General features: G+C 67.5%; 49 protein-coding genes and 1 pseudogene (1 of these 50 cut by a window edge). 30 read left to right on the plus strand and 20 right to left on the minus strand.

What is annotated here, in order from left to right; genetic code table 11:
- Positions 1 to 245, plus strand: a 245-nt coding sequence (locus NX782_RS07740; RefSeq protein WP_258844867.1) for a hypothetical protein, incomplete at its 5' end; no start/stop codon positions are given.
- Here NX782_RS07740 and NX782_RS07745 read toward each other — a convergent pair.
- From NX782_RS07745 to NX782_RS07755, 3 genes are all read right to left on the minus strand, one after another.
- Positions 242 to 694 (minus strand): universal stress protein, encoded by a 453-nt coding sequence (locus NX782_RS07745; RefSeq protein ID WP_258844868.1) that lies wholly within the window; start codon positions 692 to 694, stop codon positions 242 to 244. The genes NX782_RS07740 and NX782_RS07745 overlap by 4 nt on opposite strands.
- 18 nt (positions 695 to 712) lie before the next feature.
- A complete protein-coding gene (locus tag NX782_RS07750; RefSeq protein WP_370661775.1) occupies positions 713 to 1,096 on the minus strand; it encodes a universal stress protein in 384 nt (127 codons plus the stop codon).
- Positions 1,097 to 1,189: 93 nt separating this feature from the next.
- Positions 1,190 to 2,068, minus strand: coding sequence for a MaoC/PaaZ C-terminal domain-containing protein (locus tag NX782_RS07755; protein ID WP_258844869.1), 879 nt, complete (start codon positions 2,066 to 2,068; stop codon positions 1,190 to 1,192).
- A 115-nt stretch (positions 2,069 to 2,183) separates the two neighbouring features.
- Here NX782_RS07755 and NX782_RS07760 point away from each other — a divergent pair, with 115 nt between their 5' ends.
- Both NX782_RS07760 and NX782_RS07765 read left to right on the plus strand, forming a co-directional pair.
- Entirely contained in the window at positions 2,184 to 3,311 is a 1,128-nt protein-coding gene (locus tag NX782_RS07760) for a branched-chain amino acid ABC transporter substrate-binding protein (protein ID WP_258844870.1), read from the plus strand.
- A gap of 105 nt (positions 3,312 to 3,416) precedes the next feature.
- On the plus strand, positions 3,417 to 4,427 hold the full coding sequence (locus NX782_RS07765) for a diacylglycerol/lipid kinase family protein (protein WP_258844871.1): 1,011 nt from the start codon (positions 3,417 to 3,419) through the stop codon (positions 4,425 to 4,427).
- Here the strand turns inward: NX782_RS07765 and NX782_RS07770 are convergent.
- Both NX782_RS07770 and NX782_RS07775 read right to left on the minus strand, forming a co-directional pair.
- A complete protein-coding gene (locus NX782_RS07770; RefSeq protein WP_258844872.1) occupies positions 4,413 to 6,851 on the minus strand; it encodes a sensor domain-containing protein in 2,439 nt (812 codons plus the stop codon). The genes NX782_RS07765 and NX782_RS07770 overlap by 15 nt on opposite strands.
- A gap of 152 nt (positions 6,852 to 7,003) precedes the next feature.
- Positions 7,004 to 7,315: a hypothetical protein gene (locus tag NX782_RS07775; protein WP_258844873.1), complete on the minus strand. Its 312-nt coding sequence runs from the start codon at positions 7,313 to 7,315 to the stop codon at positions 7,004 to 7,006.
- Between the two features lie 148 nt (positions 7,316 to 7,463).
- Between NX782_RS07775 and gntR the strand changes: the two genes are divergently transcribed.
- Both gntR and NX782_RS07785 read left to right on the plus strand, forming a co-directional pair.
- A complete protein-coding gene (gene gntR, locus NX782_RS07780; protein ID WP_258844874.1) occupies positions 7,464 to 8,492 on the plus strand; it encodes an HTH-type transcriptional regulator GntR in 1,029 nt (342 codons plus the stop codon).
- Complete coding sequence (locus NX782_RS07785; protein WP_258844875.1) at positions 8,489 to 8,998, plus strand: gluconokinase; 510 nt, start codon at positions 8,489 to 8,491, stop codon at positions 8,996 to 8,998. Before gntR ends, NX782_RS07785 begins: the two co-directional genes overlap by 4 nt.
- 263 nt (positions 8,999 to 9,261) lie before the next feature.
- Here the strand turns inward: NX782_RS07785 and NX782_RS07790 are convergent, their stop codons facing one another.
- On the minus strand, positions 9,262 to 11,097 hold the full coding sequence (locus NX782_RS07790) for a sensor histidine kinase (protein WP_258844876.1): 1,836 nt from the start codon (positions 11,095 to 11,097) through the stop codon (positions 9,262 to 9,264).
- 119 nt (positions 11,098 to 11,216) lie between these two features.
- Between NX782_RS07790 and wrbA the strand changes: the two genes are divergently transcribed.
- Positions 11,217 to 11,816: an NAD(P)H:quinone oxidoreductase gene (gene wrbA / locus NX782_RS07795; RefSeq protein WP_258844877.1), complete on the plus strand. Its 600-nt coding sequence runs from the start codon at positions 11,217 to 11,219 to the stop codon at positions 11,814 to 11,816.
- On the opposite strand, the gene NX782_RS07800 is transcribed toward wrbA, so the two are convergent.
- Positions 11,813 to 13,765, minus strand: a complete 1,953-nt coding sequence (locus NX782_RS07800; RefSeq protein WP_258844878.1) for an APC family permease — start codon at positions 13,763 to 13,765, stop codon at positions 11,813 to 11,815. The two genes, wrbA and NX782_RS07800, sit on opposite strands and share 4 nt — an antisense overlap.
- A 177-nt stretch (positions 13,766 to 13,942) precedes the next feature.
- On the opposite strand from NX782_RS07800, the gene NX782_RS07805 reads away from it, so the two are divergent.
- From NX782_RS07805 to NX782_RS26520, 14 genes and pseudogenes are all read left to right on the plus strand, one after another.
- Positions 13,943 to 15,523: an ATP-binding protein gene (locus tag NX782_RS07805; RefSeq protein ID WP_258844879.1), complete on the plus strand. Its 1,581-nt coding sequence runs from the start codon at positions 13,943 to 13,945 to the stop codon at positions 15,521 to 15,523.
- Entirely contained in the window at positions 15,520 to 16,215 is a 696-nt protein-coding gene (gene kdpE, locus NX782_RS07810) for a two-component system response regulator KdpE (protein ID WP_258844880.1), read from the plus strand. The genes NX782_RS07805 and kdpE overlap by 4 nt, the downstream gene beginning before the upstream one ends.
- Positions 16,216 to 16,482: 267 nt before the next feature.
- Positions 16,483 to 17,712, plus strand: a complete 1,230-nt coding sequence (locus tag NX782_RS07815) for an ABC transporter substrate-binding protein (protein WP_258844881.1) — start codon at positions 16,483 to 16,485, stop codon at positions 17,710 to 17,712.
- An 11-nt stretch (positions 17,713 to 17,723) separates the two neighbouring features.
- Positions 17,724 to 18,602, plus strand: coding sequence for a carbohydrate ABC transporter permease (locus NX782_RS07820; protein ID WP_258844882.1), 879 nt, complete (start codon positions 17,724 to 17,726; stop codon positions 18,600 to 18,602).
- On the plus strand, positions 18,599 to 19,528 hold the full coding sequence (locus NX782_RS07825) for a carbohydrate ABC transporter permease (RefSeq protein WP_258844883.1): 930 nt from the start codon (positions 18,599 to 18,601) through the stop codon (positions 19,526 to 19,528). The genes NX782_RS07820 and NX782_RS07825 overlap by 4 nt, the downstream gene beginning before the upstream one ends.
- 9 nt (positions 19,529 to 19,537) lie before the next feature.
- Positions 19,538 to 20,599, plus strand: a complete 1,062-nt coding sequence (locus tag NX782_RS07830) for an ABC transporter ATP-binding protein (protein ID WP_258844884.1) — start codon at positions 19,538 to 19,540, stop codon at positions 20,597 to 20,599.
- A gap of 65 nt (positions 20,600 to 20,664) precedes the next feature.
- A complete protein-coding gene (locus tag NX782_RS07835) occupies positions 20,665 to 21,693 on the plus strand; it encodes a LacI family DNA-binding transcriptional regulator (protein WP_258844885.1) in 1,029 nt (342 codons plus the stop codon).
- Between the two features lie 97 nt (positions 21,694 to 21,790).
- Positions 21,791 to 23,152 carry a GH1 family beta-glucosidase gene (locus tag NX782_RS07840; protein WP_258844886.1) on the plus strand — a complete coding sequence of 454 codons (1,362 nt, stop codon included), beginning with the start codon at positions 21,791 to 21,793 and terminating at the stop codon, positions 23,150 to 23,152.
- 103 nt (positions 23,153 to 23,255) lie between these two features.
- On the plus strand, positions 23,256 to 25,766 hold the full coding sequence (locus tag NX782_RS07845; protein WP_258844887.1) for a glycoside hydrolase family 3 protein: 2,511 nt from the start codon (positions 23,256 to 23,258) through the stop codon (positions 25,764 to 25,766).
- Positions 25,763 to 26,725, plus strand: a complete 963-nt coding sequence (locus NX782_RS07850) for a glucokinase (RefSeq protein WP_258844888.1) — start codon at positions 25,763 to 25,765, stop codon at positions 26,723 to 26,725. Before NX782_RS07845 ends, NX782_RS07850 begins: the two co-directional genes overlap by 4 nt.
- Positions 26,726 to 26,744: 19 nt before the next feature.
- A complete protein-coding gene (locus NX782_RS07855) occupies positions 26,745 to 28,064 on the plus strand; it encodes a sugar MFS transporter (protein ID WP_258844889.1) in 1,320 nt (439 codons plus the stop codon).
- A gap of 299 nt (positions 28,065 to 28,363) precedes the next feature.
- Positions 28,364 to 28,927 (plus strand): manganese efflux pump MntP, encoded by a 564-nt coding sequence (mntP, locus tag NX782_RS07860; RefSeq protein ID WP_258844890.1) that lies wholly within the window; start codon positions 28,364 to 28,366, stop codon positions 28,925 to 28,927.
- A gap of 343 nt (positions 28,928 to 29,270) precedes the next feature.
- Positions 29,271 to 30,323, plus strand: a pseudogene (locus NX782_RS07865) (FAD-dependent monooxygenase); the annotation flags it as partial.
- Between the two features lie 108 nt (positions 30,324 to 30,431).
- Complete coding sequence (locus NX782_RS26520; protein WP_370661776.1) at positions 30,432 to 30,788, plus strand: aromatic-ring hydroxylase C-terminal domain-containing protein; 357 nt, start codon at positions 30,432 to 30,434, stop codon at positions 30,786 to 30,788.
- Between the two features lie 36 nt (positions 30,789 to 30,824).
- Here NX782_RS26520 and NX782_RS07870 read toward each other — a convergent pair whose 3' ends face one another.
- From NX782_RS07870 to NX782_RS07890, 5 genes are all read right to left on the minus strand, one after another.
- Positions 30,825 to 32,315 carry a tryptophan halogenase family protein gene (locus tag NX782_RS07870; protein WP_258844891.1) on the minus strand — a complete coding sequence of 497 codons (1,491 nt, stop codon included), beginning with the start codon at positions 32,313 to 32,315 and terminating at the stop codon, positions 30,825 to 30,827.
- A 25-nt stretch (positions 32,316 to 32,340) separates the two neighbouring features.
- Positions 32,341 to 33,363: a cupin-like domain-containing protein gene (locus tag NX782_RS07875; RefSeq protein WP_258844892.1), complete on the minus strand. Its 1,023-nt coding sequence runs from the start codon at positions 33,361 to 33,363 to the stop codon at positions 32,341 to 32,343.
- A complete protein-coding gene (locus NX782_RS07880) occupies positions 33,347 to 34,108 on the minus strand; it encodes a SapC family protein (protein ID WP_258844893.1) in 762 nt (253 codons plus the stop codon). Before NX782_RS07880 ends, NX782_RS07875 begins: the two co-directional genes overlap by 17 nt.
- 18 nt (positions 34,109 to 34,126) lie before the next feature.
- Positions 34,127 to 35,671, minus strand: a complete 1,545-nt coding sequence (locus NX782_RS07885) for a tryptophan halogenase family protein (RefSeq protein WP_258844894.1) — start codon at positions 35,669 to 35,671, stop codon at positions 34,127 to 34,129.
- A gap of 99 nt (positions 35,672 to 35,770) precedes the next feature.
- A complete protein-coding gene (locus NX782_RS07890) occupies positions 35,771 to 38,728 on the minus strand; it encodes a TonB-dependent receptor (protein WP_258844895.1) in 2,958 nt (985 codons plus the stop codon).
- Between the two features lie 291 nt (positions 38,729 to 39,019).
- Here NX782_RS07890 and NX782_RS07895 point away from each other — a divergent pair, with 291 nt between their 5' ends.
- Positions 39,020 to 39,898 carry a glycoside hydrolase family 16 protein gene (locus NX782_RS07895; protein WP_258844896.1) on the plus strand — a complete coding sequence of 293 codons (879 nt, stop codon included), beginning with the start codon at positions 39,020 to 39,022 and terminating at the stop codon, positions 39,896 to 39,898.
- Here the strand turns inward: NX782_RS07895 and NX782_RS07900 are convergent.
- The 8 genes from NX782_RS07900 to NX782_RS07935 form a co-directional block, all read right to left on the minus strand.
- Complete coding sequence (locus NX782_RS07900; RefSeq protein WP_258844897.1) at positions 39,820 to 40,176, minus strand: hypothetical protein; 357 nt, start codon at positions 40,174 to 40,176, stop codon at positions 39,820 to 39,822. The two genes, NX782_RS07895 and NX782_RS07900, sit on opposite strands and share 79 nt — an antisense overlap.
- 49 nt (positions 40,177 to 40,225) lie before the next feature.
- Entirely contained in the window at positions 40,226 to 40,612 is a 387-nt protein-coding gene (locus NX782_RS07905) for a hypothetical protein (protein ID WP_258844898.1), read from the minus strand.
- A gap of 89 nt (positions 40,613 to 40,701) precedes the next feature.
- The gene (locus NX782_RS07910) at positions 40,702 to 41,349 is read right to left on the minus strand and encodes a response regulator (protein WP_258844899.1); all 648 of its coding nucleotides are present in this window, start codon (positions 41,347 to 41,349) and stop codon (positions 40,702 to 40,704) included.
- The gene (locus tag NX782_RS07915) at positions 41,235 to 42,143 is read right to left on the minus strand and encodes a PAS domain-containing protein (RefSeq protein ID WP_258844900.1); all 909 of its coding nucleotides are present in this window, start codon (positions 42,141 to 42,143) and stop codon (positions 41,235 to 41,237) included. The genes NX782_RS07910 and NX782_RS07915 overlap by 115 nt, the downstream gene beginning before the upstream one ends.
- 79 nt (positions 42,144 to 42,222) lie before the next feature.
- Entirely contained in the window at positions 42,223 to 42,510 is a 288-nt protein-coding gene (gene merP / locus NX782_RS07920; protein ID WP_258844901.1) for a mercury resistance system periplasmic binding protein MerP, read from the minus strand.
- Between the two features lie 18 nt (positions 42,511 to 42,528).
- Positions 42,529 to 42,891: a mercuric transporter MerT family protein gene (locus tag NX782_RS07925; protein WP_258844902.1), complete on the minus strand. Its 363-nt coding sequence runs from the start codon at positions 42,889 to 42,891 to the stop codon at positions 42,529 to 42,531.
- A gap of 24 nt (positions 42,892 to 42,915) precedes the next feature.
- A complete protein-coding gene (locus NX782_RS07930) occupies positions 42,916 to 44,043 on the minus strand; it encodes a transglutaminase-like domain-containing protein (protein ID WP_258844903.1) in 1,128 nt (375 codons plus the stop codon).
- A gap of 51 nt (positions 44,044 to 44,094) precedes the next feature.
- Positions 44,095 to 44,619, minus strand: coding sequence for a TlpA family protein disulfide reductase (locus NX782_RS07935; protein ID WP_258844904.1), 525 nt, complete (start codon positions 44,617 to 44,619; stop codon positions 44,095 to 44,097).
- 114 nt (positions 44,620 to 44,733) lie between these two features.
- Here NX782_RS07935 and NX782_RS07940 point away from each other — a divergent pair, with 114 nt between their 5' ends.
- The 9 genes from NX782_RS07940 to NX782_RS07980 form a co-directional block, all read left to right on the plus strand.
- Positions 44,734 to 45,066: a DMT family transporter gene (locus NX782_RS07940; RefSeq protein ID WP_258844905.1), complete on the plus strand. Its 333-nt coding sequence runs from the start codon at positions 44,734 to 44,736 to the stop codon at positions 45,064 to 45,066.
- Between the two features lie 66 nt (positions 45,067 to 45,132).
- Entirely contained in the window at positions 45,133 to 46,962 is a 1,830-nt protein-coding gene (locus NX782_RS07945; RefSeq protein ID WP_258844906.1) for a family 43 glycosylhydrolase, read from the plus strand.
- Between the two features lie 107 nt (positions 46,963 to 47,069).
- Positions 47,070 to 49,124, plus strand: coding sequence for a glycoside hydrolase family 2 protein (locus NX782_RS07950; RefSeq protein WP_258844907.1), 2,055 nt, complete (start codon positions 47,070 to 47,072; stop codon positions 49,122 to 49,124).
- Between the two features lie 69 nt (positions 49,125 to 49,193).
- Complete coding sequence (locus NX782_RS07955) at positions 49,194 to 50,495, plus strand: extracellular solute-binding protein (RefSeq protein WP_258844908.1); 1,302 nt, start codon at positions 49,194 to 49,196, stop codon at positions 50,493 to 50,495.
- A gap of 11 nt (positions 50,496 to 50,506) precedes the next feature.
- Positions 50,507 to 51,394: a carbohydrate ABC transporter permease gene (locus tag NX782_RS07960; RefSeq protein WP_258844909.1), complete on the plus strand. Its 888-nt coding sequence runs from the start codon at positions 50,507 to 50,509 to the stop codon at positions 51,392 to 51,394.
- Positions 51,391 to 52,224 carry a carbohydrate ABC transporter permease gene (locus tag NX782_RS07965; protein WP_258844910.1) on the plus strand — a complete coding sequence of 278 codons (834 nt, stop codon included), beginning with the start codon at positions 51,391 to 51,393 and terminating at the stop codon, positions 52,222 to 52,224. The genes NX782_RS07960 and NX782_RS07965 overlap by 4 nt, the downstream gene beginning before the upstream one ends.
- A gap of 27 nt (positions 52,225 to 52,251) precedes the next feature.
- Complete coding sequence (locus NX782_RS07970) at positions 52,252 to 53,388, plus strand: ABC transporter ATP-binding protein (RefSeq protein WP_258844911.1); 1,137 nt, start codon at positions 52,252 to 52,254, stop codon at positions 53,386 to 53,388.
- Positions 53,389 to 53,404: 16 nt separating this feature from the next.
- Complete coding sequence (locus NX782_RS07975; protein ID WP_258844912.1) at positions 53,405 to 54,472, plus strand: LacI family DNA-binding transcriptional regulator; 1,068 nt, start codon at positions 53,405 to 53,407, stop codon at positions 54,470 to 54,472.
- A gap of 95 nt (positions 54,473 to 54,567) precedes the next feature.
- Positions 54,568 to 57,304, plus strand: the 5' portion of a protein-coding gene (locus NX782_RS07980) for a TonB-dependent receptor (protein ID WP_258844913.1). 197 nt of this gene lie beyond the right edge of the window; 2,737 of the gene's 2,934 nt are visible here — the first part of the coding sequence; its start codon is at positions 54,568 to 54,570; its stop codon lies beyond the right edge, outside the window.

The following is a 57,304-nucleotide window of genomic DNA, read 5'->3' on the forward strand; positions in this document are numbered from 1 at the left end:
GACCCAAGAGAGGCGCAATTATGAAATCACTTGAGAAAATACTTCCTTTTGGCCCGTCTAAACCAACTGCGTCCGAATTCTTTACGTCGGAGGTTGCGATGGTTTTAATCGCACAGCATGAGCCAACTGCGATCTTTGCCTTGACCCTTGCAGGCAAAAAGCCTTTGCCCACTGGCTCGACTATTCAAGTTGAATTCGAGAATCCAAATCGACCTGACACGCTCTTCAATCAAACCGTCGCTTAAGCCCCGCCGTTGGAAGGCCCACGCACCACCAGCACCGGTATCGCACAAGTCTCAAGCACCTTCTGCACCTCACTCCCGAGCAAGCGCCGGCGCAGGCGCCCATGCCCGTGCGATGCCATCACGATCAGGTCGCACAGGCGGTCGCGCGCCGTGCCGACGATGGCGGCGGCCGGGCTCTCGTGATGCACCAGGATGGTTTCACAGGGTACGCCGGCTTCGGCGGCGCGGCGTGCGATCCAGGCCAGGGCCTCGGTCCCGGTCTGTTCGCGTTCGCTGAGCCAGGCGGCGCGCACCGGGTCTTCCTCGGTCAGCGGGCCGAGACGCGCGGGTGGGCCGACATGCAGGCCGACGATGGTGCCGCCGCCCGCCTGCGCCAGATCGATGGCAGTGGCGAGGGCCGGGCTGCACAACTCGGTGCCGTCGCTGGGGACCAGGATGCGCTGGTACATGTCGGATAGCGCGCGGCTTCAGCGGTGCACCAGCACCGGGACCGTGCTGTGCACCAGCACTTTCTGCGTCTCGCTGCCGAGCAGCAGGCCCTTCAGGCCGCGGCGGCCATGCGAGGCCATCGTGATCAGGTCGCAGCCCAGGCGCTGGGCGGTGGCGACGATGGCAGCGTAAGGATCGTCGTCGACGACGTGCTTGCCCCGGTAGGGAACGCCGGCCTCGCGTGCCGCGTTCTCGACGTCGGCGAGGATGCGGCCGGCGCGCGCCGCACTGTTGGCGGTGAATTGTTCGGGCGTGTCTTCGAGCATCTCACTGTCGGTGCTCAGCACGTGGAACGCGGGCGTGACGGTCAGGCCGACGACCTCGGCGCCCAGCTCGCGGGCGAAATCGACCCCGGCCAGGATGGCGCGCTACGAGGCTTCGGAACCGTCGCTGGGTATCAGGATGCGTTTGTACATGGCCGCTCCTCCATGGATGGCGGCCCCCTGGCGGCGCATTCAGGATCGCGAATATGCGCCTTGCATGACTTGAGCTGCATCAAAATCAAACCGGCCCTCGACGGCGGCGCGACCGGCGGCTTCAACCGTATAGCACCCCTGTGCGAGGTCGGCCGCCAGCCGCACGGCCGCGCCTAGTTCGACAGGCGCGCGAAAACGGCCGTCCAGCAGGCGCAAGGGGCGCCCGCCGGCACGCTCCAGCTCGGCGCAGGTCCGGCCCAGCGTGTGCATGCCGTGGGTGATCGGCGCCCGCAAGCCCATCAGGCGCGCCGACCATGGCCACAGGTGGATCGGGTTCCAGTCGCCGGACAGCGCGGCGTAGGCGCGGCCGCTGGCGTTCGCAAGCTGCCAGCTGGCGAGCGGCGCCAGGTCAGGTGCCGGCGCGGCAGGCGGGCGCGGACCGCCGCCACGCCGCCCACGTACCACCAGGTAGGTACTGCGGCAGGCGAACACCAGCTGGCCGTCCTGGGACGCTTCCGTGTCCAGCGACGCCTGCACGGCGCCGTTCGCCGCGGGCGGCGCGATCCCGACCGTGCTTGCCAGCACCAGCGAGCGCCCGGTCGCCGGCTGGGCGCCGGCCCGCAGCAGGTTGTCGACGTGGATCGCGCCCACGAGCCGGAATGGGAAGGCGGCGTCGAGCATGGTCGCCAGGTGGGCGCGCTGGGCCAGCAGGTAGTAATAGGTGAGCGGGACGTGGGTGCCGCCGAAGCCGAGCGCAGCCCGGTAACGCGCCACGTGCCCGGCGTCCAGGCTGGACAGCAGGAAGCGGGTGGCCAGCGGTGCCCGCGCATCCGCCGTACTGGGGCACTTGAACAGGGCGCGCAGCAGGGTTCCGGCGGACAGCGGCGGCAGGCGGGGGAGGGACGCAGGATCGTGCATGGCGCCCATTGTGCCCGAAAAGTGAATTGCTACTCAGGAATACTTGATGGACACAATTATCCGCTGTAACATATCGTTTTTGATATAAAGAATTACCTGTATATACGAGGATGGAATGAAGAAGACTGTGTTTGCCCTTGCCACTTTGTCGGCCGCTGGCCTGGCGATGGGTCAGGAAGTCGTCCGTATCGGCCACGTTGCAGCCATGACCGGACCGGTGGCGCACTTCGGCAAGGACAGCGAAAACGGCGTGCGCATGGCGATCGAGGCGCTCAACGCGCGCGGCGCGACGATCGCCGGCCGCACGGTGAAATGGGTGCTGGCGCCGGAAGACGACGCCGGTGAACCGAAGCAGGCGACCGCCGCCGCGCAAAAACTCGCCGACGCCAAGGTCAACGGCGTGATCGGCCACGAGACCTCGGGGACCACCATCCCGGCCTCGAAGATCTATTACGATGCCGGTATTCCGCAGATCACCGCGTCGTCGACCAATCCGGCGTACACCAAGCAGGGCTTCAACACGACCTTCCGCGTGGTCGCCAACGACATCCAGCTCGGCCAGGCGCTGGGCCGCTACGCCGTCAAGACCATGGGCGCCAAGCGCGTCGCCGTGATCGACGACCGTACCGCCTACGGCCAGGGCCTGGTGAGCGAGTTCGTCAACGGCCTGCGCCAGCAAAAGGTCAACGTGGTGGCGAAGGAGTTCACCAACGACAAGGCGACCGATTTCTCGGCGATCCTGACCCGCATCCGCGCCAGCAATCCCGACCTGGTGTTCTTCGGCGGGATGAACGCGGTGGCCGGCCCGATGCTGCGCCAGATGAAGCAGCTCGGCCTGAACGTCAAGATGATGGGCGGCGACGGCATCTGCTCCGACGAAATGCACAAGCTCTCGGGCGGCACCATGGCCGACGGCCAGGTCGTGTGCGCGGAAGCCGGCGGCGTCGAGGCGTCCGGCAAGGCCGGCATGGACAACTTCCGCGCGGCCTACCGCAAGCGTTTCGGTATTGACGTCCAGATCATCGCGCCATACTCGTACGACGCGACGCTACTGCTGGCCGAGGCGATGAACAAGGCCGGCAGCGCCGCGCCCGCCAAATACCTGCCTGAGCTGGCGAAGATCCGCTACAAGGGCGTGACCGGCAACATCGCCTTCGACCCGCGCGGCGACATCCGGGACGGCACCATCACCCTGTACACCTTCAAGGGCGGCCATCGCACCCAGATCGCCGTCACGAAGTAAGCAAGTAAGCCGCACCCGCGGGCGCCGCGCCAGCCGGGAGCGGCGTTTTGGCCAAAGCTGCTATTCTGTCAAGACGATGTCAAGCAGAGAGGGAGCACGATGGTCATGCAGGATCCCCGGCCCGACGCGCCGTTCTACGTGGTACTGAACGCCGGCTCGGGCCGTACCGATACCGAGCTACGCTGCAGCACCATACGCGAGGTGCTGGAGAGCGCCGGTCGCCGCTGCGAGATCGAGGTGGTGCGCGAAGGCGCGCGCATGCCCGCTACCGCCGCCGAAGTGGCCGCGCGCGCCGCAAAGGATGGCGCGATCCTGGTCGCGGCCGGCGGCGACGGCACCCTGAACGCGGTCGCCCACGAGGCCGTGCGCCACGGCTGCGTGTTCGGCGTGCTGCCGCAGGGGACCTTCAATTATTTCGGCCGTACCCACGGCATTCCCGAAGACCTGCGCGAGGCCGTGCATGCGCTGCTGCGCGCCCGCGTGCGCCACGTGCAGATCGGCAGGGTCAACAACCGCAGTTTCCTGGTCAATGCCAGCGTCGGCCTGTATCCGCGCCTGCTGGAAGAGCGCGAGCACGACAAGCAGCAGTACGGCCGCAGCCGCGTGGTGGCGCTGCTGTCGGCGCTCAAGACCGCGCTGGGCCGGCACCGCAACCTGCGCATCGAACTCGAACTGGACGGCAAGGTCCACCGCCTGCGCACGCCCACGCTGTTCGTCGGGAACAACCGCCTGCAGATGGAGCAGGTCGGCATGCAGCCGCTCGACCACGCGGTCGAGGAAGGCAGGCTGGCGGCGATCGCACCGCGGCCGGTCGGCAAACTGCGCATGCTCGGATTGCTGCTGCGCGGCGCGTTCGGGCGCCTGGGCGAGGCCGAGGACGTGACCGCCTTCGACTTCCGCAACATGACGGTGCGCGCGCCGGTGTTGTCGGGCCGGCGCAAGATCAAGGTGGCGGCCGATGGCGAAGTCTGCAAGCTGGAGCTGCCGCTGCGCTTCGAGGCCCTGGAGGGCAGGCTGGCGCTGCTGGTGGCGGACCCGGTCGAGCAGGAGGCCGGCGACCAAGCCGACCGGAAGGCCGACCATAAGTCTGCCTCGTTCTGGTCAGCCGCCCAGTAAGCTGCGCAGCCCGGCCAGCGGCAGCGGCCGCCCCAGCAGATAGCCCTGCGCCTCGTCGCAGGAAGCCGCGCGCAGGAAATCCAGCACCTCGACCGTCTCCACGCCTTCCGCCACCACCGACAATTGCAGCGCATGCGCCATGTCGACGAAGGCCTTCACGAAGTCGAAGGCGCTGATGCGGCCGTCGTCCTGCAGCACGAAGGAGCGGTCCAGCTTGAGCACATCGATCGGCAGGCGGCGCAGGTAGGCCAGGCCCGAGTAGCCGGTGCCGAAATCGTCGACGGCCAGCTTCACGCCCAGCGCCTGCAGCTCGCCCAGCATGGCGGCGGTGCGCTCGAGGTCTTCGATCAGGGCGCTCTCGGTCAGCTCGAGCTCCAGCGCGCTGGGCGCCAGCCCGGTGTCGGCCAGCGCCTCGCGCACCTCGGCCGCGAAGGCCGGCTGGGCCAGCTGGCGCGCCGAGACGTTGACAGAGACCCGGATCGGCCGCCCGAATTCGTCGATCAGGCGGCGCGTCTGGCGGCAGGCTTCGCGCAGCACCCAGCGTCCGATCGGCACGATCAGGCCGGTCTCCTCGGCGATGCCGATGAACTGCTGCGGCGGCACCATGCCCTGCTGCGGATGGCGCCAGCGGATCAGCGCCTCCATGCCGACCACCGCCATGCTGCGCAGATCGACGCGCGGCTGGTAGTGCAGCTCGAACTCTTCGCGCGCCAGCGCCGGCCGCAGCGACAGCTCGAGCGCCATGCGGGCGCGCGCCGCCACCGTCATCTCCGCCTCGAAGAAGCGGTAGCGGTTGCGGCCTTCTGCCTTGGCACGGTACATCGCGGTATCGGCGGTCTGGAACAGCAGCTCGCGCGTGGCGGCATCAATCGGGTACATGCTGATGCCGATCGAGGCGCCGACCACCACGTCCTGTGCACCGACCGTGACCGGCAGCGTCAGCACTTCCAGCAGCTTGGCGGCGATGGCCGCCGCCGCGCCCGGTCCGCCGGCGCTGCCGCCGCACTCGGCGGCGACCACGAATTCGTCGCCGCCCAGGCGCGCCACCACGTCGCTTGGGCGCAGCACCTTGCGCAGGCGCGCCGCGACTTCGCACAGCAGCAGGTCGCCGTGCTCGTGGCCGAAGGAATCGTTGACCTCCTTGAAGCGGTCGAGGTCGAGGAACATCACCGCTACCACACGGTCCGGCGCGCAGTCGTCGAGCATGCGCTGCAGGCGCTCGTGCAGCAGGGCGCGGTTCGGCAATCCGGTCAGGGTGTCGTGGGTGGCCAGCTCCTGCAGCCGGCTCTCGGCCTGCTTGCGGCCGGTGATGTCGGTCATCAGGCCGGTGATCGACTCCACTTTGCCGTCGGCGCCGACACAGACCGCGCCGTTGAACAGCACGTGCAGCAGGTGGCCCTCGGCGTGGCGCACCACGGCCTCGGCGCCCTGTACCGACGTGCAGCAGAGCTGACCCGCTTCCAGGCGGTCCCAGGGGAAGACCGCGAACAGCCGTGCCAGGCGCGAGCCGACCAGCGCATCGCGGGCGTGGCCGGAGAGCGTGCACAGGGCCGGATTGACATCGAGGATCAGGCCGTCCGCGCTCGCCAGCACATAGCCGGCGGGGGTCATCTCGATGACTTCGCGGAAGCGCCGCTCGCTTTCGCGCAGCTGGCGCTCGGCGTGTTCGCGCTCGGTCAGGTCGCGCACAATCGCCTGGAAGAATTCCTGGCCGTTGTCCTCGAAGCGCGAGACATGGACTTCGGCCGGGAAGGTGCTGCCGTCCTTGCGGCGCTTGACGATGCGCAGCAGGTGGGTCCGGCCCTGGCGCAGCGTCTCCAGCAGCTGCGAGCCGTAGTGGAAGTTGCTGTCGACCGCGTGCGCCGACATGCCGACCAGCTCGTCCTGGCGGTAGCCGAAGTTGGCGCAGGCGCGGCCGTTGGCGGCGACGATGCGCAGTTCGCGGTCGACGATCAGGATGCTGTCGCCGGCTTCCTGGAACAGGTTGCGAAAGCGCTGCTCGCTCTTGCGCAGCGCCTGTTCGGCCTTGCGCTTCTCGGTAATGTCGTGGAAGTAGACCGAGAGGCCGTCGGCGGTCGGGTAGGCGCGCGCCTCGTACCAGGCGCCGGTGGGCGTCCAGCAGGCCTCGAACACGGACGGCTGCCCTGAGCCCATCGCCATCCGGTAATGCTCGAGAGCGAGCGTGCCTTCGAGTTGCGGCGCCACGTCCAGCAGGGATTTGCCGAAGGTGTTGCCGAGGTCGACCCCGACGAAATTGGCGGCTTTGCCGTTGGCGTAGATGACGCGCCAGTCGTGGTCGACCGCGAAGAAAGCATCGCCGATGTTCTCCAGCATGGCGCTCATGCGCTCGCGCGAGCGTTTCAGCTCTTCCAGCAGCTGCGGGTCGAGCACGAGTGAAAGGGAGGGCGGGGCCGGCGCGTTCATGGAGGGTCCTGTCAGGGAATGCATGCCGGGTAAAGACAAGCCACCGGAGTATAAACATTCCGTACGGAAACATCCACCAATCGCGGCGTAAATGCGACAGTTCAAAATCTGGGCGCGGCGGGCCTTGCACCCGCCGCTATTGGAAGGAAACCTTACTTCGTTTGCTTGCCCTGTTGCAGATTTTCCTGTCCTCCTTGCTGACTGTTACCCGCATTGTTCACTGCATTTGCCTGACCGCGCTGGGAGTTACCCTGGGCAGGGGTGCCGCCCGGCTGGCCGGCGTTCGCCGATTGCAGATTGCCCGAGTCGGCGAGATCGGGCGTTCCAATGCCGCCATCGCGGCCGCCGTCGTTGAGGTTGCCAGTGGTACCGGTCTTGCCGGCGCTGCTGGTGCCGACGCCGCTCAATTCGTCATAGTTGCGGCCCTTCATACCTTTGCCTTTGTATTCCTGGTTACTTGGCATCCGTCCCTCCTTGTCCCTGACGAAAACTTCATGTTAATCCCCTCACAGGGCGGGACAATCGGAAAAGAGGAAGAGGCAATGTAGGAGCACTCGGACAGCGCATTGATAAAATAGATAGCGTATGGCGCAATCCGGGGGAGAAAAATCGATGAGCAGAAGCGGTACGGGCAGGGGACGGGGGACGGGACGGGCGACGCTGGGCGAGGTTGCGCAGGCGGCGGGCGTGTCGACGATGACCGCCTCGCGCACCCTTAGCCAGCCGGAGCTGGTGACGGAAGCGACCCGCGCCAGGGTCGAGCAGGCCGTGCAGGCGCTGGGCTATGTGCCGAACCGGGCCGCACGCGCGCTGGCCTCGAACCGCTCGCGCGTGATCGTGGCACTGGTGCCCTCGCTGTCGAACGCCGTCTTCACCGCGGTGCTGGACGGGATCCAGGATGCGGTCGACGCCAGCCAGTACCAGCTCCTGATCGGCATCACGCACTACTCGGACGCCGAAGAAGAGAAGCTGCTGCGCACCTACCTGCAGTCGGACCCGGACGGCATCCTGCTGCCCGGCCTCAGTCACAGCGCAGGTGTGCGCAGCATGCTCGAGACGCTGTCGGTGCCGGTGGTGGCGATGATGGACCTGGCGGCATCGCCGGACACGCTGTCGGTCGGCTTTTCCCAGTCCGAGGCAGGCATGGCCCTGACGCGCCACCTGCTCGCCAAGGGCTACCGCCGCATCGCCTTCGTCGGCGCCCAGCTCGACGAGCGCACGCTGCGCCGCGCCGACGGCTGGCGCCAGGCCATGCAGGAGGCTGGCCTGTTCGACGCCCGCCTGGAGATCATGACGCCCGAACCCTCGACCGTGGCGCTGGGCGCGGCACTGATGCAGCGCGTGCTGGCCGGCTTGCCCGACTGCGACGCGGTCTTCTTCTGCAACGACGACCTCGCGCACGGCGCCATCTTCCACTGCCAACGGGCCGGCATCCCGGTGCCGGGCAGGATCGCGGTGGCGGGCTTCAACGACCTGCCGGCATCGAGCCTGATGGTGCCTTCGCTGACCACGGTCGACACCCCGCGCTACCAGGTCGGCTACCAGGCGGCCTCGCTGCTGCTCGACACCATCGCCGGCAAGCTGCCGAAGGCGCGCCGCATCGACCTCGGCTTCACCCTGCGCGAGCGCGAGAGCACATGAGGGCCTGGGTCGTGATGGGCGTGAGCGGCTGCGGCAAGAGCGAGATCGGCGCGCGCCTGGCGCAGGCACTCGGCCTGGAATTCATCGAGGGCGACCGCTTCCACCCGCCTGCCAACGTGCGCAAGATGGCGGCCGGGATCGCGCTCGATGATGCCGACCGCGAAGGCTGGCTGCGCCGGCTGGCCGCCGAACTGGCGCGTGCCTGCGAGGCGGGCCACGGGGTGGTGCTGTCCTGCTCGGCGCTAAAGCACGCCTACCGCGACATCCTGCGCTCGTCCGGCTGCGCACTCAGCTTCGTGCACCTGAGCGGCACGCGCGCGACGCTGGCGGCCCGCATGGCAGCGCGGCCGGGGCATTTCATGCCGCTGTCGCTGCTGGACAGCCAGCTGCGCGACCTCGAGCCGCTGCAGCCGGATGAGGAGGGGATGGTGCTGGATATCGAGGAGGCGCCGGCGGTGCTGGTGGATCTGATTTGTCATTCCCGCGCAGGCGGGAATCCAAATTGAGCGTCAATCACCGGTCAAGTACCGGGTGAGGCAGGGAGCGAAAATTCGGGTGTTGATTAGGGGGTAGCACGATAGCCGGGTCCCCGCGACTGGAAATACTGATAATGGGATCTCCGTCCCGGCGGGCCAGGATATCAACAGGCCGATTTCGACCCGGTAGCGCCAGTTTATAGTGCACGGTCGTCGCTGCCTGGTTTGAAAGAATCCTTGCAGTGGGCGTTTTCAATAAGCTGACACAGCCGTCATGTTCATACTGCCCGACATTACACTTGGATTCCCGCCTGCGCGGGAATGACGCTATTCGCCGGGCTACCCGCCAGCGGCAGGCGCAGCGTGAACACACAACCCTTACCAGCGCCCTCGCTATGCGCCTCGACACTGCCGCCATGCAGGATCGTCAGCTCGCGCACCAGCGCCAGCCCCAGTCCCAGGCCGCCTTGCGCGCGGTCGATCCCGGTCGGGCCCTGCACCAGCGCGTCGAAGATCATGGGCAGCGTCGCGGCATCGATGCCGACCCCGGTGTCCGCCACTTCGATCACGGCTTCGGTATCGGTCGCGTGGGCGCGCACGGCGATGCTGCCGCCCTGCGGCGTGTACTTGATCGCATTGTGCAGCAGGTTGTCGAAGATCTGTTCCAGACGGGTGGCGTCGGCCTCGATCCGGAAGGTGCCGACCTCGACCTGCCAGGCGTGCTGGCCGGCGTCGGCCAGGCGCCGCGTCTCGCAGCACTGGCGCAGCAGGGCGCAGGCGTCGATTGGGGTGCGTTGCAGCTTGACCTTGCCGGACAGGATGCGGCGCACGTCCAGCAGGTCGTCGACGATGCGGGTCAGGTGACGCACCTGGCGCCGTCCGATGTCGCGCGCGTGCGCCGCCAGCTCGGGCTTCACACCCGCCAGGTCGAGCACCTGCAGTGCGCCGGCGATGGCCGCCAGCGGATTGCGCAGCTCGTGGCTGAGCATGGCGAGGAAGCTATCCTTGGCCTGGCTCTGCCCCTCGGCCTGGCGCCGCGCATCCTGTTCGCTGCGCAGCAGGGCCTCGCGCTCGTCCTGCAGGCGCTGGCGCGCGGCGCGCTCGCGCGTCAGGTCGGCATGGGTCAGGCGCAGGCTGTCGAGCAGCATGTCGACCTCCGCGACCCGGGTCGTGGACGGCGGCGGCTCGGCGCCGCTGGCCAGTGCCAGGGCCGACAAGCGGGCCTGGTCCAGCGACACCGAGAGACGCTTCGCCAGGAACACGGCAATCCCGATCGCCAGGCCAAGGACGCCCAGCAGCGCCAGCGCCGCGTACAGGGTGGCGCTGCGCGCCTTGCCTTCGATTTCGGGCGCCGGCACGCCGATCGCCAGCGTCCACCCGCTCAGCGGCGCGCGGGTATACACGCTGTAGACGTCGATGCCGTCGTGGGTGATGTGGCGCAGCACGCCGCTCGGCTGGCGCCGCGAAGCCTGGTACAGCTCTGGCCGCACCGGCTTGCCGACCAGTTCTTCGGCATTGCGGTTGCGGGCAATCGCGATGCCATTCGCATCGAAGATCGAGATCACCCAGTCGCGGCCCATGGCCTGGTCGGCGAAGACGCGGCCAAAATAAGCAGCGTCGAAGATCTGGCTGACCACGTAGCGTTTGCCCAGCCCGCGCGGCACCGGGACGTCGACCGAGATCGTCGGGCGGCGCGCCAGGATGCCGATGAAGTAGCCGGACACGCGCGTCTTCTGGCTCTCGTAGAGTTCGGACACCCAGCGAGCCTTGTAGGCGGGCAGCGCTTCGCCCCAGGCGATCCGGGTGTTGAACAGCGGCGTGCCGTCATAGTCGGACAGCAGGGTCCAGGACCAGGGCGTGCTGCGGTCCATCGCGGTGGCCTCGCGGTGCAGCTGGGCGAAATCGTCGCGGCGCAGCGCTTCCGAATTGACGATGCCGCGCAGCGAGGCTTCGGCCACCGCGATCTCGCGGTCGATCACCAGCGCGCCGGCACGCCCGGTCTCCTGCACGCTGCGTACGCGCGATTCGCGCTCCGATTGCAAAAGCCTGGACAGGCCCACCGAGGCCACCAGGACGACGGGCACCAGGATGGCAGCGGCCATCAGGATCAGATAAGAGCGGGCTTTCATCGAGCGATATTGTACTTGCAACATCATCACGCTGCCGAGTTTTCGGCCGGGCGCCCCACCTGGCCGCTTCGCGCTAGTATGCCGATTCCCCATCAACCCACGAGCACAAGGAGAGCGGCATGGCGAAAGTACTGGTGTTGTATTACTCGACCTACGGTCACATCGAGCAGATGGCACAGGCGGTTGCGGAAGGCGCGCGCAATGCCGGCGCGACGGTCGAGGTCAAACGCGTGCCGGAGACGGTGCCCGAGCACATCGCGCGTCCGGCCCACTTCAAGCTGGACCAGCAGGCGCCGATCGCCACCGTCGACGAACTGCCGGACTACGACGCCATCATCGTCGGCGCGCCGACCCGCTATGGCCGCATGCCTTCGCAGATGGCGGCCTTCCTCGACCAGACCGGCGGCCTGTGGGCGCGCGGCGCCCTGACCGGCAAGGTCGGCGCGGCCTTCACCTCGACCGCCACCCAGCACGGCGGGCAGGAGACCACCCAGTTCTCGATCATCACCAACCTGCTGCACTTCGGGATGGTGGTGGTCGGCCTGCCGTACAGCTTTGCGGGCCAGATGACGCTCGACGAGATCGCCGGCAGTAGCCCGTATGGCGCCAGCACCATCGCCGGTGGCCAGGGCCAGCGCCAGCCCAGTCAGCTGGAACTGGACGGCGCCCGCTTCCAGGGTGAATTGGTGGCAAAGACGGCGACCAAGCTGTTCGGCTAAATCTTCATCGGGAGAATCACCATCTGCAGGCCGTCGAAGTGCAGGCGCCGCTGGATAGCCAGGGCCGCCTGGTTGTGCAGCAGGCGGATGAACAGGTTGTCGGCCTTGAACACCAGGCGGCTGGTGAAGAACACGGCATGCGGGAATTCGCCGCTGAGCGCGCGGCACATGTCGGTCAAGGTATCGACCGGATCGGTGCCGAAGCCGAGGCGTGAGGTGGCCGGGATGCCGTGGCTGCGGCAGAAGGCGACGAAGTCGTCGAGCGTGCGCGTGGCGGACAGGCGCAGGCGTTCGATCTCGCCTTCGCCGCCGTAGGCCTGGGCATCGACGGTGCGGGCGCTCAGGAAGACCACGTTACGGAAGTGGCCGGGGAACATGCGCTGCACCCACAGCAGCGCATGCAGCCCGCCGCCGCGCGAACCGCCGACGATGAACACGGCGGTAGGCAGCAGCGGGTCGAGCGCGCCCGCGTCGAGGCAGGGACCGAGCGGCTGGTTGGCGAACACCTTGTCGACGTCCTGGATGCGCGCGCGGGTGTCGCGATAATGGCTGCGCACGGCCAGGCACAGCGCCACCACCAGACCGGTCAGGACGATGGTGACCCAGCCGCCCTCGCCGAACTTTTCCAGCACGGTGACGACCAGGATGCTGCCGGTCACCAGCAGGCCCGTCATCGACAGCAGCAGCCGGCGCAGCCAGCCCGATTCGTTGCGGTGGCGGATCCAGTAGCGGCACAGGCCGAGCAGGGACAGGCTGAAGGTCAGGAACACGTTGATGCTGTACAGGACCACCAGCAGGCCGACCCGGCCGCCGCTGGCCAGCAGCACGGCGGCGGCTGCGGCGCCCATCAGCAGCACGCCGTTCTGCGTAACCAGGCGGCTGGACAGGTAGCGGAACTGGTGCGGCACCCAGGAATCCGCCGCCATGTTGGCCAGCACCGCTGGACCGCCGAGGAAGCCGGTATTCGCGGCCACCAGCAGCAGCCCGGCTTCGAAGGCCAGCGTGGCGGCCAGCGCGATCGCCGCGGCCGGGCCGTCCAGGCCGAGATCCGCCAGGATGGAGCGGAAAGCGACCGCGTTCAGGGTCTGGCCCGCGCTCGGCACGGCATGCCACAGCAGGTACAGGAGGATGATCCCGCCGGCGGTGAAGGCCAGGCTGCAGGCCATGTAGAACATTGTGGCGCGGCCGGTGCGCACGCGCGGCTCGGCCAGCGAATTCACGTTATTGGAGACCGCTTCGATGCCGGTGTAGGTGCCGCCGCCCAGCGAATAGGCTTTCAGCAGCAGCGCCAGCGTGAAGAACCAGGAGGTGTCCTGCGCCAGGCCCGCCGTTTCCATCACGGTGTCGGGCAGCAGCGCCGGAATCAGGGACGCCTTGGCGACGATGCCGTAGACGATCAGCAGCGCATGGGTGGCGACGAAGCCGAGGAAGATCGGCAGCAGGATGCGGATCGATTCCTTCACGCCGCGCAGGTTCAGCCACAGGAGCAGCAGCACCAGCGCCAGCTCGGTACCCAGCTTCCAGTGCTGGAAGCCGAGCGGCAGCATCGAGAACAGGGCGTCGGTGCCGCTGGCGATCGAGATCGCCACGGTCAGCACGTAATCGACCACCAGCGCCGCCCCCGAGACCAGGCCGGCGTGCGGCCCGAGCAGGACGGTGGCGATGCGGTAGCCGCCGCCCCCGGTCGGGAACAGTTCGATCACCTGGTTGTAGGCGAAGGCGATGATGAAGACGGTGACGGCGGTGGCCAGCGCCAGGTAGAGGCCGAAATGGGTGTGCGGGCCCAGGGCCTTGAAGGCTTCTTCCGGACCGTAGGCGGAGGAAGACAGGCCGTCGGCGCCGAGGCCGACCCAGGCCAGGAAGGCGGCCAGGGTGAGGGAATGCCGGGTCTCGGCCTTCATTGGGTCGAGGGGCCGGCCGAGGAGGGCGGTGCGCAGGTTCGATAGCATGGCGGGTCGAGGTGGTGGAACAGGCTGCCACGATAGGCTGCGGCTCTGAAAATTGTCGTAAAGTCCGGCCGCCCGCTTGTAAACGCCGTGTAAACGTCGCCGCGCGGGGCACGGTTCCCTGCCGATTTTTACGCCGCGTTTACGCTCGGACCGGCGTGGATGGCTTACCATGCCGGCATGTCCACGTTCCGCCCCAGTCCCGCATCGAAGGAGCCGCCCGCCTTTGAGCCGCAGATCGGTCCCGTCCTGGCTGGCGCCGGCATCAGCCTGCTGACCGCCGCCGTGGGCCTGCCGCTGCTGCCGCTGCTGGACCTCGTCAACGTGGCGATGCTGTTCCTGCTCGCGGTGGTGCTGGTGGCGATTCGCCTGGGGAGGGCGCCGGCGGTTTGCGCCAGCCTGGTGGCCTTCTGCGCCCTGGTGCTGGCGGCGCACCCGGCCGATGCGGCGGGCTTCGGGCCCGGCGAATTCCGTTACGCGGTGGCGCTGGCGGTGATGCTGGCCGTCGGCTGGATCACGGCGCGACTCACCGCTTCGCTGCGCGAGCAGGCCAGCGGCGCGGTGCAGCGCGAAGCCCGTACCCGCGCGCTCTACGAATTCGCGCGCGCCCTGCAGCCGGCGCTGCTGACCGAGCAGGTCTTCGAGATCACCTTGCGCTATGCCGAGCGCACCTTCGACGCGCGCGGCGCCGTGCTGCTGCCGGATGGCGCCGGACGCCTGGCGCTGCCGGCCCACGATGCCGGCATGCCGGTGCTCAGCGTGCTGGACATGGCTGCCGCCCAGTGGGCCTACGACCACGCCAGCGCCGCCGGCGCCGGCACCGGCACGCTGCCGGGCAACCAGTATGTGTATCTGCCGCTGGTGGCGCCGATGCGCACCCGCGGCGTGCTGGCGCTGCGCCTGCCGGAACACGGCATGCCGGCGGCGCCCGAACAGCGCGGCCTGCTCGATGCCTTCGCGGCGCTGGCGGCGATCGCGCTGGAGCGGGTCCACTACGTCGAGGTGGCCCAGGAGACCGAAGTCAAGATGGAAGGCGAGCGCCTGCGCAATTCGCTGCTGGCGGCGTTGTCGCACGACCTGCGCACGCCGCTCACGGGACTCGTTGGCCTGTCCGAGTCGCTGACGCTGTCGCGGCCGCCGCTGACGGGCGAGCAGATGGAGCTGGCCGGCGCGCTGCGCGACGAGGCGCGCCGCATGAGCACCCTGGTCGCCAACCTGCTCGACATGGCGCGCATCCAGAGCGGCGGCGTCAGGCTCAACCTGCAGTGGCAACTGGTCGAGGAACTGGTCGGCAGCGCGCTGCGCGCCTGCCGCTGGCAACTGGGTGGGCGCCGCATCGAGACGCGCATGGCGCCCGGGCTGCCGCTGGTGCGCTTCGACGCCACCCTGCTGGAACGGGTGCTGTGCAATCTGCTGGAAAACGCCGGCAAGTACACGCCGCCGGATGCCCGGATCACGATCGCCGCGGAAGCGGACCTTGGTGCCGGCATGCTGCGCCTGCGCGTGCTCGACGACGGCCCCGGCCTGCCGCCGGGCCGCGAGGATGCGCTGTTCGAAAAATTCGTGCGCGGCGCCCAGGAATCGCCGATCGCCGGCGTCGGCCTCGGGCTGGCGATCTGCCGCGCCATCGTCGAGGCGCACGGCGGCCACATGCGCGCATTCAATCTGGAAGCGGGCGGCGCCTGCTTCGAAGTCAGTCTGCCGCTGGGCGAGCCGCCGGCGATGCCGGCCGCCGACATCGTGGAAAGCCAGGAAACATGAGTATCGAAACATCCCCCATCGCCCTGATCGTCGAGGACGAGCCGCAGATCCGCCGCTTCGTGCGCATGGCGCTGGAAGGCGAGGGCTGGCAGGTGCACCAGTCCGAGACCCTGAAGCGCGGCCTGATCGACGCCGGCACCCGCACGCCCGACCTGATCATCCTCGACCTCGGCCTGCCCGACGGCGACGGCGTCCAGCTGATCCGCGACGTGCGCAGCTGGAGCCCGGTGCCGATCATCGTGCTGTCGGCGCGCATCGACGAGGGCGACAAGATCACGGCGCTGGACGCCGGCGCCGACGACTATCTCACCAAGCCCTTCGGCATCGGCGAACTGCTGGCGCGCGTTCGGGCGGCGCTGCGGCGCCAGCACAAGGCGGGCGGCGAACCGTCTGCGCGGATCGTCTTCGGGAAGGTCGAGGTGGACCTGCAGAAGCGCCGCGTGGACCGCGACGGCCAGCCGGTGCACCTGACCCCGACCGAGTACAAGCTGTTGTCGGTGCTGCTGGCGAACCTGGGCCGCGTCGTGACGGCGCCGCAGCTGCTGCGCGAGGTGTGGGGACCGTCCAACTCGGACAACGGGCACTATGTGCGCATCTATATGGGACATCTGCGCCAGAAGCTGGAAGACGATCCGGCGCAGCCGCGGCATTTGTTGACGGAGACGGCGGTGGGGTACCGGTTGCAGCCCTGACTGCAGTCATTCCCGCGAAGGCGGGAATCCATACAGATTGGCTCAAGACGCTCAACATGGATTCCTGCCTGCGCGGGAATGACGTGTAGACGATTTGCCACACCAGCAACTAGCTCTTCATTCATCGCGGGTTTTATAGGAAAATCCGCCAAGTATTTTCTGTTTGACACTAATTTCGGCCCGGTGCTATAGTCCGGCCAAAGCCATGGGAACGTTTCCAGCCCGGACACGTCCACCATAAATGGCAGCCGATACATTGGAGACGAGATGGTTGCAGGTCGCAGCTTGGCGTTCGCCGCCTGGCTATGCGCGTCCGCTGCGGCGGCGCATGCCGGTCCGCGTGCCGAAGTGATCCACTGGTGGACCTCGGGCGGCGAGTCGGCGGCCGTGCGCCATGTCGCCCAGGCCTATGCCGAGGCCGGCGGTACCTGGATCGACAGCGCCATCGCCGGCGGCGACCAGTCGCGCGCCGTCACCGTCAACCGCATCATCGGCGGCAATCCGCCCACCGCCGCCCAGTTCAACACCTCCAAGCAGTTCCTCGACATCATCGAGGAAGACATGCTCAACGACGTCGACGACCTCGCGCGCCGCGAGAACTGGGACCAGCTGCTGCCCGAACCCATCGTCGGCGTCATCAAGGTCAAAGGCCATTACTACGCCGCGCCGATGAACATCCACATGCAGACCTGGCTGTGGTATTCGAAGGCGGCGTTCGACAAGGCCGGCATCAGGAAGGAACCGGCCAGCGTCGACGAACTGTTCGCCGCGCTCGACAAGCTGAAGGCCGCCGGCCTGATCCCGCTGGCCCATGGCGGCCAGTCGTGGCAGGAAGTGATCCTGTTTTCCAGCATGCTGTCGAACATCGGTGGACGCGATCTGTACCTGAAGGTGATCCGCGACCGCGACCAGGCCGCAATCAACTCCGCCGCCTTCCGCAAGGTGCTGCTGGCCTACAAGCGCCTGCAAACCTATGTCGATCCGGCCTCGCCGGGCCGCAACTGGAACGATGCCACCGCGCTGGTCATCTCGGGCCGCGCCGGCATCCAGATCATGGGCGACTGGGCCAAGGGCGAGTTCACCAATGCCGGCCAGGCCCCGGGCCGCCAGTACGGCTGCATCCCCGGCCTGTCCGTCGACAGTCCCTACCTGATCCAGGGCGACGTCTTTGTCTTCCCGAAAACCGAGGACCGTGGCGCGGTCCAGGCCCAGAAGCTGCTGGCCAGCGTGGTCGAGCGTCCCGGCGTCCAGCTCCAGTTCAGCAAGCTGAAAGGCTCGCTGCCGGTGCGTCCCGACCTCGACGCCAGCCAGCTCGACGTCTGCGCGCAGAAGGGCATGGCGATCCTGCGCGACCGTTCGCGCCCGGTCGGCGTGACCGAGGTCTATCTGACGCCGGACCAGAACGGTGCGCTGCAGGACGTCCTGACCGCCTACTGGAATACCAACATGCCGGTCGAAAAAGCGCAGAAGAGCATCGCCTCGGCGCTGCGTTATTGAGGGAGAACGGGATGATCCAGGCGCGCCAGCTTCGTAAAATCACGCCCTACACGGCGCTGCTGCCGATGTTCGTGACGGTCCTCGTCGGTTACATCGGCGCCGCCGTCTGGACCCTGGGCATGTCGATGACGGCCTCGCGCACCTTCCCGTCCAGCCAGTTCATCGGCCTGGCCCAGTACCAGCGTCTGTTCGACAACGAGCGCTGGATGCTGTCGCTGCATAACCTGGCGCTGTACGGCGTGCTGTTCGTGCTGGCCTGCCTTGTGATCGGCTTTCTGCTGGCGGTCTTCATCGACCAGAACGTGACCGGGGAGGGCGTGCTGCGCACTGTGTTCCTGTACCCGTATGCGATGTCTTTTGTCGCCACCGGCCTGGTCTGGCAATGGCTGCTGCAGCCCGGCGACGGCATCGATTCCGCGATCCGGATGCTGGGCTGGCACGATTTCACGCTCGGCTGGATCGTCGACCAGGACATGGCCATCTACACGATTGTCATCGCCACCGTGTGGCAGGCCTCGGGCCTGGTGATGGCGCTGATGCTGGCCGGCCTGCGCGGCGTCGACCCGGAGATCTGGAAAGCGGCGCGCCTGGACGGCATCCCGGCATGGCGCGTCTATTTGCAGATCGTGTTGCCGATGCTGTGGCCGACCGTGGCCACGGTCCTGCTGCTGCTGGCCACCGCGGTCGTGAAACTGTACGACGCCGTGGTCGCGATGACCCAGGGCGGTCCCGGCACCGCCAGCGAAGTGCCGGCCAAGTTCATCATGGACCACCTGTTCCTGCGCTCGAACGTCGGCCTGGCGTCAAGCGGCGCGGTCGTGCTGCTGGTGCCGGTGCTGGCGCTGCTCGCGCCCTATGCCTACGCTCGCAGCCGCAAGGAGGCCGCATGAACCTGCATTCGATCGCCGAACGCCTGCCGGCAGCCCCCGCCGGGGAAGCGAGCCTGACGCGGCCGCGCAGCCGGCGCCGCATCACCGTCGCACGTGTCGGCATCTACGCCTTCCTGTTCACGGCGGCGCTGTTCTTCCTGCTGCCCTTGTACGTGATGATCGTCACCTCGCTGAAGAGCATGGACGAGATCCGGCAGGGCGGGATCTTCGCGCTGCCCCTGGCCGCCACGCTGGAACCCTGGCGCCAGGCCTGGAGCACGGTCTGCACCGGCGCCGCTTGCGAAGGCTTGCGTACCGGCTTCGCGAACTCGGTGGCGATCGCCGTGCCCTCGACCATCCTGCCGATCCTGATCGGCGCCATCAACGGCTATGCGCTGTCGTTCTGGCGCCCGCGCTACGCCAACCTGCTGTTCGGCGTGCTGATGGCCGGCGCCTTCGTGCCGGTGCAGGTGATGATCTATCCGCTGGTGCGGGTGCTGGCGCTGGCCGGCGTGTTCGGCTCGCTGCCGGCCATCGTGCTGGTGCACCTGGTGTTCGGCATGCCGATGATGACGCTGCTGTTCCGGAATTACTACTGCTCGGTGCCGCACGAGCTGTTCCATGCCGCGCGCGTGGACGGCGCCGGCTTCTGGCGCATCTTCCTGCGCATCATGCTGCCGATGTCGCTGCCCATCATCGTGGTAGCCGCCATCATCCAGGTGACCGGCGTGTGGAACGACTACATCCTGGGCCTGGTGTTCGCCGGCCGCGAGAACCTGCCGATGACGGTCCAGCTTAACAACGTGATCAACACCACCACCGGCACCCGCCTGTACAACGTGAACATGGCCGCCACCATCCTGACCGCGCTGGTGCCGCTGACCCTGTATTTCGCATCCGGACGCTGGTTCGTGCGCGGCATCGCCGCCGGCGCCGTCAAAGGTTAAGGAAGTACCATGGCTAACGTCAACCTGCGCAAACTGAACATCAAGCTGGGCGGGAAAAACATCATCCGCGACCTCGACCTGCAGGTCGAGCCGGGCGAATTCCTGGTGCTGCTGGGGCCTTCGGGCTGCGGCAAGTCGACCCTGCTGCACAGCATCGCCGGCCTGGTCGATGCGGACGCCGGCAGCATCGAGATCGGCGGGCGCGACATGACCGACGCCGATCCCAGCGAACGCGGGATCGGCATGGTGTTCCAGTCGTATGCGCTGTACCCGACCATGAGCGTGAAAGACAATATGTCCTTCGGCCTGAAGATCGCCGGCACGCCGAAGGCCGAGATCGCGCGCCGCGTGACGCATGCGGCCTCCATGCTGCAGCTCGATGCGCTGCTCGACCGCAAACCCTCCCAGCTCTCGGGCGGCCAGCGCCAGCGGGTGGCGATCGGGCGCGCGCTGGTGCGCGAAGCCCAGGTGTTCCTGTTCGACGAGCCGCTGTCGAACCTGGATGCCAAGCTGCGCGCCGAACTGCGCCGCGAACTCAAGCTGCTCCACCAGAACCTCGGCTCGACCATGATCTACGTGACGCACGACCAGGTCGAGGCGATGACGCTCGCTTCGCGCATCGTGGTAATGCAGGCTGGCCAGGTGCAGCAGATCGGCACGCCGCTGGAAGTCTACGAGCGTCCCGCCAACCGCTTCGTGGCCGGCTTCCTCGGCGCGCCGGCGATGGCGTTTGTTGACGGCGAGCTGGATGGAGAAGGGCGCTTCAGCGCAGGCGAACTGGCGCTGATGCCGGGCGCGGGCTGCTGCGCGGCGGGGTTGGGCAAGCGCGCCGCGGTGCTGGGCGTGCGCCCGGAGCACGTGGCGATCCGTGCCGACGGCGCCATGCAGGGCACGGTCTCGCTGGTCGAACCGATGGGCAATCACCAGGTCGTGTGGGTCCGCTGCGGCGCGCATACGCTGGCGTCGCTGGTGCACGACGATGCGGCCTGGACGCCGGGCCAGGCGGTGCGCTTCGGCGTCGATGCGCAGCGGGTATCGCTGTTCGATCCGCAGTCGGGAAACCGCCTGTAAGGACCGCGGATGGGTTATGCTAGCTGTTTCGAAAAGACTAAACAGAACGGAATGAGGATCTGCCAGTGGCCACTATCAAGGATGTAGCGAAGCTTGCCGGTGTCGGTCTGGGCACGGCTTCGCGCGTGGTCAGCGGCAAGGGTTCGGTGTCGCCGGCCACGCTGGCAAAGGTCAGGAAGGCCATCGACGAACTGGGCTTCCGGCCTTCGCATGCGGCGCGCGCGTTGCTGTCGGGCTCGAGCCGCATGATCGGGGTGTACATCCCGGTGCTGAGCGGGACCTTCTATACGCCGATCCTGCAGATCATCGACACCGAACTGCGCGCCGCCGGCCTGCACATGGTGCTGGCCTTCGGCGTCGGCCTCGGCGACGAGCGGCGCCAGGCCATCGAGGGCATCGAATTCCTGGTCGAGCGCGGCTGCGACGGCCTGATCGTGATGACCAGCGCGCTGCTCGAAGAGGACATCGCCGCGCTGGGCCTGAAGGCCGGCCAGCTGGTGGCGCTGAACCACTGCTTCGACAGCATCGCCGAGCAGTGCTTCACGGTCGATCACACGCTCGGCGGCCGCCTGGCGGCGCGTGCGCTGTTAGACCACAAGCACCGCCGCATCGCGCTGGTCGAAGGCCCGCGCCGCCTGGCCGACAGCGTGGCCCGCACCCAGGGCTTCGACAGCGAGCTGCGCGAGCACGGCATCGACCCCAATAAGATCTGGCGCATCGAGAGCGACTTCTCGCCGGCTGGCGGCTGGGCCGCGGCCAAGGCGCTGCTGGAGTCGGGCTACGAGTGCAGCGCGCTGTTCTGCGCCAACGACGAGATGGCGGTTGGCGCGCTGTCGTATTTCCAGGAAGCGGGTGTGCGGGTGCCGCACGACCTGTCAGTGATCGGTTACGACGACACGCCCAGCGCAGCCTTCTCGGCGCCGCGTCTGAGCTCGGTGCACATGCCGTGGCGCGAGATGACCCAGAACGGCATCAATGCGCTGCTCAACCTGTGCTACGACATGAAGCGTCCGGTGCACCGCGAGTTCCCGGTCAGCGTGACCCTGCGCGCTTCGCTGGCCAAGGCGACTTCCGGGAGGCGCAAGGCGGCGTGAGAGCGCACCAAGGGCGCCACGCGGGCGCTTTTTTTTGAACGGACACTGGAAAGCTTTCCAAAAAAATTCGAGAACACCAATGACTGAAAACGAGACCATGAGCCCATCTTCCCGACCCGAACCGCAGGCGCCGCAGCGCGCCGACTTCGCCGCCGATTTCCTGTGGGGCTGCGCCACCTCGTCCTACCAGATCGAGGGCGCGGCCCATGCGGATGGGCGCGTCGAATCGATCTGGGACCGCTTCGCCGCCACGCCCGGCCGTATCCGCGACGGCTCGAGCGGCGAGGTCGCCTGCGACCACTATCACCGCTGGCCGGAAGACCTGGACATCGCGCGCGATCTCGGCCTGAACGCCTACCGCTTCTCGATCGCCTGGCCGCGCATCTTCTCAAGCGTCGGCGCCAGGCCGAACCAGAAGGGCCTGGACTTTTATTCGCGCCTGGTCGACGGCATGCTGGAGCGCGGCCTGCAGCCCTGGGCCACGCTCTATCACTGGGATTTGCCGCAATACCTGCAGGACCGGGGCGGCTGGAACGAGCGTGCCACCGTCGATGCCTTCGTCGAACTGGCGGACGCGATGACGCGCACTCTGGGCGACCGCGTCAAGCACTGGATCACCCATAACGAACCCTGGTGCACGGCCATCATCGGCAACTACGAGGGCTGGCACGCGCCGGGCCTGACCGATCTCAAAACCGCGCTGCAGGTCAGCCACCACGTGCTGCTCTCGCACGGCAAGGCGGTGCCGGTGATCCGCGCCAACGTGCCGGATGCGAAGGTCGGCATTTCGCTCAGCCTGCACCCGCTGCGTCCGGCCAGCCTTGAGCCGCGCGACATCGCGGCGATGGAGCGGCATGACGGCCTGCGCTACCGCTGGTTCCTCGATCCGCTGTATGGCCGCGGCTACCCGGCGCAGACGCTGGAACTGGTCGGCGAGAATGCGCCCACCGTGCTGCCGGGCGACCTCGAGGCCATCGCCGTGCCCACCGATTTCCTCGGCGTGAACTACTACTTCCCGGAGACCATCGCCGACGAACCCGGCCACGCACCCTTGAATGCGCGCGTGCTGCCGCCGAGCGGCGACGAGATCACGGGCATGGGCTGGCCGGTCGAGCCGCAGGGGATGGCCGAACTGCTGGCGCGGGTCGAGAACGACTACCATCCGGGACCGATGTACGTGACCGAAAACGGCTCCTGCTATGAGGACACGGTGAGCGCGGACGGCAGCGTGCACGACACCGAACGCCGCCACTACCTGATGCGCCACCTGGGCGCGCTGCAGCAGGCGGTCGACGCCGGCGTGCCGGTGAAGGGCTATTTCGCCTGGAGCCTGGTCGACAACTTCGAGTGGTCCGAGGGCTACCTGAAGCGCTTCGGCCTGGTGCACATCGATTACGCCACCCAGCAGCGTCGCCTGAAGGACAGCGCGAAGTGGTACCAGGCCTTCCTGCGAGAGTGAACAGGGCTTTTTGTTGACAGCGGAATCAATTGGCTTCACTATTGTTGGGTTCCGTTGGAATCGTTTCCAACGCAGTCAAATAAGAAACGTGGAGACACCCCGCATGCACAAGCAATTCCGTTCCAGCGTCCTGGCGCTCTCCGTCGCCTTGACCCTGCCGGCCTTCGCTGCCCAGCCCGCACCGAAACCCTTGACCGACTGGCCGCACATCGCCAGCGCCTTCAAGCAGGATGCCGCGCTCGAGGCGCGCGTGGCCGAGATCCTCGGCAAGATGACGCTGGCGCAGAAGATCGGCCAGATGACCCAGCCCGAGATCAAGGCGGTGACCCCGGACGATGTCCGTACCTATTACCTTGGCTCGGTGCTGAACGGCGGCGGCAGCTGGCCGAACAACAACAAGCACGCCAAGGCCGCCGACTGGGTGGCGATGGCGAACGCCTTCTACGATGCCTCGATGGCCACCGACATGGCGATCAAGGTGCCGGTGGTGTGGGGCACGGACGCGGTGCACGGTCATAACAACGTCTACGGCGCCACCATGTTCCCGCACAATATCGGCCTCGGTGCGGCGCGCGACCCGAAGCTGATCGGCGAGATCGGCGCCGCCACCGCCAGGGCCGTGCGCGCCACCGGCATCGCCTGGGTGTTCGGCCCGACCCTGGCCGTGGTGCGCGACGACCGTTGGGGCCGCACCTACGAAAGCTATGCGGAAGACCCGATGCTGGTGCACGACTACGCCGGCGTGTATGTGAAAGGCATGCAGGACCGGTTCAAGAGCGACGCCAACACCATCGCCACCGCCAAGCACTTCATGGGCGACGGCGGCACCGACCAGGGCAAGGACCGCGGCGTCAACCTGTCCAGCGCGCGCGACATGATGAACATCCACGCCCAGGGCTATTACACGGCGCTGGCTGCCGGCGCCCAGACCGTGATGGCCTCCTTCAACAGTTGGAATGATGTCGCTGCCGGCAAGGATTACGGCAAGGTGCACGGCAGCCGCGACATGCTGACCGGGATCCTGAAGGAGAAGATGGGCTTCGACGGCTTCGTCGTCACCGACTGGAATGGGCACGGCGAAGTGGCCGGCTGCACCGCTGCCAGCTGCGCGCAGGCGATCAACGCCGGCGTCGACATGGTGATGGTGACGGACGAGTGGAAGGTCTTCATCAAGAACACCATGGCCGACGTCGAAGCCGGCCGCATCCCGATGGCGCGCATCGACGACGCGGTCAGCCGCATCCTGCGCGTCAAGCTGCGCGCCGGCCTGTTCGGCAAGCGCCCGTCGCAGAACGCCTATGCCGGCAAGGACGCGGCGCTGCAGGACCGTGAGCTGGCGCGCCGCGCGGTGCGCGAATCGCTGGTGCTGCTGAAGAACGAAGGCCCGGCGCTGCCGCTGGCGGCGGGCAAAAAGCTGCTGGTGGTCGGCAAGGCCGCCGACAGCATGGCCCACCAGACCGGCGGCTGGGCGCTGACCTGGCAGGGCACGAGCAATACCAATGCCGACTTCCCGAACGCGGACACGATCCTGGCCGGCATCCGCGCCGCCGCCGGCGACGCCAGGGTGCGTTTCAGCCCGGACGGCAAGGACGTCAACCCGGCCGACTACGACGCGGTCATCGCCGTGATCGGCGAAGGTCCGTACGCGGAAGGCGACGGCGACATCGGCCCGTCCGGCACGCTGCGCCACAGCAGCCGCTATCCGGAAGACCTGGCGGTGCTGCAGCAGGTGGCGGGCAAGGGCAAGCCGGTGGTGACCGTGTTCCTGTCCGGCCGTCCGCTGTGGGTCAACGACCTGATGAATTTGTCGGACACCTTCATCGCCGCCTGGCTGCCGGGTACCGAAGGCAAGGGCGTGTCCGATCTGCTGGTCGCCGCCAAGGGCGCGAAGAGCTACGACTTCCGCGGCACGCTGTCCTTCTCCTGGCCGAAGACCGTGTGCCAGACCCCGCTCAACGTCGGCGACGCCAACTACGCGCCGCTGTTCGCCTACGGCTACGGCCTGAAGCGGGGCAGCCGCTCGCAAATCGGCAAGCTGGATGCGAACTACCCGGCCGGCGGCTGCGGCGCCTCGAATGTGTATCCGCTGTTCGGCCAGGCCGACCGCGCCAGCTTCCCGCTGCAGATCCGCAGTGGCTCGACGGTGCAGCCGCTCGGCGCTGACCTGAACGCCACCGTGAGCCTGCCGGGCATCAAGGTCGAGACGGCGCAGATCACGACCCAGCAGGACGCCAAGCTGGTCACCTGGACCGGCCCGGCCAGCTTCGAGGCCCACGGCGCGCGGGCGCTGGCGCTGCCGGCGGCAGCCAGCAAGGATGCCGTGCTGCGCTTCGACACGATGGTGCAGGCGGCGCCCGCCGGCACGGTGAACATCGCGATGGGCGGCACCGCGCTCGATGCCACGGCCCTGTTCCAGCGCCTGGCCGGCAAGGGCAAGCAGGTCGTCAAGATCCCGCTGGCCTGCTTCACGGCGAAAGGCGCGGACCTGGCCACGCTCGACACGCCGTTCAGCGTCGCCAGCAGCGGTGCCTTCGCGGCCGCCATCGGCAATATCGACGTGGTCGGCGGCGGCGCCGGCGATCAGGACAGCCTGCGTTGCGAGGCGCTGAAATGAGCCTGCGCCTGCTCGCCGACATCGGCGGTACCAATGCCCGCTTCGCGCTCCAGCAGCCGGGGGCGGACGGCTTCGCCGACATCGAAGTGCTGGCCTGCAGCGCCTACCCGACCATCGGCGATGCCGTGCGCGCCTACCTGGCCAAGGCTGGGGCTCGCGGCCTGGCCGTCGAGGGCCTGAAGCATGCCGCGCTCGCCATCGCCAACCCGGTCGAAGGCGACGAAGTCGGCATGACCAACCACTGCTGGCGTTTCTCGATCGCTGCGCTCAAGGCCGAACTGGGCCTGGACACGCTGCTGGTTGTGAACGATTTCGCCGCGCTGGCGATGTCGCTGCCGCACCTGAAAGGCGAGCAGCGCGAACGCATCGGCGGCGGTGTCGAACAGCCGGGCAAGCCGATCGGCCTGATCGGCCCGGGCACAGGACTGGGCGTGTCCGGCGTGGTGCCCTGCGGCGCGCGCTGGATTGCGCTGGCGGGCGAGGGCGGCCACGCCAGTTTCGCGCCGGTGAGCAAGCAGGAGATGAAGATCCTGCAGGCGCTGTGGGAAGAATACGGCCATGTCTCAAGCGAGCGCCTGCTGTCCGGCCTGGGCCTGGAACTGATCCACCGTGCGCTGGCCGGCCAGCGCCTGAGCGCGCCCGAGATCACCGGCCGCGCGCTGGACGGCAGCAGCGTGGCCTGCCGCGAGACGGTCGAGACCTTCTGCGCGGTGCTGGGCAGCGTGGCCGGCAACGTCGCGCTGACCCTGGGCGCCACCGGCGGCATGTATATTGGCGGCGGCATCGTGCCGCGCCTGGGCCGGCTGTTCACCGGCTCGCGCTTCCGCGAACGCTTCGAAGGCAAGGGCAGGCTGTCGCCGTATCTCGCGCGCATCCCGACCTGGCTGATCACCGAAGAATACCCGGCGCTGCGCGGGGTCGCGGCGATGCTGGACGACGACATCGACACACAACGATAACAAGTAACAAGGAGACACCATGGCACAATCCGCACCAAGCAATCCGGCACTGAGCCCGGCCGTCCCGGCCGGCGCCGCCAACAATGCCAGCAACAACGCCGGTCCGCTGGTGATCGTCACCATCCTGTTCTTCATGTGGGGTCTCCTGACCTCGCTGAACGACGTCCTGATCCCGCACCTGAAGGCGATCTATACCCTCAGCTACCTGCAGGCGATGCTGGTGCAGTTCTGCTTCTTCGGCGCCTATTTCGTGGTCTCGGTGCCGGCCGGCGCCCTGATCCGCCGCGTCGGTTACCAGCGCGGCGCGGTGATCGGCCTGCTGATCGCGGCCAGCGGCTGCGCGCTGTTCTACCCGGCCTCGCAGAGCGGCTATGGCCTGTTCCTGTTCGCCTTCTTCGTGCTGGCCAGCGGCATCACCATCCTGCAGGTCGCGGCCAACCCTTACGTGACCGTGCTCGGCCCGGCCAGCACGGCGCCGAGCCGCCTGACGCTGACCCAGGCCTTCAACTCGCTGGGCACCACGATCGCGCCGCACCTGGGCGGCATCCTGATCCTGTCCGGCGCGGCGCTCGGCGCCGACAAGCTGGCCGCGATGAACGCCACCGAGCTGGCGGCCTACCGCGCGCATGAAGCGGCGAGCGTGCAGGGCCCTTATCTGGTGCTGGCCGCGACGCTGGCGATCCTGGCCGTGCTGTTCGCGCTGGCGCGCCTGCCGAAGATCGTGCACGGCGAGGAAACCACGGCCGCTGCCGGCGGCAAGGCGTCGGCGCTGGCTTACCGCCACCTGGTGCTGGGCGCGGTCGCCATCTTCCTGTACGTGGGCGGCGAGGTCAGCATCGGCAGCTTCCTGGTCAACTTCCTGGGCGAGCAGCACATCGCCGGCCTGGCGCCGGCCGTCGCCGCCAGCTATGTCAGCCTGTACTGGGGCGGCGCGATGGTCGGCCGCTTCATCGGTTTTGCCGTGATGCGTTACGTCAGCCCGGGCAAGAGCCTGGCCTTCAACGCGCTGGCCGTGATCGCGCTGGTGCTGGCTGCCATCTACGGCAAAGGGGCGCTGGCGATGTGGGCGATCCTGGCGGTCGGCCTGTTCAATTCCATCATGTTCCCGACCATCTTCAGCCTGGCGCTGCACGGCCTCGGCCGCCACACCGGCCAGGGCTCGGGCATCCTGTGCATGGCCATCGTCGGCGGCGCCATCGTGCCCTTCGTGCAGGGCGCGCTGGCCGATGCGATCGGCCTGCAGCCTTCCTTCTTCGTGCCCGTGGCCTGCTACGCCTTCATCCTGTTCTTCGGCCTGAAATACGCCAAGCTGCACCTCGAGGCGGACGCCGCGGCCTGACGCATTTGTCTCACTGTCCCTGAGGACTTCCCAGCGGCGCTCGCGTGTCGCTGGGTTTTTTTTCGATTGAACTTCGTGTAAGATGCGCCTACCCATTGGGGAGTAGCCTGCTCCTGGTCCCGCCAGGAGTTCCCGTATCAACATACTCGTTGCCGGTTTTATTCACGCAGGCGACGTGGTACGGGCAGCCGTCAAGCGCATCGCATGCGCCCGACTGGTCGGCAAGACCTTTGGCATCCTGCGCGCTTTTGACCGGGCCGCGCGGGCATGCCTCGTCTTCGCCCGGCCAGCGAGAAACCATGAACGTAGCCGCCACGCTTGCCATCGCGCTTGCCATGTCCACCGACGCCTTCGCCGTCGCCATCGGCAAGGGCGCCGCACTGCACCGTCCCCAGATCAAGGAAGCCCTTCGCACCGGACTGATTTTCGGCGTGATCGAAGGCTTGACGCCGATCGTCGGCTGGGCCCTCGGCAAGGTGGCTGCGCCGTATGTGGAAGCCTGGGACCACTGGATCGCCTTCACCCTGCTGGGCGTGCTCGGCCTGCGCATGATCCACGCCAGCCTGACTGCCGACGAAGAGGAAGAGGAAAAGCCGAGCAGCCACTCGTTCTGGCTGCTGGCGATCACCGGCTTCGCCACCAGCATCGATGCGATGGTGGTCGGCGCCAGCCTGGCCTTCATCGACGCCAACATCCTCACCACCGCCGGCGCCATCGGCCTGGCCACCTTCACCATGGTGACGCTGGGCGTGATGCTGGGCCGCGGCCTGGGCCAACTGGTCGGCAAGCGTGCGGAGCTGATCGGCGGGCTGGTGCTGATCGCGATTGGTGGGCTGATTCTGTACGAGCACCTGAGCGCTTGAATACCAGCCGCGCTGCCCAGCTGCCGTTCCGTGCTGCTGGTGGCGCCCGAGGGCCGCGGGCCCGGGCCGCTGCCGGACCGCTTCAAGCTGAGCTGCGCTTGCCGGGCCTGCGACAGCGAGGTCGCGCTGCGCTAGCGGCCGTGCTAGAATCGCCGCGTCGAAAAAGGCAGCGGCGGTTCCAGGTAAGCCCGCCCGCTTCCCACGCACGGAAGTTCTGTTCCTTGTCATCGCCAGGCCGAGGCATGCGAACCCACGACGAATCCGAGACATTTTTATTGTCCGGGCTCGTCGCGTGCGTGATTCTGATTCTGTTGCGCCGATGAGCCCATCACTGGAGCTCACTATGCAACACCTTCCATCCTCATGTGACGTCCTCATCGCCGGCGCCGGCCCCGTCGGTCTGTTCCTCGCCTGCGAACTCGCGCTCGCCGGCACTTCCGTGCTGGTGCTGGAACGCGAGGCCGATCCGCACTCGAAGTTCAAGCAGCTGCCCTTCGGCATGCGCGGCCTGTCGGTGCCAACGGTCGAAGCGCTGGACCGGCGCGGCTTGCTCGACCAGCTCGCCCTGGCCAGGCCCATGCCGAACACCCTTGGTGCGCCATCGCAGCGCCCCGGCGGACACTTCGCCGGCATCGTCTTCCATGCCGATGGCGACGACCCCGCGCGCTGACCGTGGCGCCTGCCCGGCGCACCGGCCGGCATGCTGATGGCCGAGATGGCGGCACTGGAGACGGTGCTGGCGCGGCGCGCCGAAGCGCTGGGCGTGTGCATCCGGCGCGGCGCGGCGCTGTCCAGCCTGGTCCAGGACGACGAAGGCGTGAGCGTGCAGGCCGGCCCCGCCAGCGTGCGCGCGGCCTGGGTGGTCGGCTGCGACGGCGCGCGCAGCGCCGTGCGCAAGGCTGTCGGTTTCACGTTCGCCGGCACCGAGCCGGAATTCACCGGCTATTCGCTGCAGCTCGAATTGGCCGACGCCGCATTGCTTGGCCCGGGCCGCCAGCTGATGCCGCGCGGCCTGATCGCCCAGTTCCAGCCCGGCTATCTGGCCGTGCAGGAATTCGACGGCGGCGCCGGTCACGACGGCAGGCCGTTGAGCCGCGCGCGCGTGGAACAGCTGTTGCGCCGCGTGTCCGGGCTCGACCTGCGGGTCGCCACGCTGCACGCCGCCAGCAGCTGGACCGACCGTGCGCGCCAGGCCACGCGCTACCGCGAGGGCCGCGTGATGCTGGCCGGCGATGCCGCACACATCCACGCGCCGCTCGGCGGCCAGGGCCTGAACCTGGGCATCGGCGATGCCATGAACCTCGGCTGGAAGCTGGCTGCGACGGTCCGCGGCACGGTGCCGCAAGGGCTGCTGGATACGTATGAAGCGGAGCGCCATCCGGTCGGCGCGCGGGTACTGGATTGGTCGCGTGCGCAGGTGGCGCTGATGCGCCCCGATCCGGCGGCGCGCGCCTTGCGGGAAGTGGTCGCCGATCTGATCGGCACCGACGATGGCGCGGCCCGCATGGCAGGACGCTTGTGGGGTATCGAGACGCGCTACGCACTCGCCGACAGCCACCCGCTGAGCGGCCGCAGCGCGCCCGACTTCGCCTTCGACGACGGCACCCGGCTCGGCGAGCATCTGCGCGATGGTCGGGCGCTGCTGCTCGACTTCAGCGGGGGCGCGGCCTTGCGCCAGCTGGCGGACCAGTACGGCGGCGCGCTACGCTACCTGGCGGCGGACGCGCAGGACAGGCTCGGCGTCGCCGCGCTGCTGGTGCGCCCGGACGGCATCGTCGCCTGGGCTTCGTGCGCCGCCCCGGAACTCGCGCAAGCCGCCGGCGCCGCCGCGGCCTCGTTCCTGGGGCGGCGGGATTTGTGACTGCGAATCACAAATCCCCGGGCGCGGCGCGCGATCTTACAGCTTGGCCCCGCAATACCGCTCCACGTACTGCTGGTGCGGCGGCAGCTGCGCCACCGTGCGCTCGACATGGGTGCGGATGCCCTCGAGGAAGGCGCTCAGCTCCTCGTCGCCCATCAGGTCGGCGCTCGGGTGGTGCTGCTCGGGCATGATGCCCTGGCCCAGCATCACCTGGATCCACGAGTTCTCGCCGAACAGCTCGTTGACGATGCGGAAGGCGCGCCCGGTCTGCTGGAACATGTCGATGCGGTGCTGCAGCTGCGGCGGCACCGCCATCTCGGCGGCCTGCTTCCAGTAGGGCGAGTCGCGGCGGTCGGTCACTTTGTAGTGCAGGATGATGAAGTCGCGAATGAATTCGATCTCGGACCAGGTCTGGTTGTTGTACTCGTCGACGTCGGACTGGCGGATGCCCTGCGAGGGGAAGTTCTGCAGCAGGCGCACGATAGCCCGCTGGATCAGGTGGATACTGGTCGATTCGATCGGCTCCAGGAAGCCGCTCGACAGGCCGATCGCCACGCAGTTGTGCGACCAGGTCTTCTCGCGCTGGCCCGGCTTGAAGCGGATCACGCGCGGCTCGGTCAGGGCCTTGCCCTCGATGTTGCCGAGCAGGGTCGCCTTGGCGGTGTCGTCGTCGACGAAGCGGCTTGCATACACGATGCCGTTGCCGACGCGGTTCTGCAGCGGAATGCGCCACTGCCAGCCCCAGTCGTGGGCGATCGAGCGCGTCATCGGCAGCGCCGGGCCCATGGACTCGGTCTGTACTGCGATGGCGCTGTCGTTGAACAGCCAGTGCGACCAGTCCTGGTAGCCGACGCCCAGGGTCTGGCCGAGCAGCAGCGAGCGGAAGCCCGTGCAGTCGATGAACAGGTCGCCTTCGATGCGCTTGCCGGAGTCGAGCACCAGCGCGGCGATGTCGCCGTTCGCGGCCTGCTCGACGCTGGCGATCTTCGCTTCGACGCGCTGGACGCCGAAGTGCTCGCTGAAGCGGCGCAGGAAGCGCGCGTAGCGGCCGGCGTCGAGGTGGTAGGCGTAGTGCAGGCCGTCGTTCGGCAGGTGGGCGAACTTGCGCGCCTCGCCGGCCTTCAGCTCCATGCAGTAGTCGCCGTAGTCGCGCGCCAGGCCGCGCTCGCGGCCCTTCATCCAGAAGTGCTGGAAGCCGGCGGTCCAGTGGTCGGTGCCGGTGGTGCCGAAGGAGTGGATGTAATCCTTGCCGCGGTCGCGCCAGTTTTCGAAGCTGATGCCCAGCTTGAAGGTGGCCTGGGTGGCGGCCATGAATTCCTGCTCGTTGATGTCGAGCAGGCGGTGGAAGTGGACCAGGGTCGGGATCGTCGCTTCGCCGACGCCGACGGTGCCGATTTCGTCGGATTCGACCAGCGTGATGTCGAGGACCTTGCCGAGGGTGCGCGAAAGCGCCGCCGCGGCCATCCAGCCGGCGGTGCCGCCGCCGGCGATCACGATGCGGCGGATGGGCTTGTGCTGTTGTTCCATGCTTGTCTCCTGCAGGTCGGTGTTGTTATCGGTTGAGGCGCTTGAGCAGCGTGCCGCGCAGCGCCCTGGCGCGGTCTTCGTCGAGCGGCGCCAGCGCATGCCGGGCATGCGGCGGCAGGTGGGCTACGCTGTCCTCGCCCGGTTCGAAAATGTAATGGCGGAAGACTTCCTGCCACGCGCTGCGCTGTGCCGGCGGCAGTTCGCGCATCGTCAGCAGGGCCAGCATCAGGGCATTGGTCGGCGAGTCCATGTACTCGGGCGACTGGCGCCACCAGTAATTCACCAGCACGTTGAACGGCGTGAGCGCTTCCACGTGGTGCCACCACATCGAGGGGATGAAGATGGCGTCGCCCGGTTCGAGTTCGGCCACCAGCGCGTGTTGCAGCGCCTCGCGAAAGCGCGGGAAGCGATCGTAATCCGGCGCGGCGAAGTCGACCAGGCTGATGGCCTGGCCGGCCGGGTTGAAGTCGAGCGGGCCGACGTAGAGGTTGGCCAGCTGCTCGGGCGGAAACAGCGTGAAGCGGCGCCGTCCGGCCGCCACCACCGCCAGGTTGTCCGGCAAGTCGTAATGCGCGGCGATGCGGGTCTGGTTGCCGATCCAGATGCTGGCCAGGGCGTCGCGCCCGCCCAGGTCGATGTCGTTGTCGCGGCGCAGGCCGGGCAGCACGGTGTCGACGGTGGTCGAGCCGACGTAGATCGCGGCCGGGCGCGGATTCTCGCGGTAGCCCTTCATCTCGTCCAGCACCGCGTCCAGGCGCGCGTGCGCCGAGTAGTAATTGAAGCCGGTCAGGTCTGCGTTGTAGAAGAAGCGGCCCGCGATCTCGGGTTTGCCCAGCATCGCGCCGACTGTGGCGCCCTGGTAGAAGCGGCGCAGGTAAGCATCAGCGGCATCGATCGAGGTGCGGGCGGCATCGACCAGCGGCCAGTGCGCCGCCAGGCCGCGTACGACGTACGGCTCGGTGGCGCGCAGCAGCGCATCGGACAAATTCGCCGACGGCCGCGCGCCGCCGGCGTCGACCTCGCGCACTTGCTTAGCGATCGGCAGCATTCGCGCCTGCCAGCATGCGGTTCTTGCGTTCGATGAGTTCGCGGAACTGCGAAAGCGAAGCCACCGCCATGTAGATCGCCTGCAGGTAGCCGGCTTCGTGCAGGCGCGCCAGCTGCTCGCCGCTCAGCTTTGCCAGGCGTTCCTCGTGGATCGTGTAGAAGCCGGCCAGGCGGTTCTGCGAGCCGTCGTTCAGTTCGATGTCGAGCACGAAGGATTCCAGCAGCTCCAGGTGCAGCAGGGCTTCGATGAAGCCCTTCGAGGTCTCGAGGCCGTCGTGGATCGAGCGCAGCACGCGGCTGATGCGCTCCAGGTATTCGGTGCTGCCGCCGTACGACAGGAACAGCGGCTCGCCTTGGGTAGCGCTGACGCGCGGGCTGTCGAGGTCGACGTGGATCAGCATGCCGTCCTGCGATCCGTCGGCCGGGCGGCCGATCAGGAAGGGCTGGCGCTCGACGGTCAGCGGAATATACGGGGCGTCCCAACCGCCTTTATGCCATCCTTCGAGACCGGGGCCGCTGCCCAGGAACAGGTTCTCGCCCTGCTGGAAGCCGAACAGCGCGATCGGATCGAAGGAGGTGCCGTCCTGGTTCTTGGCGAAGACGATCGGATAGTGCGCCTGCAGTTCGCGGAACTCGGCCGGGAAGGTGAGAGCGGACATCACCGCGTCGCCATAGGCCGCGCCGCGCTGGGTGATGATGCGCATCTGCTTGTGTTCGTTGTTGTTCAGGAGTGCGTGATTGGGCATGGTGTCTCTTGTTATAGGTTAGATGCGTGGCAGGCCGTGCCTGCGGATATGGTCCAGCAATTCGCGGTTCGAGGGCAGGGCCGGCAGCATGCGTTCGGTCAGGCGCGCGGCTTCGCGGAAGGCTTGATCGGCCAGGTCGGGCCGGTCCGAGGCGCGCGCGGGATAGGCGAACCCGGCATCGCTGCCGAAGCCCATGCCGTACAGGATGTACTGCCAGCTGGCGGACGGGAACACTTCCTCGATGCGAGAAAAATCGCGGCGCGAGGGCGGGCGTGCGCGCCACAGCGCCAGCAGTTCCTGCAGGCGCTCGGGGATCGAGGCCGGGTCGCGGTGATCGCGCCAGTAGGCGGTGTCGCTGCGCCGGCTCAGCACGTAGTGCAGCTTGAGGAAGTCGATGACGCGCTCCCAGCGATAGGTGAACGCTTCGTTGAAGCGCGCCGCCACCACGTCCATCTCGGCACGGGTAGCCGGCAGGTCGTCGGCCAGCCAGGCGCTCGACAGTTCGACCAGCGCCAGCGCCGAGGCTTCGAGCGGCTCGATGAAACCGGCCGAGAGGCCGATGGCGACGACGTTACGGTGCCAGAAGCGTTCGCGGTAGCCGGGCTCGAAGCCCAGCTTGCGCGGCGCCGGCATCTCGACGGAATCGGAACCGCTGCGGGCCACGTAGGCGCGCAGCACGCGCTCGGCGTCCGCGTCACTCGTGTGCGCGCTCGAATACACATGGCCGATGCCGCGCCGGCCCGGCAGGCCGATGTCCCAGATCCAGCCGTTCGGCTGGGCACTGGAGGTGGTCTGCGAGGCGATCGGATCGTCTTCGTGCGCATACGGCACCTGCACTGCCAGCGCGCTGTCGTTGAACAGCACGTGGCGCTGGTGCAGCAGCGGCACGCCGTAGTGCTTGCCGAGCAGGAGCGACTGCATGCCGGTGCAATCGACGAACAGGTCGCCTTCGACCGTGCCGCCGCCGCGCAGCAGCAGGGCGGCGATGTCGCCGTCGTCCTTGCTGCGGATCGCCTCGACGTGATCGACCACGTGGCGCACGCCCAGCTTGTGCACGCAATGCTCGCGCAGGAACAGGCCGAACTTGCCGGCATCCAGGTGGTAGCCGTAGTTGGCGACCGCCGCGAATTCCGGCGTGGCCGCCTGCTTCGGCGCGCGCCCGCGCACGCACAGGTGCGGCTGGAAGCTGACCAGGTCGGCGAAGGGGATGCCGCGGTGGGTGCGCTGCCAGGCGGCTGCCAGATTGGTATCGCCATAGCCCTGGGGCAGGACGAAGGGATGGAAATAGACGTCGTCGGCGGCGCCGCTCACCCATTGTTCGAAGCGCGAGCCCTGCTTGAAGCTGGCATCGCATTCGCGGAAGAAGTCGGATTCCGACACGCCGATGCGGTGCAGGGTGTCGCGCATCGAGGGCCAGGTGCCTTCGCCGACGCCGATCGTGGGCACGGCCGGGGATTCGACCAGGGTGATGCGCAGCGCGTGCTCGGCAGCGAGCACGCCGGCCACCAGCCAGCCGGCGGAACCGCCGCCGACCACCACGATGTGTTCGATCGTGTCACTCATGATATTTCCTATACGACAAAACCTGGCTCTGCGAGTCTACTCGAAAAAGTCACGGCCGGGCTATGCCGGCCGTGACTTTTCAGCAACGCTACGTGAGGATCAGAACTTGTAGCGCATGCCCAGCATGTAGCGCGGCCCGGTCTGGGTCACGTACTCGGCCATCTCCTTGGCGCGACCATGGCTGCGGCTGGTCTCGTTGGTCAGGTTGATGCCCTCGAACTGCACGCTGAGCTTCTCGGTGATGTTGTAGCCGAGGCTCAGGTCCAGCTGGCCGTAGGGTTCGACGTAGATCGGGTTCGGACCGGCCGAATCGAAGGTCGAGGACAGGAACTCGCCGCGCCAGTTCCAGGCCAGGCGGGCATTCACGCGCTCGTTCTCGAAGATGCCGACCACGTTGTACGAGTTCGACAGGCCGATCAGCGCGAACTGCTCGCCGACCGACTTGTTGTCGTAGCGGAGGCCCGAGTGCACGTAGGTGTAGTTGGCCGACACGCCGAAGCCGTTGTTGAACATGTGCTGGACGTTGAATTCCAGGCCGTTCAGGCTGGCCTTCTTCTGGTTCGAGTACGAAGTGATCCGGAAGTTGGCGATCGGGTCGTTCGGCTGGCCCACGATGCTGCCGGTGGTGTTGCCGATGCTGTCGACCGGACCCGGGGTCACGCCCGGCGCGGTCGGGTGGTTACGGAAGATGTAGTTGCGGATGCAGCTGGTATCCGAAGTCGGGCAACCGTTCGCCAGGGCCTCGTTCCACAGGGCGCCGCCGACCGGGGTGTGCAGGTTGAACGGGGTCTCGATGACCTGCGACTGGCCGGCATAGTTTTCGAGGTCCTTGTAGAAGGCGTTGACCGAAGCGAAGCTCTGCTTGGCGTAGTACCACTCGAAGGACAAGTCGAAGTTCTTCGACTTGACGGGTTTGAGCGCCGGGTTACCCTGGCGTCCGGTGCCGCCTTCGACACGCGCGCCGAGATCCAGGATCTGGCCGCCGGCGATCTGGTCGTAGCGCGGACGGCCGATGGTTTCGCCGTAGCTGGCGCGGACCTTCATGTCCGAACGCAGGTCCATGTCCCAGTCCACGCTCGGCAGCAGGTTGTTGTATTTGCCGGTCAGGGTGGTGAAGGTCGGGGCGCCCATGATCACGCCGAACTCGTTCTGCGAATTCCAGCTGTAGGCGGTCGCGGCCGGCACCAGCGCGGTCGAGACCACGTCGGTCTTCTCGTAGCGCACGCCGATCGCGGTGTGCATCGGGAAGCGGGTGTCCCAGTCCGTGTTGAACTGCAGGTAGAGGTTCTTGGTGTCTTCGGTGGTGCGCTGGTCGGTGTCGAAGGTGTTCTTCGCCACGTACAGCTGCGGCTTGCCGGTGACGCGCGCAGCGACGTCGCGCACTTCGTTGAAGTTGAAGGTGTAGAAATTGTTGAACAAGTTAGGGTTGCCGCTGCCGTCGATCTGGTCGAAGTAGCCGCGCACCGTGGCCGGGTGCCACAGGCTGCTCGGGTAGTCCGAAGGCTTGGTGGCGCCGCCCCAGGTATCGTCGCGCTGGTTGTTCGAGACCGCCGAGCGGTTCGAGACCTTGATCACGCCGAGGCCGAAGTTCAGGTTCGACGATTCCAGCATGCGCAGGCGGCCCTTGGCCTGGTACTGCTCGATCTTGCCCTTCATGTAGCCGTTCTGGAAGTTCGAGCCGGTCACCTGCTGCGGCGCCCTGACGAAGTCGGCGCCGGCGATGCTCAGCACCGGGAAGTCCTTCGAGAAGTCGACCGAGGTGTCGCCGCGCGAGAAGCTGGCGGTGCCCAGGGTGTTGAAGGAGCCGTAGGGGCTGTCGGCCATCGATTCGGCGGTCGAATGGTGGGCGTCGAATTCGAGCTTCAGGTCGTTGGTGGCGCGCCACTGGGCGTTGAAGCCGAGCGACTTGTTGTCGGTCTTGGTGGCGAAGTTGCCGCCGCCCATGGCGATGTCGGCGTTACCGGCCGGGAGCTGTTCGGTGTAGACCAGCGGCGCCGCGACCGGGCCATTGGTCCAGGACGAGGTCGACGGGCCGAAGTTGAACCAGGCCGACAGGTCGTTGCGCTTGGTCTGCAGCTTGTTCTGCGAGTAGGTGTAGTCGAGGGTCGTGACCAGTTCCTTGACCGGGGCGAACTGCAGGGTCAGCTGGCCGTTGGTGCGCTGCCGCTTGACGCCGGTGAAGCTGTAGTTCAGGTTCTGCGGCACCTCGTACACGGTGTCGCCAGTCGGGCGGTTGGTGGCGCCGGTCTGGGGAATGATGCCCCAGCTGGTCGTGTCGTCGCCGCGGTAAGGACCCTTCCAGCCGCTCGAGACGGCCGCCTGGTTGTAGCCCAGGTTGCGTTCCTGGTAGCTGGCGCTTAGCCCTAAGCCCCACTTGCCGTCCTTGCTGGTGGTGGTGTAGATGCCCGAGAACTCCGGCGTGAAGGAGCTGTCCGCGCGCTCGTCGTTCGGCAGGTTCTTGTTCGAGGTGTCGTCCATCATCTTGACGCCGATGCTCGAATAGGTGCCGAGGCGGTCGAGCGGGCGCGCGGTGATGACGTTGATGGTGGCGCCGATGCCGCCGGTCGGGGTCTCGGCGCGGCTGGTCTTGTAGACCTGCAGCTGCGAGATCGCTTCCGAAGCCAGGTTCGAGAAGTCGAAGGCGCGGCCGTTCAGGTCGCCCAGGTTCGAGGTCGGCATCTGGCGGCCGTTCAGCAGCACCATGTTGAAGTCGGGGCCGATGCCGCGCACGGTGACCTTCTGGCCTTCGCCGTTCACGCGGTCGATCGACACGCCGGAAATACGCTGCAGCGATTCGGCCAGGTTGGTATCCGGGAACTTGCCCATGTCTTCGGCCACGATGCCGTCGACGATACCGTCCGAGTTGCGCTTCAGGTTCAGCGACGAGGCCATCGACTGGCGGATGCCGCTGACGACCACCTGCTGCACGCCGGCCTGCGCCGTGGTGTCGCCGGTGGCGTCGACCGCGTCCTGCGCATACGCCGACACGCCGAACGCCGCACAGGCGCCGGCGACAGCCAGGCTGATCAGTTTTTTGTTTGCCTTGGGGTAATGCATTGGGTCTCCTCTGTTTTTCTTGGCGTAGTTGTCATTCATCAGGTCCGCATGTTCCTTGAATCCTTTCAACTCATCTGGAAATGTTTGGAAACGTTTCCATATCAGTTGTCTGAATCTTATGTTCAGTAAAAATAATTGTCAACTGGGCACGCAATTTTTTTCAGGAAATTTCATGATGCACGCAACACCTAGCATGTTTGACATGGATTTTTGGCAAGCGTATAGTCGGCGCGGCCTTGGGAACGTTTCCAAGCGAATGCCAAAAAAATACGAGACGGAGACGCCCGCGCCATGAAAATACGGAAGCTGTTGCACGCCACGGCACTGATGCTGTGCGCCCATGCCGCGTTGGCGAACTCAGCGCCGCAGCAGGCTGGCATGGCACCGGCCCCGGCCGGCTGGGTGCTGGACTGGAGCGACGAATTCGAGGGAAAGGCGCTGGACCACGGCAAATGGGTCGAGGAGCTGGGCGGCCACGGCTTCGGTAACAGCGAGCTGCAGTTCTACACGGCGCGTCCGGAGAACGTGCGGGTCGAGGGCGGCAATCTGGTGATCGAGGCGCGCCGCGAGGATTGGGAGGGCAAGCACTACACCTCGGCGCGGATCAAGACCGCCGGCCTGTACGAACGCACCTACGGGCGCTTCGAGGCGCGCATGAAGCTTCCGCGCGGGCAGGGTATCTGGCCGGCGTTCTGGATGCTCGGCGCGGACATCAAGACCGTCGGCTGGCCGCGCAGCGGCGAGATCGACATCATGGAGAACATCGGCCGCGAGCCGGCCACCGTGCACGGCACCCTGCATGGCCCCGGCTTCTCCGGTGAGCATGCCTTCGGTGCGCCCTCCAGCATCGCCAGCGGCGCCATCGCCGACGAATACCATGTCTTTGCGGTCGAATGGGAGCCGGGCGAGATCCGCTGGTACCGCGACGGCATTCTGTATCACACCGCGCGCCCCGATCTGGTCAAGGGCGAGTGGGTCTACGAACACCCGTTCTTCATCCTCCTGAACCTCGCCGTGGGCGGCTACTGGCCCGGCAATCCCGATGCCACGACCAGCTTCCCGCAGCGCATGCTGGTCGATTACGTACGCGTCTACCGGCGCGCTTCGGGTGCGGGCGCCACGGCGGGCGCCACTGCGGGCGCTGGCGGCGGTGCGCCGTCCGGCAAGTAGCGTTCGCGGGCTTCGCGCGCCACCCTGGCGATGGCACGCACGCAGTCCAGGGTCGGCGCGCCGGCAAGCGCATCCGCGCCCTTGGCGTACATGCGGGCGAGCTGGGTCGCCACCGGCGCTGCGCCGGGAATCTGGTCGCGGAACAGTTTGATCAGGCTGACCACGGTCTCGTGCAGCGGCGCATGGGCGGCGCGCGCGACGTGGCGGCCACCGGGGTCGAGGGCCAGGGATTGCGTGATCGTGTGTTCGAATTGTGTTTCCGCGCGCTGGATGAGCATGCGGAGCTGTCCGGGTGTGAACTGGTGTCGCATGGTGGTCTCGTCCTCGTTACTGGTCGGCCCAGGCCGGCTCGGCTTGCGCTTGCGGGCGCACGCGGGCATGCGATTTCCCCGGCCGCACCCGTAGCGGCGCCCGCGGCGCATTCGAACGCACCGGCGTGAGCGCGCCTTCGTAAGGCAGGGTGTCGTGGTCGACTTCCGCAGGCTCGCCCCGTCCGGCGCCTTGCAGGAACTGGGCGATCGCGATTTTGACGATGGCCCGGTTGCTGAGTTCAGCCGTGAGGCGGAACTTGCGGTTGTAGTAGAAAAAAGTCGCCGTGTCGCCATCGGGTGTCACGATGTCGACCTTCTTCGGCAGCGAGAAGCCGTAGCGTCCGCTGGCCCAGAGCTTAACCGTGCAGACCCCGGCGTCGGGTGATGAAAAAGTAAAGTTCATGCAGGAATCGTAATCCTGCATATGCACGCGCACGGAACGAAATTGTTCCAAACTATTACGGCGGGAACACCTGTTTCCTCAGTTCAAAATCAATCGAGGGTCGCGACCGCTTCGGCCAGCTTCTCGGGCGGGCAGGGCTTGACCAGGTGCAGGTCGAAACCGGCCTCCATCGCCGCGCTGCGGACCGCCGCCGAACTGTAGCCGGTCAGGGCGACCAGGCGCAGCTTGTGCCCGCCCAGCAGCCGGCGCGCATGGCGCGCGAGCTCGAAGCCGTCGATGCCGGGCAGGCCGATGTCGACGAAGGCGACGTCCGGCCGGTAGGTGGTGATCAGGTCCAGGCCCTCGGGGCCGTTCGACGCCGTGACCACGGTATGGCCCATCGCGCTCAGCAGTTGCTGCAGGGTGTGGCGCGCATCGGCGTTGTCTTCGACCAGGGCGATACGGCGCGCAAGGCATCCCGTACCGCTTGCGCCGGCCGACGCCCCCGCCAAGCCTGCGTCCGGCGCGGCGGCTGCTGCGCCGGACAGCGGCAGTTCGACCACGAAGCTGCTGCCGTGGCCCAGGCCTTCGCTCTGCGCACGCACGCTGCCGCCGTGCAGGCCGACCAGCGCCCGCACCAGGCTCAGGCCAATGCCGAGCCCGCCGCGCGAACGGTCGATCGCCACGTCGACCTGCACGAAGACGTCGAAGATCGCTTCCAGCTTGTCGGCCGGGATGCCGCGGCCGGTGTCGCCCACCGTGATGCGGGCCCAGGCAGGCCCTGCTCCTCGTAGCGTTCCAGCGCCACCGCGACGCGGCCGCCGGCCTCGCTGTACTTGGCGGCGTTCGCCAGCAGGTTGGCCAGCACCTGTTCCAGGCGCGTGGCGTCGCCCAGCATCGGGTAAGCCTGGCCGGCGGGCGGCAGCTCGAGCGCCAGCATGGCCAGGAATTCGTCCTTGTTGCTGGCCTGTTCGCGGGCCCGGTCCGCGTATTCGGACAGCACGTCGTTGGCCGATTGCAGCTCGGCGTTGACGCGGTCGAGTTCCCGGCTGCGCTCGACGATCTCCGCTTCCATGCGGACCCGGTCGGCGCTCAGGCGCTGGCTGGCGCGGCGCTCCTGCGCATGCTCGCGGCTGAGCTGGACGTAAGCGGTGACATTGTCGACGCGGTGGATGATGTAGAGGATGCTGCCGTCGGGCCCCAGCACCGGCGCGTTGACCGGACTCCAGTAGCGCAGCTCGAAGCCGCCGCCGGCGGCCGGCACGTCGTAGCGCTGGACCGCCATGGTGTCCGGGGCACGGGTCGCCAGGACGCGCCTGAGCGAGCGCGCCAGATTGCTGGTCGATTGCGCGTCGGGCGTATGCGGATTGTCGGGAAAGACTTCGAACAGCGGGCGGCCGAGGATCTGGTCGCGCCGGGTGAGCGTGCCGCGCAGGTATTCGTCGCTGACGCCGACGATGGTGAAGCCGGCATCGGGCCGCAGCACCAGAAATGCGCCGGGCGCTGCTTCGAACAGTTGCTGGAAGTGCTCTACGGGAATCCGCGTTTCCATTCTTGCGCGAGATAAAGACGATTCCGTAGAGCTTGCGGCAGGGGTGGCGGGGTGTCAAGCGTGCACGCCCCGGCGTGCTTCAGCGGCTGGTCTTGAGCATCGACGGATAGCCGACGTCTTCGGTGGCCTTCTTGAGATCGGCCACGCTGGCCTGGGCGTCGTCGTAGACGATCACGGCTTCGCGCTTTTCGTAGCTGACCGCGACCTTGCTCACGCCCGGCACCTTGCTCAGGGAAGCCTTGATCGTGATCGGGCAGGTCGCGCAGTCCATGGTCGGCACGTTCAGCTTCACGGTCTGCTGCTTGGCCAGCGCGAAGGGGCTGGCGGCGAGCAGGGCGGCCAGGGACAGGGTTTGCAGGATTTTCATGGCGGTGACCTCAATGGCTCAATAGAACAGGGGAGCAATCAGCGGGAAGCCCAGCAGCAGGGCGATGAACACGGCGCAGCCGATGAACAGCTTGCGCATCGCCGGGCGGGTGGTGGCGCAAGCCTGGTCGTCGAGCGCGCAGGCGGCGGCCGGGCGGAACAGCAGCCAGCCGGCCCAGGCCAGCGCGCCCAGCGTCAGCGCGATGGCCCAGGGCGTGAGCGGCTTCAGGGCGCTCAGGTGCACCATCCAGGCCCCGGTGATGCCGACCAGGACCAGCACCAGCGGCAGCACGCAGCAGGTCGACGCCAGCAGCGACGCCAGAACCGCAAACGCGATCAGTTTGCCTGCGCTGCGCTCGGTGCGCTCGATTGGTGCCTGCATGCCCGGTCCTTTTTAGACGCCGCCTTAGATGGCGCGCGCGGTGATGGTGTACGCGAAGCTGTCCGGCGCCAGCGAGTCGTACGGCTCGCCGCGGCTTTCGGCCTGCGGGTACATCAGGAAGCCGACCTTGCCGGCCGAGGAGCCGGGCAGGCGCACGTCGTGGGCGAAGTTATAACCCATCCAGTTGCCTTCCCAGCCGCCGAACAGGGCCTGCTTGACCGGCGCGACCAGCGGGTGGTCCGGGTCCTTGATCCAGTTCGGGGTTTCCTGGCGCATCACCTTGGCAACGTCGGCCGGATCCATCGCGACCCAGCCGTGACGCTTCAGGTAGACCTCGGCGCGGCAGTGCTGGGCACCCTGCAGCGAGGCCGGCTTGCCGCCCAGTTCACGGTAGCCGAAGGCGCTCGGCGCGATGCGGATGCCGTAGACGTCGCGTGCTGGCACGCCGCTGGCGCGGCACAGGCCGACGAACAGGCCGTTCAGGTCGGCGCACTTGCCGCCGAAGTTGCCGGTCTCCAGCATGGTCTTGATGTCGCCGGTGCCGCAGCCTTTGACTTTCGGCTCGCGGAAGGTGTTCAGCACGATCCAGTCGTAGATGCGCTGGGCCTTCTCTTCATCGCTCTTCGCGCCCGAGGTGATCTGCAGCGCGGTAGTCTTGACGATGCCGTCCAGCGGCATCAGGTCGGTCGGCTGCAGCCACAGGCGCAGATCTTCGGGCGCTTCAGTCGCGCCGGCCGGCTTCTTCCAGTTTTCGGCGCGGTCGCGGGTCTGGATGCGCGAGACGACTTCCAGCCTAGGTGGCGCGCTGCCGTCGAACTCGGCGACCAGGAAACGCGCGCCGTACTGCGGGTCGCTGCCCATCTTCATGCTCTTGGCGTTGCCCGACCAATTGTTCGACAGCGTGCGCTGCCAGTCGGTGTCGATCGCCGGCAGCGGAATCCAGACCGTCGACGGACCGCTGGCGCGCTGCAGGTTCACGCGCGTGACCACCTCGTAGCTCTTCCATTCGCCCGGGCGCGGGTCGAAGTGGCGCTCTTCGGTTGCAGCGGCGGCGGTCTGGGCCAGCAGGGTGCGCGGCAGGGCGCCGGCCAGCAGGGCGCCGGTGGCGGCTTTGAGCAGGGTGCGGCGGTGGGTCGGTTTCATGTCTTCCATGGTCTTGGTCTTCCAGTCTGGATGTTGTTGGTTATTCTTTGTCGTTTGCTGCTACTCGGCCGCTAGGGCGGCGATCGCGGCCTTCAGGCGGGTGTCGCCGGCCGGGATCTCGCCCACGCTACGCCAGCGCGCGCGGCCCTGGCGGTCGATCAGGATGGTGGTCGGCATCACGCCCGCGGTCCACTGCTTGAACATCTCGCCGCTGCGGTCGCGCAGCAGCGGGTAGGCGAAGGGGTGGGCGCTCGAAAAGCGCTCGATGCTGTCGAGCGGCTCCTTGTAGTTGACGCCGACCACGGCCACCTGGTCCGGCGCCTGGCGCGCCAGCGCGTTCAGCACCGGCAGCTCGTCCACGCACGGGCCGCACCAGCTGGCCCAGAAATTCACTACCACCACCTTGCCGCGCAGCTGGCTCAGGTCCCAGGCCTTGCCGTCGAGCGCCGTCAGGCGCAGCGGCGGCGTCGCCTGCTTCGCCGGCCAGGGCCGCAGCGCGGCATCGTCGGCAGTGCCGGCACTGGCCGAGACGGCGCCCAGCAGGCAGGCGGCCGGGAGGAGACGCTGGAGGGAGCGGAGCTGCATCGGCAAAGGAGCGGGTGGCATCGAGCCCCGCATGATACCAGACTGTCGTTGCCTGCGCCCGGCCGCCGCCGGCTGGCACTGGCCTACGCGACCGCTTTTGTTCATAATTGACCGATGAATAACTGGATTTGCCTGGCGATCGCCATCCTCGCCGAAACCGTCGCCACCACGGCCCTCAAGGCCAGCGCCGGCTTCACCCGCCCCTGGCCCTCGCTGCTGGTGGTGGGCGGCTACGGCATCGCCTTCTATATGCTGGCGCTGACGCTGCGTTCAATACCGCTGGGCGTGGCCTATGCGGTGTGGTCGGGCGTGGGCATCGTCCTGATCACGCTGGCCGGCTGGCTGCTGTACGGGCAGAAGCTCGATGCCGGGGCGCTGGCGGGAATTGCGCTGATCGTCGCTGGGGTGATCGTGATGAATCTGTTCTCGAAGACGGCCGGACACTGATTTCAAACGTGCAACCGCAGAGCCCACGCTGCGGTATTCTCGTCGGCAAAAATCGAGGAGACCTCCATGCCGACCTGCCGCCCGCTCGCCGCCCTTTCGCTGCTGCTGCCGCTGCTTGCCAACGCTGCCGCACCGGATAGCGCTGCCACCCGCGCCTACCACAACCCGCTGCCGGTGCGCCTGGCCAGCGGCGAACTGGCCCAGAACTGCGCCGACCCGGCCGTGCTGCGCGACCCGCGCACAGGTGGAGCAAAAGGCGCCCCCACCTGGTACCTGTACTGCACCAGCGACCCGGTCAGCAAGCGCGAACGCGACCCGCAAGGCAAGGACGGCGGCTGGCATTTCCGCATGATCCCGATCTACCGCTCCACCGACCTGGTGCACTGGGACTTCGTGGCCGACGCCTTCACGGACCGCCCGGCCGGGCTGGCCGCGCCGACCTCGGGCCTGTGGGCACCGGAACCGGAATACCTGAACGGCCGCTACTACCTCTACTTCACCGTCACCGACGTGGTGGACGAGCACAGCCCGGAAAAGGGCTGCGGCAACGACAGCGCGATCGGTGTGGCGACTTCGGATTCGCCCACCGGCCCCTGGCGCGCGAGCACGACCCCGGTGGTCATGCCGCGCCGTGCCAAGGCTGGCTGCAACTTCCACTGGACCTTCGATCCCAAGGTGATCGAGACCGACGGTCGCAAGTATCTCTACTACGGCAGCTACGGCGGCGGCATCTTCGTGACCAGGCTGAGCGCGGACGGCCTGCGCGCGGAAGGGCAGGCCAGGATGGTCGGCGCGCCCGGCCGCTACGAAGGCGCGGAAGTCAAATTCCACGACGGCTGGTGGTATATGTTCGCCTCCGCCACCGACTGCTGCGCCGGCCCGCTGACCGGCTACGCGGTGTTCACCGGCCGCGCACGCACGCCGGAAGGCCCCTTCCTCGACCGCTGGGGCAACGACATGGCGAAAGGACGCTCGGGCGGCACGCCGCTGCTGCTCCAGAACGGCAACCGCTGGATCGGCGTCGGCCACAACACCGTGTTCACGGACGCCGCCGGCCAGTGGTGGACCATCTACCATGGCATCGATCAGGCCGAGCCCTTCTTCAGCGCCAAGGACAAGCTGACCCGCCGCCTGGCGCTGCTCGACCGTATCGACTGGGTCGACGGCTGGCCGGTGGCGGGCGGCGGACGGGCGCCGACCGACCAGGCGATGGCGGCACCGATCGTCGTCGAGGGTGCGGCGCCGGACGCGCATCCGCTCGCGGTCCAGGTGGCCCCGCGCGTAAAACCGCTGTGGCAGGACGGGTTCAAGGGCCGCACGCTGGAGCGCCGCTGGACCTGGCTGCGTCCGCGCGACAAGGGCGAGTGGTCGCTGGGCAGGGAAGGGCTGGTGCTGGCCACCCAGGACGCCGACCTCTACGTCGACCGCAATACGGCCAGCGTCTTGCAGACGGCGCTGCCGAAGGGGGATGTCCGGATCGAAGCCGAGATCCGGCTGGATGCCCCCGAGGACTGCTGCGCCACCGCGGTGCAGGCGGGCCTGGTGGTCATGCGTGACGATGACAATTACGTCAAGCTGGTCGAAATGGCACGCGAAGGCCTGCGCCAGGTCGAGTTCGCGAAAGAGATGGCGCCGGTCGAGGAATATTATCCGCGCTACGGCAACACGCTGGCCGGCACGCCGGGCGCTACCACCTGGCTGCGCCTCGATGTCCACCGGGATGGGGGGCAGGAGCGTTATACGGCGTATTCGAGCCAGGACGGACGCAACTGGGTCGGCGGCGGCACCTGGACCCACCGGCTCGGCCCGGATGCGCGCCTGGGACTCGTGGCGATGGGTGGCGCGGGACGGCGCGCCAGCTTCGTCCGGGTCAGCGTCGGCAGCTTGTCGCCTTAAAAACACAGCGTGTGCAAGCCTTTGTAACGGTGTACGAAAGCGCTTGATTTCGGGGACGGCGGGCCATTAAATAGGCTGCATAAGAACGAACACCCCTGGAGTACATCGTGGAATATCCCCGCCCCCAATTGCGGCGCGCGACCTGGCGTAGCCTGGATGGCCCATGGCAGGCCATGCTCGACGACCTGGCCGCCTGTGCCGACCCATCCGAAGTCACATGGGACCGCACCATCGTGGTGCCTTACCCGCCCGAAGCCCGCGCGAGCGGCCTGCACGACCGCGGCTATCGGCGCCGCGTCTGGTACAAGCGCCAGATCCAGCTCGACCCGTCGATGGCGCCCTCGCGCGACGAGCGCCTGATGCTGCACTTCGGCGCCGTCAACTACCGCGCCCGGGTCTGGGTCAACGGCCGTTTCGCGGTCGAGCACCGCGGCGGCCACAGCCCGTTCTCGATCGACGTCAGCCGCCACCTGGACGGCTCGCTGCTCGAGGTCGTGGTGCAGGCCGAGGACGATCCGCAGGACATGCACAAGGCGCGCGGCAAGATGGACTGGGAGCCGGAACCGCACAAGATCTGGTATCCGCGCACCAGCGGCATCTGGCGCACGGTGTGGATCGAGAAGGTGCCGCGTGCCCACGTCAGCCAGCTGCGCTGGACCGCCGACGTCGCCGCCTGGCAGATCCGCCTCGACGCCGACATCGCCCACGTGCCCGAGGGCGGCATGGCCAACGTCACGCTCAAGCTCGGCGAAAAGCTGCTGGTGGCCGACCGCTGCCTGCTGACCGGGCCGCGCCTGTCGCGCATCTTCCAGCTGCCCGACCCCGGCATCGACGATGCGCGGGCGCTGTGGATGTGGAGCCCCGAGAGCCCGCAGCTGATCGAGGCCGAAATCGAAATCCGCGGCAGCGACGGCAACCTGATCGACAGCGTGCAGAGCTACACGGCGCTGCGCACGGTCTCGGTGGAGGGCGACCGCTTCGTGCTCAACAGCCGGCCCTATTTCCTGCGCATGGTGCTGGACCAGGGCTACTGGCCGGACAGCCTGATGGTGGCTTCCAGCGACCAGCTGCGCCACGACGTCCTGCTGATCAAGCGGCTCGGCTTCAACGGCGTGCGCAAGCACCAGAAGTCCGAAGATCCGCGCTGGCTCTACTGGTGCGACGTATTGGGCCTGTGTGTGTGGGGCGAGATGCCCTCGGCCTACGGCTTCTCCAGCGCCACCGTGCACGGCGTGATGGAGGAGTGGAAGGAGCTGGTCGAGCGCGACATCTCCCACCCCTGCATCGTGGCCTGGGTGCCGACCAACGAATCCTGGGGCGTGCCGGAGCTGATGAACGACCGCCGCCAGGTCGACTTCGTGCGCGCGCTCTACCACATGACGCGGGCGCTGGACGGCACGCGGCCGGTGGTCGGCAACGACGGCTGGGAGATGCCCTGCGGCGACCTGGTCTGTGTGCACGACTACGAACAGGACCCGAAGGTGCTGATCGAACGCTACGGCAGCCGCGACGCCGTCGCCTACACGCTGCAGCACGTGCAGCCGGACCGCCGGCGCCTGGTCATCGACGGTTTCAGCGGGCTCGGCAAGCCCTTGTTCCTGTCCGAATTCGGCGGCATCGCCCTCAAGCAGTCGGGCGCGGAACCGGGCTGGGGCTATTCGGTGGCAAAGGATGGCAAGGAGCTGCTGGCGCGCTACCAGCAATTGATGACCGCCATCCACGCCTGCCGTCCGCTGTCCGGTTTCTGCTACACCCAGCTGACCGACACCTTCCTGGAAAAGAACGGCCTGCTGACCGAAGACCGCATCCCGAAGGCGCCGGTGGAGGCGATCGCCAGGGCCACCCGCGGGCCCGATGCCCAGCGCCACGACTGGCACCTCGACCCCCTCGGACACGAGAAGCGCTGGCTGGCGCGGCGCGGTCCGGATTTCCCGATAGAATGGACGCGCGTCGGAGAAATTGCAGAAGTGTTAGCCTATCCAGGTGAGCGCCAGGCCGTGGCCGGCGAGTCGGCCACGGCGGTACCGGGCGATCCGGGTCCGGACGGTCCGCCGGCGGGCCCGCCGATGGGTCCGCCATCGGGTCCGGTAAGCGGGCCCGGCGGGTTCGAACGCCGCAGCCGCGGCGGCGCGGGAACGCGCGTGCGGCGCAAGGTGGCCTGACCCGGCAGCCAAGCTGTTAACACCAGGCGGCGGCGCTCCGACAGTACATAACAAAGAAATGGAGACGACGTGGCGAGACGAGGATGGAGCCTCGCCGCCGCCGTCGCGCTGCTGGTGACGCTGGCCGCAGGGCCGGCACCGGCATGGGCGCAGGTTGAAGTCAGGATGTGGACGCTGCTCAGCGGCGGCGACGGTGCCCGCATGCGGGCCCTGGTCGACGACTTCAACGCCAGCCAGCGCGACGTGCGCGTGGTGAGCACGACCCTGAAATGGGGCGAACCGTTTTATACCAAGCTGATTACCTCTTCGGTGGTCGGGGCCGGGCCGGACCTGGCCACGGTCCATTTGTCGCGCCTGGTCAACCTGGCCGGCGGCGGCGTGCTGCGGCCGATCCTTGACGCCGAGCTGGCGTCCGTCGGCCTGAAGGGCGGCGACTACCTGCCGCGCCAGTGGGACAAATCCCGCTGGCAGGGAAGAACCTGGGCGGTGCCGCTGGACATGCACCCGCTGGTTCTCTACTACAACAAGACCCTGCTGAAACCCACCGGCCTGCTCGACGACGCCGGCAATCTGAAGCCCATCGAAGGCGTCGATGCGCTGACGAACGCCTTCCGCCTCGCCACCGAGGCCACGCATCGCCGTGGTCTCACCATGGAAAGCAGCCAGAGCTCGTTCGCGATCTGGCGCCTGTGGCTGTCGATGCTGGCCCAGCAGAACGTCGCCATCGTCCGCAACGGCCAGTACAGCTACGGCCCGGCGGGTGAGGCGACCCTGACCCGCATCGCCGACTGGTTCCGCAAGGGCTATGCCCAGGCCGGCCTCGATTACCCGGCATCGACTTCGCAGTTCATGGGCGGCGGCGCCGCCTTCATGCTGAATGGGGTCTGGGAAGTGCCGGAATTGGTGCGCGCCTCGAAGGCCGGCACGCTCGGCTTCGAATACGGCATCGTACCGCTGCCGAAGATGTATGCGAACGCCAGCGCCTGGGCCGATTCGCACGCCTTCGCGATGCCGTCCAACGAGGGCCGTCCGCCGTCGCCGGAAAAGGTCAAGGCGATCCTGCAGTTCGTGGCCTATGTCAGCAGGCACTCGATGGGCTGGGCCGAGGGCGGCCATATCCCGGCTTACCGCGCGGTGGCCGAGTCGCCGGAAGCGCTGGCGCTGCAGCCCAACGCGCAATATGCCGAGGCGGCGCACAACGTGGTCTACGATCCGGACGGCTGGTACATGGGCGCGGCCGGGCCGCTGGAAGCGATCGCCTCCAAGTTCCTGCCGGCGGCGCTGTACGGGTACATGACGCCGGCGCAGGCCATCCGGCGCTTCGAAACCGAGGGTGCGCGGCTGATCCGCAAGAACCCGCCGCGTTATTGAGGGGGAGAGCGATGAAGCCGAACGACCTCGTTCTCCACAGCGCCCGCCGCGAAGGCTTGCCGGCGATGCTGCTGCTGGCGCCTTTCCTGATCGCCTTTCTGCTGTTCTTCCTGGTCCCGGCCGGCATCACCTTCTGGATGAGCCTGACCGAGAGCAGCCTGACCCGCACCAATGCCTTCGTCGGCCTGGCCAACTACCACACGCTGCTGAACGATCCCTCGTTCTGGGACTCGGTGTTGAACACCTTTTACTTTGCGCTGCTGACCGTGATCCCGCTGACCGCGCTGGGTCTGGTGATGGCGCTGCTGGTGAACCGTTTCGTCAAGGCCCAGGCCTGGCTGCAGGGCGTGTTCTTCCTGCCTTTCGTGCTGCCGATCTCGGTGATGACCTTGATTGCCGACTGGATGCTGCAGCCGTCTTCGGGCGTGATCAACCACATCCTCGGCGGCCAGCGGCCCTGGCTGGCCGATCCCTACTGGGCGCTGCCGGCGGTGGCGATCGGCACCGTCTGGTGGACGGTCGGCTTCAACATGCTGCTGTTCCTGGCCGGCCTGCGCAACATCCCGGCCGACCTGTACGAGGCGGCGGCGCTGGACGGGGCGCGCGGCTTCACCCTGTTCCGCAGCATTACCTGGCCGGCGCTGCGTCCGGTGGCGACCACGGCGCTGATCCTGCAGATCATCGCCTCGCTGAAGGTGTTCGGCCAGACCTATATCCTGACCTCGGGCGGCCCCTTCAATACCACCCGGGTCACGCTGCACTACATGTACGAAACCGCGTTCACGCAAAGCGATGCCGGCTATGCGGCGGCGATCGCGATGGCGTTTGTGACCATCGTGATCCTGCTGTCGGTGCTGCAGGCCGGCGTGGTGCGCTGGCTGGCAAGGAGAGACATATGAACGGGCGTTCAAACGTCGGCTGGACCGTCATCGGCGTGATCGCGGCGGTGGTCCTTGCCGCCTTGTGGGCGGCGCCGCTGCTGTGGGCGCTGTCGACGGCGCTGCGCCCGGAGCTGGAAACCGTGTCCAGCGAATTCCACTGGCTGCCGCAGACCTGGACCCTGGACGCCTTCGCCAAGACCCTCGGTGCGGGCAACGTCCTGCGCTGGCTGTTCAACAGCTTCCTGGTGGCGCTGCTGGTGACGGTGGTGACGATGGCGATCAGCCTGCTGGCGGCCTACGCCTTTTCGCAGCTGCGCTTCCGTGGCCGGTCCATCCTGTTCGGGGTGGCGATGCTGGCCTTCCTGCTACCGTTCGAAGCGCTGCTGGTGCCGCTGTTCCGCACCATGAACCAGCTCGGCCTGATCAACACCTACGCCGGCATCGTGCTGCCGCAGGTGGTGTCGCCGGTGGTGATCTATGTGTTCAAGCAGTTCTTCGACGAGATCCCGGCCGACTTCCGCGAAGCCGCGACCATGGACGGCGCCGGTCCGCTGCGCGTGCTGTGGAGCGTCTACCTGCCGATCTCGGGCAATATCGTGTGGGCGATGGCGATCGTGACCTTCATCGCCGCCTGGAACAACTTCCTGTGGCCCTTCATCATCGTCACCTCGAACGACATGATGACGATCCCGCTCGGCCTGACCCAGACCTACGATGCCTTTGGCGTGCGCTACGCCCAGCTGATGGCCGCGGCCCTGCTGGGCGCGATGCCGGTGGCGCTGGCCTACATCGCCTTCCAGCGCCGGGTGACCCAGGGCTTCCTGGCAGCGAGCGGGCTCAAGGGATAAGCATTCGATAATAAGGAGAAACCGGAAATGGCATCGGTACGGCTGCACGGCATCAAGAAGAACTATGGGGACAATCCCGTCATCAAGGGCATCGACCTGGACATCGAGGACGGCCGGTTCGTGGTCTTCGTCGGCCCGTCCGGCTGCGGCAAGTCGACCCTGTTGCGCATCATCGCCGGCCTGGAAGACGTGACCGAGGGCGAGCTCGAAATCGGCGGCGTGCCCAGCCTCGGCGTCGACCCGTCCAAGCGCGGCATCGCCATGGTGTTCCAGAGCTATGCGCTGTATCCGCACATGACGGTGGCCGACAACATGGGCTTCGCGCTGAAGCTGGCCAAGGTCCCGAAGGAAGAGATCGCGGACCGCGTGCGGCGCGCCGCCGAGATCCTGCAGATCGCGCATCTGCTGGAGCGGAAACCCAAGGCCCTGTCCGGCGGCCAGCGCCAGCGCGTGGCGATCGGCCGCGCCATCGTGCGCAAACCCGAGGTGTTCCTGTTCGACGAACCGCTGTCGAACCTCGATGCCGCCTTGCGTGCCCAGACCCGGGTCGAGCTGGCCCGGCTGCACCGCGAATTGGCCACCACCATGATCTACGTGACCCACGACCAGGTCGAGGCCATGACCCTGGGCCAGAAGATCGTCGTCTTCAACGGTGGGCGCATCGAGCAGGTCGGCACGCCGTTCGAGCTGTATGAACGGCCGGCCAACCTGTTCGTGGCCGGCTTCCTCGGTTCGCCGCGCATGAACTTCCTGGAGGCCAGCCTGGTGGGCGAGCGCGGTGCGATCGCCACCGTGCGCCTGGCGGGCGGGGCCCAGGTCGAGGTGGCGGCCGACGCGACGAATGCCGCGGTCGGCGCCAAGGTGACGCTGGGCGTGCGCCCGGAACACCTGCGCCTGCAGCCGCCCGAGGCGGGCGAGGGCGGCGGCATTCCCGGCACGGTCGGCCTGGTCGAGTACCTGGGCGACGTCACCCTGGCCTATGTCCAGGTCGAGGGCATGCCGGAGATGGTGGCGGTCAAATGCAATGGCGGCCAGCCGGCGCCGGCCATGGGCGCGCGCGTGCTGCTGGCCTTCGAACCGCAGCAAGCCTACCTGTTCGGCGCCGATGGCGCGGCGATGCCGGCGCGCGAACGCAGCGCCCGGATCCCGGCAGCCGCCTATTGAGCAGGCGGGAGGCGCGATGAACAGGCCGGTGCGCGGGCGCCGTCCGACCATGACCGACATCGCCAAGCTGGCCGGCGTGTCGCAGTCGACGGTGTCGCTGGTGATCAACCACCTGAGCGGGGCCAAGGTGTCGCGCGCGACCCGCGAGACGGTGCTGCGCATCGCCCGCGAGCTCGGCTATCCGCTGGAGCGCCACCACGGCCGCCAGGACAATCGCCCCGGCCAGCCCAGGCAAAGCCGCAACCTGATCGTGTATCTGACGGACGAGCTGACCACCAGCCCGCACGCGATGCAGACCATGGACGGCGCCAAGGACGGCGCCTGGGACCAGGACTGCCTGGTGGCGGCTTTCGCCACCCGCGGCGACCCGGAACAGGAGCAGGCGGTGCTGGCGGGCATGCTCGACCACCCGGCGCTGCTGGGCGTGATCTACGCCACCATCTTCACGCGCGCCGTGACGCTGCCGGCGGCGCTGGCCGGCGTGCCGACGGTGCTCCTCAACTGCCACGAAATGAAGCACGGCGGCGAGCGCCCGCGCCCGGCGGTGGTGCCGGCCGAACAGCAGGGCGGCTACACGGCCACCATGCACCTGATCGCGAGCGGGCACCGGCGCATTGGCTTCATCAACGGCGAAGGCTGGATCGAGGCCGCCGGCGACCGCATGAAGGGCTACCGCCATGCGCTGGCGGACGCCGGTATCGTCTTCGATCCGGCGCTGGTGCGCGAGGGCGACTGGCAGGTGGACAGCGGCTACGCCCATGCGCTGTCGCTGCTGGACGCCCCGGACCGTCCCACCGCGCTGTTCTGCGCCAACGACCTGATGGCGCTGGGCGCGCTGGACGCCGCGCGCGAACGCAAGCTGGCGGTGCCGCGCGAGCTGTCGGTGGTCGGCTACGACGACCAGGACCTGGCCCGCTACACCCATCCGCCCCTCACCACAGTGTTGCTACCAAACTACGAAATGGGCAGATGGGCAGCAGAAACTTTGATCACGCAAGCGCGTGGCGGACGCGTCGAGAACACCGTTTTCAAGAGTGAATGCCCGCTGGTGCTGCGCGATTCGGTGGCACCGCCGCTGTTGTAAATTCCGGACAAAACCGGCTCAGGCGCGCGCCGCCGACTTGGGTTTTGCGTTAGCTTCCTGTTAAGAATTATTACTAATATTTTCAGGAGACTTGCATGACCACCTTCCAGCTCCGCCCTGTCTGCGCGGCCGTCCTGGCCCTGATCGCCCATAGCGCCTTTGCCCAGAGCGGCACCGGTACGCCACCTTCGCAACCCGAGCAGGCCACGCTGCAGGCCGGTGACGCCGCGCGCGAAGTGCCACGCACCGCCAATCCGGCTGCGAACCAGCAGGGTGCCGCCGCTGCCACGGGCGCCTCGGGCGCCGCCGGCGCATCGGCGGCCGGCATTGACGCCGCGCCGCAGACCGAGGTCAGCCCGGCCGCGCCGACCCAGCCGGCGCAGATCCAGCAGGAGGTTCAGCAGGTGCGGGTGACCGGCCTGCGCTCGAGTATCCGCAGCGCCGAGGCGATCAAGCGCAACGCCGACCAGGTGGTCGACTCGATCAATGCCGAGGACATCGGCAAGTTCCCAGACCGCGCCACCGGCGACGCCCTGCAGCGCATCGCCGGCGTGCAGGTCGGCCGCGACCGCGGCGAGACCAGCACCGTCATCATCCGCGGCCTGCCGGACGTGGTCACGACCATCGACGGCAACCAGATCTTCACCGGCAACGGCCGCCGCCTGTCCTACCAGGACCTGCCGGTGCAGTCGATCGGCGGCCTGGACGTGTACAAGAGCGCCACCGCGAACCAGCTCGAAGGCGGCATCGCCGGCGCCGTCAACGTGCGTCTGCGCTCGCCCTTCGACGTGAAAGGTTTCAACGCCACCGGCTTCCTGGAAAACCGCCGCCAGAAGATCAACGGCTCCAGCGCCACCAGCGACAAGAACAACCCGGCCGGCGGCTTCGCCGTCAGCAACCGCTGGAACACCAGCTACGGCGAGATCGGCGCCTTGGTCGACCTGCAGTTCAACCGCGAGAACTGGGGTTACCCGGTGCAGTGGGTCGACCGGCCGGACCGTATCTTCTCGGTCAGCCCGGACGGCACCGCCGTGCGCCTGAACGACGACCAGCCGATCGCGCCGCTGCGCGCCGGCGACCGCCTCGGCGAACTGCCGAACGTGGGCGGCATCTACAACCAGGGCAAGCGCGACCGCGGCAGCCTGCACGGCGCCCTGCAATGGAAGATCAGCCCGCAGATGGACGTCAGCGCGCAGTACCTCGGCACCGGCTACCGCGCGCGCAACGCGGTCGACTACATCCTCGGCATCGTCACCTGGACCCCGCGCCTGACCAATGTGGTGCTGGCGCCGCAGGGCGACTACTGCAACACGCCGAACGGCGTGATCTGTCCGATCCAGTCGGCCTATGCCGGCGCCGCCCAGTTCGGCGGGCCCTACGACTGGGACCCGTACACCGCCACCTCGACCTGGGGCCAGAAAGAGCACACGGTCACCCATTACCTGAACCTGGCGGTGAACTACAAGAACGGCCCATGGAAGGCATCGTCGAACTTCGCCTGGACCAAATCGACCTTTGTGAACGACACCGTGATCGTCGACCAGCAGATCCCGGGCGCCAGCATCAACGTCTACACCTACGGCCGTGACGGCCACGGCGGCTACAACACCGTGACCACCCCGACCAGCGCCAACGCGCTGCGCGACCCGAACCAGTTCGTGCTGCGCGGGATGGTGCAGAACTGGGGCATCTCTACCGGCGAGCAAACGCAGTGGCGCTTCGACAGCAGCTACCGCCTGGGCGACGGCTTCTTCAGGAGCATCGACAGCGGCATCCGCCTGTCGCAGCGCCGCGCCGGCTTCAAGGGCGCCGAGGGCCACAGCGACATCGACGGCGCCAACCGCGCCACCCCGATCGGCGCCTTCGGCCCGTCCTTCGAAACCCTGGTACCGGGCCTCGACCGCCTCGGCGGCCCGTGGATGACGCCCTCGCACGACTTCCTGATCGACCAGGCCGACACCGTGCGCGCCTTCTACGGCGCCGCGCCGGGTCGCGTGGCGGAAGACCCGACCCGCGCCTTCAGCCAGAACGAGAACAACACCACCCTCTATCTGCAGGGACGCTGGGAAACCAAGCTGGGCGAGATCGGCGTCAGCGGCACCGTGGGCGGGCGCTACATGCGCATCACCCGCAGCCTGCTGGGCAACAGCCGCATCGGCGACGTGGTCAGCCCGATCGACGTCTCCTCGCGCGACAACAACTTCCTGCCGAGCGCGTCGGCGGTGGTCGCCTGGCAGGATAACCTGCAGTCGCACATCTCCTACGGCAAGACCCTGACCTACCCGGACTTCGCCTCGCTGAACCCGGCGCTGTCGCTGATCCCGCCGACCGTCAACGCGCCCGGCACCGGCACCGCGGGCAACCCGAACCTGAGCCCGACCCGCTCGAAGAACTTCGACGCCACGCTGGAATACTACTTCCCGAAAAACGGCTACGCGCAGATCGCACTGTTCCACCGCGATATCGACGGCTATCTGCAGAACATGGAATCGAACGAGACCATCGGCGGCCTGAACTACCGCGTGACGCGTCCGCAGAATTCCGGTTCCGGCAAGCTGAAGGGCGCCGAGCTGGGCATCCAGAAGTTCTTCGACTTCCTGCCTGGCATCTGGAGCAACTTCGGCGCCCAGGCCAACTACACCTGGATCCTGGGCGAGAACCAGACCCTGGTCTCCAGCAACGGCACCAACTTCACAACCACGCCGCTGATCGGCGTCGCCAAGAAGAACTACAACCTGGCCCTGCTGTACGAAGGTAACGGCATCACCGGCCGCCTGACCGCCAACCACCGCGGCGATTACGTCGAGCAGATCGCCGAGCCGCGCTTCGGCC

The organism is Massilia norwichensis (assembly GCF_024753245.1).
In the GTDB taxonomy this organism is placed as follows: Bacteria; Pseudomonadota; Gammaproteobacteria; order Burkholderiales; family Burkholderiaceae_D; genus Telluria; species Telluria norwichensis.

What these genes read in the sequence shown, in the direction of transcription:
- NX782_RS07745 (WP_258844868.1), bottom strand. Translation starts at nt 694, where the DNA reads ATGTACCAGCGCATCCTGGTCCCCAGCGACGGCACCGAGTTGTGCAGC.
- NX782_RS07755 (WP_258844869.1), bottom strand. Translation starts at nt 2,068, where the DNA reads ATGCACGATCCTGCGTCCCTCCCCCGCCTGCCGCCGCTGTCCGCCGGA.
- NX782_RS07760 (WP_258844870.1), top strand. Translation starts at nt 2,184, where the DNA reads ATGAAGAAGACTGTGTTTGCCCTTGCCACTTTGTCGGCCGCTGGCCTG.
- NX782_RS07765 (WP_258844871.1), top strand. Translation starts at nt 3,417, where the DNA reads ATGCAGGATCCCCGGCCCGACGCGCCGTTCTACGTGGTACTGAACGCC.
- NX782_RS07770 (WP_258844872.1), bottom strand. Translation starts at nt 6,851, where the DNA reads ATGAACGCGCCGGCCCCGCCCTCCCTTTCACTCGTGCTCGACCCGCAG.
- NX782_RS07775 (WP_258844873.1), bottom strand. Translation starts at nt 7,315, where the DNA reads ATGCCAAGTAACCAGGAATACAAAGGCAAAGGTATGAAGGGCCGCAAC.
- gntR (WP_258844874.1), top strand. Translation starts at nt 7,464, where the DNA reads ATGAGCAGAAGCGGTACGGGCAGGGGACGGGGGACGGGACGGGCGACG.
- NX782_RS07785 (WP_258844875.1), top strand. Translation starts at nt 8,489, where the DNA reads ATGAGGGCCTGGGTCGTGATGGGCGTGAGCGGCTGCGGCAAGAGCGAG.
- NX782_RS07790 (WP_258844876.1), bottom strand. Translation starts at nt 11,097, where the DNA reads ATGAAAGCCCGCTCTTATCTGATCCTGATGGCCGCTGCCATCCTGGTG.
- wrbA (WP_258844877.1), top strand. Translation starts at nt 11,217, where the DNA reads ATGGCGAAAGTACTGGTGTTGTATTACTCGACCTACGGTCACATCGAG.
- NX782_RS07800 (WP_258844878.1), bottom strand. Translation starts at nt 13,765, where the DNA reads ATGCTATCGAACCTGCGCACCGCCCTCCTCGGCCGGCCCCTCGACCCA.
- NX782_RS07805 (WP_258844879.1), top strand. Translation starts at nt 13,943, where the DNA reads ATGTCCACGTTCCGCCCCAGTCCCGCATCGAAGGAGCCGCCCGCCTTT.
- kdpE (WP_258844880.1), top strand. Translation starts at nt 15,520, where the DNA reads ATGAGTATCGAAACATCCCCCATCGCCCTGATCGTCGAGGACGAGCCG.
- NX782_RS07815 (WP_258844881.1), top strand. Translation starts at nt 16,483, where the DNA reads ATGGTTGCAGGTCGCAGCTTGGCGTTCGCCGCCTGGCTATGCGCGTCC.
- NX782_RS07820 (WP_258844882.1), top strand. Translation starts at nt 17,724, where the DNA reads ATGATCCAGGCGCGCCAGCTTCGTAAAATCACGCCCTACACGGCGCTG.
- NX782_RS07825 (WP_258844883.1), top strand. Translation starts at nt 18,599, where the DNA reads ATGAACCTGCATTCGATCGCCGAACGCCTGCCGGCAGCCCCCGCCGGG.
- NX782_RS07830 (WP_258844884.1), top strand. Translation starts at nt 19,538, where the DNA reads ATGGCTAACGTCAACCTGCGCAAACTGAACATCAAGCTGGGCGGGAAA.
- NX782_RS07840 (WP_258844886.1), top strand. Translation starts at nt 21,791, where the DNA reads ATGAGCCCATCTTCCCGACCCGAACCGCAGGCGCCGCAGCGCGCCGAC.
- NX782_RS07845 (WP_258844887.1), top strand. Translation starts at nt 23,256, where the DNA reads ATGCACAAGCAATTCCGTTCCAGCGTCCTGGCGCTCTCCGTCGCCTTG.
- NX782_RS07850 (WP_258844888.1), top strand. Translation starts at nt 25,763, where the DNA reads ATGAGCCTGCGCCTGCTCGCCGACATCGGCGGTACCAATGCCCGCTTC.
- NX782_RS07855 (WP_258844889.1), top strand. Translation starts at nt 26,745, where the DNA reads ATGGCACAATCCGCACCAAGCAATCCGGCACTGAGCCCGGCCGTCCCG.
- mntP (WP_258844890.1), top strand. Translation starts at nt 28,364, where the DNA reads ATGAACGTAGCCGCCACGCTTGCCATCGCGCTTGCCATGTCCACCGAC.
- NX782_RS26520 (WP_370661776.1), top strand. Translation starts at nt 30,432, where the DNA reads ATGGCAGGACGCTTGTGGGGTATCGAGACGCGCTACGCACTCGCCGAC.
- NX782_RS07870 (WP_258844891.1), bottom strand. Translation starts at nt 32,315, where the DNA reads ATGGAACAACAGCACAAGCCCATCCGCCGCATCGTGATCGCCGGCGGC.
- NX782_RS07875 (WP_258844892.1), bottom strand. Translation starts at nt 33,363, where the DNA reads ATGCTGCCGATCGCTAAGCAAGTGCGCGAGGTCGACGCCGGCGGCGCG.
- NX782_RS07880 (WP_258844893.1), bottom strand. Translation starts at nt 34,108, where the DNA reads ATGCCCAATCACGCACTCCTGAACAACAACGAACACAAGCAGATGCGC.
- NX782_RS07885 (WP_258844894.1), bottom strand. Translation starts at nt 35,671, where the DNA reads ATGAGTGACACGATCGAACACATCGTGGTGGTCGGCGGCGGTTCCGCC.
- NX782_RS07890 (WP_258844895.1), bottom strand. Translation starts at nt 38,728, where the DNA reads ATGCATTACCCCAAGGCAAACAAAAAACTGATCAGCCTGGCTGTCGCC.
- NX782_RS07895 (WP_258844896.1), top strand. Translation starts at nt 39,020, where the DNA reads ATGAAAATACGGAAGCTGTTGCACGCCACGGCACTGATGCTGTGCGCC.
- NX782_RS07900 (WP_258844897.1), bottom strand. Translation starts at nt 40,176, where the DNA reads ATGCTCATCCAGCGCGCGGAAACACAATTCGAACACACGATCACGCAA.
- NX782_RS07905 (WP_258844898.1), bottom strand. Translation starts at nt 40,612, where the DNA reads ATGAACTTTACTTTTTCATCACCCGACGCCGGGGTCTGCACGGTTAAG.
- NX782_RS07915 (WP_258844900.1), bottom strand. Translation starts at nt 42,143, where the DNA reads ATGGAAACGCGGATTCCCGTAGAGCACTTCCAGCAACTGTTCGAAGCA.
- merP (WP_258844901.1), bottom strand. Translation starts at nt 42,510, where the DNA reads ATGAAAATCCTGCAAACCCTGTCCCTGGCCGCCCTGCTCGCCGCCAGC.
- NX782_RS07925 (WP_258844902.1), bottom strand. Translation starts at nt 42,891, where the DNA reads ATGCAGGCACCAATCGAGCGCACCGAGCGCAGCGCAGGCAAACTGATC.
- NX782_RS07930 (WP_258844903.1), bottom strand. Translation starts at nt 44,043, where the DNA reads ATGGAAGACATGAAACCGACCCACCGCCGCACCCTGCTCAAAGCCGCC.
- NX782_RS07935 (WP_258844904.1), bottom strand. Translation starts at nt 44,619, where the DNA reads ATGCAGCTCCGCTCCCTCCAGCGTCTCCTCCCGGCCGCCTGCCTGCTG.
- NX782_RS07940 (WP_258844905.1), top strand. Translation starts at nt 44,734, where the DNA reads ATGAATAACTGGATTTGCCTGGCGATCGCCATCCTCGCCGAAACCGTC.
- NX782_RS07945 (WP_258844906.1), top strand. Translation starts at nt 45,133, where the DNA reads ATGCCGACCTGCCGCCCGCTCGCCGCCCTTTCGCTGCTGCTGCCGCTG.
- NX782_RS07960 (WP_258844909.1), top strand. Translation starts at nt 50,507, where the DNA reads ATGAAGCCGAACGACCTCGTTCTCCACAGCGCCCGCCGCGAAGGCTTG.
- NX782_RS07965 (WP_258844910.1), top strand. Translation starts at nt 51,391, where the DNA reads ATGAACGGGCGTTCAAACGTCGGCTGGACCGTCATCGGCGTGATCGCG.
- NX782_RS07970 (WP_258844911.1), top strand. Translation starts at nt 52,252, where the DNA reads ATGGCATCGGTACGGCTGCACGGCATCAAGAAGAACTATGGGGACAAT.
- NX782_RS07975 (WP_258844912.1), top strand. Translation starts at nt 53,405, where the DNA reads ATGAACAGGCCGGTGCGCGGGCGCCGTCCGACCATGACCGACATCGCC.